A 55,934-nucleotide genomic window follows, 5' to 3' on the forward strand; every position below is an offset into this window, starting at 1 on the left:
TTCGGGGGCGACCGGATCGGGATTGGTCGTGAAGCTGCCCGCGTCGCGCGGCAGCCGCGGGTCGAGCGTCAGATAATAGCCCCCGTCGGCGAGGCTGTCGCCGAACACGACCATGCGGTTGACCGGGGCGGCGGCGGCGGTCGCGCCACTCGCGGTCTGGGCCTGCGCGGGGGATGCGATCGCCAGGGTCGTGCCCAGCAGCGCCGCGACGGCGGACGTCGTTTTCATAGATCCTCTCCTGTGCGGCAAGGGGTCGTTGCCCCCTGCTCTGGCACTGTCGTGGATCTGTCACATTGTGACGTCAAGCCGTCTCGCGCGGGGTATCAGCCGTCGAGCTGTGCGCGGGTCGTCGCGCCGACGCGCATGCCGGTGACGCTGACGACCAGCGTCTCCATCTGCGCCTCGACGAACCCCGCGGCGAGGAAGGCGCGGATCTCGGTCATCGGCAGCGCGAAGCCACGCCGCCATGCATAGACCGCCATCCGCCGCAGCGCCTCGAGCCGCGGATCGGCGAGCTGCGACCGGCTGCCCAGCCCGAACAGCCCGCCCATCGCGCGCGACACCGCGCCGGGGCTGGCAAGACTGCGCAGCGTGTCGCGCTTGGCAAGCGCGATGACGCTCCATTCGAGCGCGGAAAAGCCCGCCGTCTCGTCGGCCGCGTCTCCAGCGAGATCGACCACCAGATCGGCGGCCATATCCGCGGCGAGGTTAGCGACCGGATTTACCGGCGCGGCGGCTGCGACCCGCGCGGTGTTGCGCGTGCCACAGGGTGCGGCGAAATGCGTGTCGAGGTCGAGATAGGCCATGAATATCCCCTTTCGGATCGGGCAGCACCGGACCTGCGTCGATGGAGGGTCCATCGGCACGGCATGGGGCAGCGCGGGTGCGGTCGTGGTGACGGTGTCGTTCCGACGTCGGAGCAACCTTTGATACCGAGCGGTATACAAACCGATCGACCCGAACGTCAATCGCCTTCTGTACCGGGCGGTAGTTTTTTTATACGTTGGGGTTGCCCGCCGCCCCGCCGAGAGAAATCTACTGAGCGACATCAATTTCCCGGGTGGCTGACGACGAGCCGTCGCTGTGTTGCGACGAACCGCCCGGCGCCCGCCGGCTCCCCGCCAGACTGACGCGTTGGGACAGCATCTTTGGACAGGAGAACGGACATGTCGCAGTCCCCTACCGACCATACCGACGACGCGCCCCCGACGACCTGGAAGAAGGGCGATCCGATCGCCGCCGAGGGCCTGCCGACCACGACCGGGGACAGCATCGTCGGCCGCACGGTGACGATCAATCGCCCGGCGGCCGAGCTGTTCGCCTATTTCCGCGACTTCACCAACCTGCCGCGCTTCATGGAAAACGTCGTGTCGATCACCCCGATCGACGCCACGCGGTCGCACTGGGTGGTCAAGGCGCCCGCCGGCCGCACGGTCGAATGGGACGCGGTCGTGACCGACGAGACGCCCGACCGGGTGATTGCCTGGACGTCCGAACCGGGCGCCGATGTCGCGAACAGCGGCCGGGTCGAGTTTCGCGATGCCGGCGCGCGCGGCACCGTCGTCACCGCGACGATCGTCTATGATCCGCCCGCCGGCATCGTCGGCAAGATCGTCGCCAAGATGTTCCAGCGCGAACCCGCGATCCAGGCGCGCCGCGACCTGCGCCGGTTCAAGCAACTGATGGAGACCGGCGAGATCGCGACCGGCTCCTTCACCCGCAAACAGCATGACGAGGAGTTCGCCTGATGCGCGCATTGGCATGGCATGGCCGCCACGACGTCCGCGTCGACACGGTCGACGACCCCGAGATCCTCAACCCGCGCGACTGCATCATCAAGGTGACGTCGACCGCGATCTGCGGCTCCGACCTGCATCTCTATGACGGCTATATCCCGACGATGCAGGCGGGCGACATTCTCGGCCACGAATTCATGGGCGAGGTCGTCGAGACCGGTCCCAAGTCGACGCTGAAGAAGGGGCAGCGCGTCGTCGTGCCGTTCACGATCGCGTGCGGCAGCTGCTATCACTGCGGCAAGCATCAATATTCCGCCTGCGACAACGGCCTGCCCGCGGACAATCAGGACATCGCGCAGGAGCTGTACGGCCAGCCGATGAGCGGGCTGTTCGGCTATAGCCACATGACCGGCGGCTATGCGGGCGGCCAGGCGGAATATGTCCGCGTGCCGTTCAGCGATGTCGGCCCGATCGTGATCCCCGACGGGATCGAGGACGACAAGGTGCTGTTCCTCTCCGACATCCTGCCGACCGGCTGGCAGGCGGCGGAGAATGCGCAGATCGAGCCCGGCGACACGGTCGCGGTCTGGGGCTGTGGTCCTGTCGGGCTATTCGCGGTCCAGTCGGCATTCCTGATGGGCGCCGAGCGCGTGATCGCGATCGATCATTTCCCCAAGCGGCTCGCACTCGCCAAGCGGTTCGGCGCGGAGACGATCAACTTCGAGGAAAGCGCGGTCTATGAGGCGCTGATGGCAATGACCGGCGGGATCGGGCCCGATGCGGTGATCGACAGCGTCGGACTGGAGGCGCACGGGTTCTTCGTCGACAACGTCATCGACCAGATCAAAAAGTCGACCTTCCTCGGCACCGACCGCGCGCATGCGATCCGCCAGGCCATCATCGCCTGCCGCAAGGGCGGCCGCGTCTCGATGCCCGCAGTCTATGGCGGGCTCGTCGACAAGTTCCCGCTCGGCGCGTTCATGGAGAAGGGGCTGACGCTCAAGACCGGCCAGACGCACGTCCAGCATTACATGCCCGCGCTGCTCAACGCGATCCTCGAAGAGAAGATCGACACGACCTTCCTCATCTCGCACCGCATGGATCTCGAGGAGGCGCCGCAGGGCTACAAGATGTTCCACGACGATCAGAACGAAGTGACCAAGGTCGTGCTCAAGCCCGGCTTCAACTGAGAGGATATCGACCCATGGCTACAGCATCACCACACGGCAAATTCGCCGTCATCACCGGCGCGTCGACGGGCATCGGCTTCGAACTCGCGACGATTGCGGCGCAGGACGGCTATGATATCCTCGTCGTCGCGGACGAGGCGCTGATCGAGGCGGCAGCGGCCGACTTCCGCCAGTTCGGGACCACGGTAACGGCGCTCGAGGCCGACCTGTCGACCACCGACGGCGTCGACGCGCTGCTTGCGGCGACCAACGGGCGCCAGATCGACATATTGTGCGCCAATGCCGGTCGCGGTCTGGGACACGGTTTCCTCGACCAGAGCGTCGCCGACTGGCGCGCGGTGATCGACACCAACATCACGGGCACGCTGTATCTGGTACAGAAGGTGCTGCCCGCGATGGTCGCGCGCAACGACGGCAAGCTGCTCGTGACCGGGTCGGTCGCGGGCTATATCCCCGGCGCATTCCAGGCCGTGTATAACGGGACGAAGGCATTCATCGACAGCTTCACCGAAGCGCTCCGCAACGAGATCAAGGATGCGGACGGCGTCACGCTGACCACGCTGATGCCGGGGCCGGTCGACACCGAATTCTTCGACCGCGCCGACATGAACGACACCGATGTCGGCACCGATCCCAACAAGCGCTCGCCTGCCGATGTCGCACGCGACGGTTGGGACGCACTGATGGCGGGCAAGGGCTCGGTGTTCTCGGGCTGGATGACCAAGCTGCAGGGCGTGATCGCCAATGTCGTACCCGGCTCGGTCCTCGCCGAGCAGCATCGCAAGATGGCCGAACCCGGCAGCGCGAAGGACTGATCGCGCGTGGAGGCGACGCGGCGGACTGCGGTCTGCCGCGTCGTTTGCCACGATAAACATCGGCATGGTAGGTCGGCGGCTCAGCCAGGAGCCCCTATCGTGCCCGATCAGCCGCCATCGTCCGATACCGTCCCCCCGCCGCTACCGCTCGACGAGCAGCTCTGTTTCTCGCTCTACGCCGCGACGATCGCGATCAACCGTGCGTACAAGCCAATGCTCGACCAGCTCGGCATCACCTATCCGCAGTTCCTCGTGCTCCAGACGCTGCACGAGGCGGAGGATGGCCGGACGATCGGTGCGATCGCCGAACGGCTCGCGCTCGAACCCAGCACGATCACCCCGCTCGCCAAACGGCTGGAGGCGGCGGGGCTGGTCACGCGGCTGCGCAACCCGGCGGACGAGCGGCAGATGCATGTCCGACTCACCCCGGCGGGCCGGACCTGCTGGGCGGGTACGGGGTGCCTCGGGCCGATGATCGTCGACCGCAGCGGGATGACGCCCGACCGGCTGCGCGCACTCAACGCCGAGGTCACCGCGCTGCGCCGCGCGCTCGGCGATCCGGATAGCGCAGGACGCTAGCCCCCCGCCGCCAGACCCGCCGACGTGCAATGCCAACGATGCTTTCCCATATAGGTCAGGCACCTGACACGATCGGGGCACGAACGGAGACGAAGCATGGCAGGCGGCTGGACGCGCGATGGCGCGGTGCAGGATCAGATCGACGATACCGTGATGGATGCGGTGATGGCGGCGCGTGCGCGGATGCCGGTCGGCGAAAGCGAGGAACAGTGCATCGCCTGCGGCGACGACATTCCGGAAGGGCGGCGCCAGGCCGTGCCGGGCGTACGGACGTGCATCGCCTGCCAGAGCGGTCGCGATCGGCCCGCGGCCTCGCTGTTCAACCGCCGTGGCAGCAAGGACAGCCAGCTTCGCTGATGCGGAGGGTGATGGGGGATCGCGTGCCGCCTGGGTCGGCGCTAGGGGTGACGCCATGCTGACGACGACCGCGCTGCAACCGCTGGCCCACGACCTAGACGAGACCGTGCCCGATTTCGTCGTGATCGACGTTGAGACCGCCTGTGCGCGCGTCAGCAGCATCTGCCAGGTCGGGATCGTCGGCTTTCGGGGCGGTAACGAAGTCTTCGCCTATGAGACGCTGGTCGATCCGCGCGATGAGTTCCACGCGTTCAACACGCGGATCCACGGCATCGCCGCGCATCATGTCGTCGGCCAGCCGAGCTTTGCCGACATCCATGCGACGGTGACCGCGCATCTGTCGGGGCGGACCACGGTCGCGCATTCCTATTTCGACAAGGGGGCGCTCGCCGCCGCGTGCCGCGTGCATGATCGCCCGGCGATCGAGACGACCTGGCTCGACAGCGTGCGCGTCGCCAAGCGCGCCTGGCCCGATCTGGCGAACCACAAGCTCGGGCAGCTCGCGCACTATCTCGGTATCGAGCATCGCCATCACGACGCGCTGAGCGATGCGCGCGCCGCGGGCTGGGTGATCGTCAAGGCGATCGACCATACCGGGCTGACGCTCGCCGACTGGCTCGCCCCGCCGCGCGTCGCCGGCCCCGCCCCTGCCGCGGCGCTCGACGGGCCGTTGCGCGGCGAACGGATCGCGCTGCTCGGCCAGCCGCGCGACGGGCCGCTCGCGCACCGTGTCGCCGCGCTCGGCGCGCGGGTGATGACCTCGGTCGGCGCGACCACGACGATCCTGCTCGTCGCCGGCCCCGACCCGCAGGCGCGCGCGCTGCGCACGCATCCCGCCCGGCTGAAGGCGGAGGCCTATCGCCGCGACGGTGGCGCGATCCGGATCCTGGGCGAGGCCGATCTGGACGCGCTGCTCCACCGGGTCTGACGTCGGGACGTGCCGGGGATCGGGTAAAGCTTCCGACATCGCATGCGGCTGTTTGCCCGGCTCGGCCGTTGGGGGCGCGAACATCAGGAGTTTGACGATGAAGGCCATGACGCTGCGATCGCCCGCGGGGCTCGACACGCTGCAGAGCGAAGACCGTGCGGATCCGGGCGTGCCGGGCGCGGGAATGATCCGTGTCGCGCTGCACGGTAGTTCGCTCAACTACCATGATCTGGGCGTCGTCACCGGCCGGATGCCGACCGAGGACGGGCGCATCCCGCTGTCCGACGGCGCCGGCGTGGTCGAGAGCATCGGCGACGGCGTGACCGAATTCGCGGTCGGCGATCAGGTCGTGTCGTGCTTCTTCCCCGACTGGCAGACCGGCACGCCGACGATCGGCGATTTCTCGCGGACGCCCGGCGACGGCATCGACGGCTTCGCACAGGCGTATGTCGTCCTGCCCGCGACCGCCTTCACGCACACGCCCAAGGGCTATGACGCGGTGGAGGCGGCGACGATCACCACCGCCGGGCTGACCGCGTGGCGCGCGCTCGTCGTCGACGGCAAGCTGAAGGCGGGCGACACCGTACTGCTGCTCGGCACCGGCGGCGTGTCGATCTGGGCGTTGCAGATCGCCAAGGCGATGGGCGCGCGGGTCGCGATCACCTCGTCATCGGATGAGAAGCTCGACCGTGCGCGCGCGCTCGGCGCCGACTTCACGCTCAACTATCGCGACGAGTCCGACTGGGGGCGCAAGGTCGTCGACTGGACCGGCGGGCGCGGCGTCGACCATGTCGTCGAGGTCGGCGGCCCGGGCACGCTGGCGCAGTCGATCACTGCGGTCCGTGTCGGCGGGCACATCTCGCTGATCGGCGTGCTGACGGGCAACAGCGGCGAGGTCCCGACCGCCGCGCTGATGGGCAAGCAGGCGCGGCTCCAGGGCCTGATCGTCGGCAGTCGTCAGGAACAGCAGGACTTCGTCCGCGCGATCGACGCGACCGGGATCAAGCCGGTGGTCGACCGCCGCTTCCCGCTCGACCAGCTCGCCGAGGCGTTCGCCCTCCAGCAGAGCGGCGCGCATTTCGGCAAGATCGGCATCGAATGGTAAGCGCAACTTTTGGGTAATTACCCCCGGTGCGGCGGGATCGCTGCCGCGCCGGTCAGCCGCGGCGGGCGGTAGTCGAGCGCGGCGTGGTCCGCGCTCGGATACCGGACCTTGGACGGCCGACCCTCCCCGCGCATCCGCCGATCCGCCTCGTCCCAGCCGGGCAGGTTCGCGGTCTCGGTGGTCCAGTGGGTGATGCTGGCTTCGTCACACCAGTGCATCAGCTTGGGCATCGCCTTCAAATGCGACCCGTCGGTAATATAGCGCTTCATATCCGCGGCATCGCGCCAGACCGTCATCGTCCAGAAGGTCAGCGCACGGTCGCGCAGGATGGCCCCGGTAAGATACCCGTCGGCACGCCGCACCTGCGCAGTGGTCCTGAGCGCATCGAGCGCGAACAGCGGCAGGAACCGCAGCGCACGTAAGCGAAGCCGGGTGACGCTGACAAAGGCCATGCGCGACACCTACGCCTGCCCGCATCGCCCAGCAACTGCGCGATCGGGCCTGCGCGGCGGAGCGATGCGCGTGCTGGTTCGTTCGACCCGCATATCCCCCCTAAACTATACCCAGGACACGAGATTATGAGCGATCCCCGCAGCAGCGCCCCCACGTCCTTTCCGAACGAGCCGCAGCAGCCGAGCCCCGGTCTCGAGGTCGAAATGCGCAACAAGCCCGATCACGGCGAGGACAGCTATGTCGGCAAGGGGCTGCTGAAAGACCGCGTCGCGCTGATCACCGGCGGCGATTCGGGCATCGGTCGCGCGGTCGCGATCGCCTATGCGCGCGAAGGCGCCGACGTCGCGATCTCCTATCTCGCCGAGGAACAGGCGGATGCCGACGAGACCAAGGCCTGGGTTGAGAAGGCCGGCCGCCGCTGCATCCAGCTGCCCGGCGACATTCGCGACCGCGATCACTGCGCGGCGCTGGTCGAGCGTACCGTCGCGGATCTCGGCAAGCTCGACATCCTCGTCAACAACGCCGCCGCGCAGACGATGAACGAAACGCTCGACGATATCGACGACGACGAGATGCAGGATGCCTTCTCCGCCAATGTCTTCGCGATGATCCGCCTCGCCAAGGCCGCGGTGCCGCACATGAAGCCGGGCGCCGCGATCGTGAATTCGACCAGCGTGCAGGCGAAGATCGCGACCGAGAACATGATCGTCTATTCGACCACCAAGGGCGCGATCGCGAGCCTGACGATCGGGCTGTCCAACCTGCTCGCCCCCAAGGGCATCCGCGTCAACTGCGTCGCCCCCGGCCCCGTCTGGACGCCGATCCAGCCGATCGCCAAGGGCGGCGACGAGCTCGAGACGCTCGGCCAGAACACGCCGCTTGGCCGCGCGGGCCAGCCGGGCGAGCTCGCTCCGGCCTATGTCCTGCTCGCCTCGGACGAGGGCAGCTACATGTCGGGCGCGCTGCTGCCGGTGACGGGCGGCATGCCGATGCTGTGAGCGCCCGCCCCGCGCTGCACTTTGTCGGGTTTCGCGGCGACGAATACAGCGCCGCGCTGCGCATCTTCGGCCCGCCGGATTTCATCCATATCGGATGGGACCGGTGGGCCCGGCAGGAGGTGATGCCGGGCGACATCGCCGTCTTCGCACGCGGCACCGCCGACGACGAACCCTCTGTCTACAGCGTCCCCGATCTCCGCGAGCGCTGACGCTGCTCCCTTCGATTTCTCCAGAACAAAGATCCTTCCATGTCAGACCCCAGCGTCACGACCGACTATTCCGCGCGCGATTCGCGGATCGCGATCAACACCTTCACGACGGTGCTGCGCCGTCCGCAGGTCCCGCATGAGGTCTTCGCGACCTATTGGCGCGACGTGCATGGACCGCTCTGCTCGCGCATTCCCGGGCTCGGCTGGTACGTCCAGATGCATCTCGATCGCGCGCAGGACGCGCATCTCTGGCCGGCGATCGACGGGATCGCGCCGTTCGACGACTATGTGCTCGATGGCGGGGTCGAGATCGGCTTTGCCAGCGCCGCGGATCAGGAAATTTTCAACGCCGCCTGCCCGATCCTGTTCGCCGACGAACAGAACATGTTCGCCGCGACCGTCGCCTATGCGCTGCCGCAGGGCTCACGGACGCTGGTCGACCGGATCGCCAATCCGGTACCCAATGGCGGGGAGAGCATCGATCGGCTGCACGTCCATTTCGGGATCGGCGACACCGATGCCGCCGGATTTGCGGGCTTCATGACGCAGTTCGCCGAGACGCTCGCCGCCGACCCTGCAGTGCTGAAGCTGCGGCTGCATCTGCCCGAGCGCTACGACAATGCGAACCCCGCACCGCCCGCGCCCGACGTCGCGCACACCGTGCCGCCCGAGCGTGAACAGGTCGCGATCCTCGAGCTCGCCTTCGAGACGCCGATGACCCGCCGCCGCTTCTTCGCCTCGGACCGCTTCACCGCCACGATCGACGGACAGAAGGCGCATATCGGCCATGTCGCGGCGTTCGCGGTCAGCGGCGTCTACACCTATGTCCGCGACGGCGAACTGACCGTCGCGGGCCTGCGCGGCAGCCGTCCCGCACAGCTGATCGAGCGGCTGGGCGCCGCTAACCAGGTGCAGGACGACGTCCGCAAGCTGCTGCTGACCGGGGCGCTCTGACCCCGCTCATTTAGTGCGCGAGGAAGACGGGGATCGGGCTGCTGGTCAGCATGGTCCGCGTCACCCCGCCGAACAGCGCCTCGGTAAAGCGCAGATGCCCGAACCCGCCCATCACGACATAGCCGTACTGCCCGCTCGCGGCGGCGGCGAGCAGCTGTTTGGGCGCGCCGCCGGGCTGGACCTCGATCCGGCGGATGACGGGGTGGATGTCGTAGCGCGACAGATAGGTGGCGGCGTCCTCGATCGGCGACGCCATCGCCCCGTCGTCGACCGAGAACAGCGTGACCTGGTCGGCGAGCCTCAGCATCGGCACCGCCGCGCGCAGCGCCGCCGCGGCGCAGGGCGACCCGTCCCATGCGACCAGTGCGGTCGCCAGGTCGATCCCCCGGGACTCGCCCGGCACCGCAAGCACCGGCTTGCCCGACTTGACGATCAGCTCGCTCGCGGTGCGGCGCATGTCGATCACCGACGGGTTGTCGAGCCGGCGGTTGAGGACGATGACGTCGGCGAGTGCCGCGGCACGGACGATGCACGCCGCCGCCTCCCCGGTCGCGTCGACCCAGTTCCACGCGACATCCTCGCGCGCGAACCGAGCCTCTAGCGTCACCTTGTTGGCACGCTCGCGCGTCGTTTCGTCGGCCAGTACCGCCGCCATCGCATAGCCGGCCTCGCTATAGTCGTTCCCCAGGATCGGCGGGATATAGGTCACGTCGAGACAGGTGATATGCCCCGTCAGCGCCCGCCCGAGATCGAGCGCCGCCTGGAGCCGGGCCTCCTGGCCCTCGTCGTCATGCGCCAGCACCAGAATGTTTTTCATCGGACGCCTTTCGGGTTGGATACAGCCCCGTTGCTAGGCCGTCCGGCTGGCGCGCGTTATTGCGGTTTATACGGATCCGCCGCGGGTCGCGGGGTCGCGGGCCGCTCGGTGAACTCGCGCTCGACGATCGTGATGCGCGCGACCATCGCGACGAAGAAGGCGGTCGACCAGCCGAGCAGGATCACGCCATTGGCGCCCTCGATCGCGCCGACGATCCGCCACGATTCCCCGAGCAGCACGTCGCCATACCCGATCGTCGTGTAGGTCGCGGTCGAGAAATACAGTGCGGTGCCGAAATCGGCGAGTGCGCCCGTCCCGCTGTACAACAGCGCATAGGCCCAGATCTCGATCCCGTGGACCACGAACAGCGCGGTCGCGGCGCCGACGATGCCGATCACGTCATGCCAGCGCCGCCGCACCCCGGTCCTGCGCCCCTGCCGCCGGATCACCAGCAACAGCCCGGCCAACCCGGCAAGATGGACCAGGATGGTGGCCAGCACCATGCCCGTCGCCACCGCGAGCTGGACGAAGAGGTTCATCGCTCCAGCCTAGGGCGGCCGCCTGCGGTTTCCCATGCGGGTATCTACCTAGACCGGCCCCGGTGCAGGCGGGATGACCACTGTACGCCGATGGCCGCGCGGCGTAGAACCGGACGACCGGGGAGACAGCAGATGACGGCACGACGCGATGGCGCACGGCGCTACAATTTGGGCGCGATCGCGTTCCACTGGATCATCGCAGCGCTGGTCTTCATCCAGCTCTATGTCGGCTGGACCTTTGCCGACATGCCGCGCGGCGACCTGCGCACCGGCTGGTTCGACTGGCACAAGACGCTCGGCTTCACGATCCTGCTGCTCAGCATCGCCCGGCTGATCTGGCGGATCGCCAATCCGCCGCCGCCCTTCCCCGCTGCACTACAGACCTGGGAACGCGTGCTCGCCCGCGCCAACCACGCGCTGTTCTACGTCATCCTGATCGGCCTGCCCGCGACCGGGTGGATGTATCTGTCGACGGGCAAGCCCGCGCTGACCAGCAGCAGCACCTCGCTGATCGGCGGCTTGAGCTGGCCGTTCATCCCCGGCCTGCCGCGCGGCGCGCATGAGGGGTTCGAAGAGGCGCACGGCCTGCTCGTCTGGCTGACCTGCGCGCTGCTCGTCCTGCATGTCGGCGCCGCGCTGAAGCACCAGTTCGTCGACCGTATCGGCAACCGGATGCTGCCGTCGGGCGCGCGGGGCGACGGCTGACCGCCGCCCCGCCGCCTCAGCGACGCGGCATCCGCGCCGCGGTCGCCTCGATCTCGACGAGATAATTGGGGCCCGCGAGCGCTGCGACCTGCACCGTCGACCGCGCGACCGTATTGGGGTTGTCGGCACTTCCGAAGAACTGCTTGAAGCCGTCGTTCATGCCGGCAAAGTCCATCTTGCCGTCGCCGCGCTCCGGGTCCGCGGTAACGAACACCGTCAGCTTGTAGACATCGGCCATCGTATAGCCATGCTCCGCCAGGATCGCCTTGATCTTCGTGAAGATGCTGACCGTCTGCGTCCTGGTGTCACCGAACGACTCGACGCCGGTGACCGGTTTCGACGGATCGATCGGCGCGGCGAGTTGCCCCGACAGCACCAGCGTTTCCGCGCCCGCGGGGATCGTCACGCTCTGCAGGATCAGCGACGGCCCCGGCCCCGGATTGGCGTGGCGGACGATCTGCGCGGTTGCCGGCGTCGCGAGCATCGCCGCCGCCGCCAGTCCCGTTCCCAGACCGGCACGGGTCAATGTACGCGAGACGCGGTTTACGATCGGTCGCACTGGCATGGTCGTCTCTCCTAAAAATTCGGTGGTCCCGCGCGTCAGCACGCGTCGGGCGTGTGAAGCGCCTTGGTCATCGGCACGAACGGAACTGCGATCCCGTCCGCGTCGACGGTGATCCCGGGCTCCGCGACGAAGCCGTGGCTTTCGTAGAAGGGGACCCCCGACAGCGTCGCCATCAGCGCGAGCTTGTCGAAGCCCGCCTTCCGCGCCGCCGTCTCGCTCGCCGCCATGATCGCCGATCCCACGCCGCGCCGTGCAAAGCCGGGGGCGGTGAACATCGCGCGGATCCGCGCCGCATCCTGCCCCGGCACCAGCAGCGCGGCGGACCGGTCGGCATAGCGGTCGCCGCCGAACAGCGTGGCGAAGCGGCTCCACCCGCCGCACCCCGCCAGCGCGCCGTCGATCTCCGCGACGAGGTAGCTGCCGTCGTCGACGAGATCGGTGTCGACCCCGAAGATCGTCCGGATCGCACTCGCCAGCGCATCGGGGGCGTAGAAGCCCTGCCCCAACGTCGCCGCCGACGTCGCGATCAGCTGCTCCAGCGCGGGGATGTCCTCGCGCCGTGCCGCCCGGATCGTCACCCCGCCCGTCGTCGCCGTGCTCATCACCATGCCGATCACACAGCCACCCGGTCCGTCCGCGCGCCCAGATCGGCCCGTTGCAGCCCCGCGATCGCGGCGATCGCGTGGTGCGCGGACTGGACCGCGCCTTCCTGCCATCCCGGCGTCTGGCTCAGCGCGGCGCTGGCAAAGACGGTGCGGCCCGCGGGCTGGCACAACAGACGATAGCCTTCGGTATCGATATCACCCTCCTGATGTCCCGCCATCCCGACGAACCAGTTCGGCCACGGCCCCAGGCTGTACGGAATCTTGTTCCAGTTGACCGCGACGCCGTTGACCAGATCCTTGCCATGCCCCGGGTGCAGCCGCTCGACCGCCGCGCGCGCCCGCTCGACCTGGTCGGCGATCGGCAGCTTCGCAAAGCCTTCCGCCCGCTCCCCCGAGGTGTAGCAGGCCAGCAGCATCCCGCGCGGGCTGAACAGCCCCGCGCTCGGATACCAGATCAGCGACGTCTCGCCACCGACGAACGAGATGCCGCCATAGATCTGGTCCTGTTCCCAGAAGCGCGGCGAATCGAACGCGACCTTGTTCGAATGGTCGTACACAACGCCCGCAATCGCCTGCACGACGGGTTTCGCAAAGTCGCAATCGACCTTGGCGAGCACCGGAAAGGGGATGGTGCAGACCGAGAAATCGGCGCGCGCGATCCGGCCCGCGCCCGTCTTCGTATCGCGCCAGGCGATCTCGACGCCATCGGGGCGGTTACGGATCCGCGTCACGTCCGCGCCGCGCACTACCTTGCGGGTCAGCGCGCGCTCGAACCCCGCCGGGATCCGGTCCATCCCGCCGACCGGCTGGAACATCGTCGCCTGCATGTAGACATTGTCCTCGAACAGCATCGCCGGCAGCTGTTCGTTGGCGAGCAGCCGGTCGAGCGGCATCGGCGCGGGCGGTCGCGCGAAGACGCCGACGCCGGCGTCCGGAAACGCCTGGAACCCCGATCGCAACGTCCCTGCGAAATGCCCCGTCGCATCGAGATCGCCATAGGTCTTTAGGAACGGCAGCAACGCCTGCTTGTCCGCTGCGCTGAGACTCTGGTCGAGCGCGCCCTGGTTCACCGCCTTCATCAGCAGTTCGGCGACATGCCCGCGCGTGTCGTTTATCGCGGTGCGCATCCGCACCTTGTCGCCCTTCTGCCCCATCAGGAAGGCGCTGCGGCTCGAATTGATCTCGACCTCGAGCGGGACGCCGAGCTTGCCGCAATAACCTAGGATGCGGTGGTGGAAGCTCGGCAGCCGCGCCGGCCCGGCATTGAAATAGGCGCCGTCGGAGAAGCGCGCGACCTGGTCCGTCTCGCCGTCCATCACGATCCGGTCGCCGTCGCGCACCGTCCAGTTGCGCCCGCCGACCCGGTCGCGCGCCTCGAGCACGGTGACGTCGAACCCCGCCTGCTGCAGTTCATAGGCGGCGACCAGCCCGGCGATCCCCGCCCCCAGCACGATCACCGATCGCCCCTTGCCAAAGCCGGCGGGCAGATCGGGCATCGGCGCCGCCGCCGCGACATTGCCCGCGATACCCAGCGCCTCCATCGCGCCGAAGGTCGCGGCCGCGCCGCCCGCCATGCCGATATGCTGTAGGATCGATCGCCGCGTGATCATCTGTGAGTCCGCCCCGTTTGCGCGGCCTCGACCGCGCGTCCCCTGGAAAGTCGCTCACCTTCGCGTCGTCCGTCCTGTTGGCTCGGATCCGCGGCACACTCCCCCGGCGACCGGCGCGTTGCCCGCACCAGCTCGTTATCGTTCGTCCCTGCGTTTTGTTATGACCGCATGACACCCCAATTGAATCGATCGCGCAAGCAGTTTTTGTCCTGTTTCGCGCGCATCCCGGTGCTATTGTTGCGCGCAAGGAGATTGCGGTATTCCAATCCATCGCTCCGCCGCCGTGCGGTGCCGGTCCGTCCATCATGCACCGCGAAAGCCGGAGCAATCGGCAGAGCCCGCGGCAACCCGCACCCGCCATCCCGCGTTAAGCCCGCGCACATGATCAAGGTCGCCAGCTATAATATCCACAAGGGCATCGGTCTCGACCGCCGCCGGAACCCCGAACGCGTGGTCGAGGTGCTGCGCGAGATCGACGCCGACGTCATCGCGCTGCAGGAGGCGGATCGCCGGTTCGGCACACGCGCCTGCGTGCTGCCCTATCACCTGCTCGAGGAGCATAGCGACTGGAAGCCGATCCCCGTCAGCCTCAGTGCGCTCAGCATGGGGTGGCACGGCAATGTCGTGCTGGTGCGCAAGTCGGCGGTGATCGTCGACAGCGAGGCGATCCACCTGCCCTCGCTCGAGCCGCGCGGCGCGGTGATGGCCGACGTGCGGACCGCGGGCGGGATGATCCGCGTCGTCGGCATGCATCTCGACCTGTCGGGGCTGTGGCGGCGGCGTCAGGCGGCGGCGGTGCTCGCGCATGTCGACGCCTGTGCGACCCGACACCCTACCGTGCTGATGGGCGACCTCAACGAATGGAGCGCGGGCTCGGGCTGCCTGCGCGACTTCGGACGCGACTTCGCGTTCGCCGATACCGGCGCAAGCTTTCATTCGCGCCGCGCGATCGCCCGGCTCGACCGGATCATGGCGTCGCGCGACCTGCGCATCGCCAGCTGCGGCGTGCACAGCAGCGCCGCGGCGCGCAAGGCGTCGGATCACCTGCCGATCTGGGCGACGCTGGAGCCCGCATGATCCGGACCGGCGTCGTCAGCTATCATCATTGCCCGGTCGGAGGCTGAGCGGGTGCGCGAGAAGGAGCTTCGTCTCGCTTTGGTCTGCTATGGCGGGATCAGCCTGGCCGTCTACATGCACGGCATCACCAAGGAGATCTGGCATCTCGTCCGCGCCAGCCACGGCCATCATGCCGGTGGTGACCGCGGGACCGGCAGCCAGGCGGTCTACCGCGACCTGCTCGACGAGATCGAGGCGCAGGGTGCGCTCAAGGTCCGCGTGCTCGCCGACATCATTGCCGGTGCCAGCGCGGGCGGGATCAACGGCATCTTCCTCGCCCAGGCGATCGCGACCGGGCAGAGCCTCGATCCGCTCACCGATCTCTGGCTGAGCTCGGCCGATGTCGAGGCGCTGATCGATCCCCATGCCGCGCCGCATTCGCGCTTCTCGAAGGCCTGGGCGCTGCCACTCGCCTGGATGGCGGCGGGGCGCAGCGCGGACAAGGTCCAGACGCTCGACGACACGACGCGCGAGGAGGTGAAGGCCAAGCTGTCGCATTTCGTCCGCTCGCGCTGGTTCGAGCCCCCGTTCGGCGGCGCGACCTTTACCGGGCTGCTGCTCGACGCGTTCGACGCGATGGCCGCCAGCGAGCGCGGGCCGCGGCTGTTGCCGCCGGGCCAGCCGCTCGACCTGTTCGTGACGGTGACCGATTTCACCGGCCATCCCGAGCGGCTCAAACTCAATTCGCCCCCCGAGGTGGTCGAGACCGAGCACCGCGTCGTCGTCGACTTTTCCGATCACGGCACGCCGACCGACAGCCTGGCGGACATCCCCGAACTCGCCTTTGCCGCACGCGCGACGTCGAGCTTTCCGGGTGCGTTCCCGCCGTTCATGGTCGCCGAGCTCGACGGCGTGCTCGCCGATCGCAAGACGTCCTGGGCGTCGCGCGATGCCTTCCTCAAGCGTATCCTGCCCCGCCAGTCGGCGACCAACGGCGCGGATCAGGTCGTGCTGATCGACGGGTCGGTGCTCGCCAATGCGCCGTTCCGCCCCGCGATCGACGCGCTGAAGGAACGCCCGGCGCGCCGCCAGATCGACCGCCGCTTCGTCTATATCGATCCGTCGCCGGGGATGAAGTTCCGCCTCCCGCCACAGAATGGCACGCCGGGCTTCTTCCAGACGATCATCGGCGCGATCAGCGAATTGCCGCGCCAACAGCCGATCCGCGACAATCTCGACGCGATCGCCGCGCGCTCGGCGCAGATCGACCGGATGCGCGCGATCATCGATGCGATCCGCCCCGATGTCGAGGCGGAGGTCGAGCAGCTGTTCGGGCATACCCTGTTCCTCAACAGCCCGACTGCGGCGCGGCTCGCCAACTGGCGCGCGCGTGCGCAAAAGGCCGCGGCGGCCAGCGCGGGCTATGGCTATGCCGCCTATGGCCATCTGAAGGTCGCGGGCGTGGTCGAGACGCTGACCTCGCTGCTGTTCCACGCCGGCGGCGAACCCGGGCCGCAGCGCTGGGACCGGATCCGCGCGGCGATCGCGACCGCGGTGACGCAGAGCGGCGCCGAAGAGATCGGCGCGGCGCATGGCGGCGGCGCGAGCCCCGCGACGATCGCGTTCCTGCGACGCTTCGATCTCGGCTTCCGGATCCGCCGGCTGCGCCTGATGGCACGCCGCCTGACGGTGCTCGAGGCCGAGGTCGAGGAGGTCGCACTCGCGCCGATCCGCGATGCGATCTATGCGTCGCTGTCGGACTATCTCGAATGCCAGCGGACCGACGCGCATGCCGCGCTGCGCCGCGAGGTCCGCACGCTGCGCGACGACGCGATGCCGCTGCTCGACGCGCTGGCCGCCTCGCTCGACCTCAACCGCCGCGACGCCGAGACCGACATGCGGCTCGCGGAGGCTTTCGTCGCGCTCGACCGGCCGGTGCGCCGCTCGATGCTGCTCGCCTATCTCGGCTTCCCCTATTTCGACACCGCGACGCTGCCGCTGCTGCAGGGCGAGGGGCTCGACGAATTCGACCCGATCAAGGTCGACCGGATCGCCCCCGACGACGCGGTCGCGATTCGCTCGGGCGGGGCGGAGGCGACGCTGAAGGGGATCCAGTTCAACAGCTTCGGCGCGTTCTTCAGCCGCGCCTACCGCGAGAACGACTATCTCTGGGGCCGGCTGCACGGCGCCGAGCGCATGATCGACATCACCGTCTCGACGCTGCCCCCGTCGGTGCGGATGAAGCCCGGCCGTGTCGCCGCGATCAAGCGCGCCGCGTTCCTCGCCATCCTCGACGAGGAGGAGGAACGGCTGACCGCGGTATCCGGCCTGTTCGCGGATCTGCGCCGCGAGATCGGCTGAAACGCACCGTCGGCGACCGCCGGCCCGGTCCGGAACAGGGTTAAGTTGGCGCAAGGCTGGCCAAAAGCGGACGGCGGCTTTACCCCCGGGCGGATGCAAGGGGATAAGTCATGCAGTTCCTGAAGATCCTGTTCTGGTGCCTGCTGGCGTTCATCGCCGCAGTCTTCACCATCGCCAACTGGGCGACCGTGCCGATCCGGCTCTGGGGCGGCCTGATCGCCGACGTGAATCTGCCGATGCTGTTGCTGGTCACGTTCCTGATCGGGTTCCTGCCGACCTTGCTCTACAATCTCGCGATGCGCTGGCGCCTGCGTCAGCGGCTCGCGACCGCGGAGCGGACGATCCTCGACCTGCGCGCCGCGCATGCCGTGCCGCCGGTGGGCTACCCTACCCCGTCCTATCCGACTCCGTCCTACCCTGAGGAACCGGCCGTCGCGTCCGCCATCCCGCCCGCCGCCGCGCCGACCGCGGTCCCGCCGGGAGTCGCATGATGAGCAGCCCGATCTATGTCGCGATCGACACCCCCGATCTGGCCCGCGCCAAGGCGATCGCCGGGCGCGTCCGCCACCATGTCGGCGGGATCAAGCTCGGCCTCGAATTCTTCTGCGCGCACGGCCAGCCCGGCGTGCATGCGATGGCCGAGTTCGACCTGCCGATCTTCCTCGATCTCAAGCTGCACGACATTCCCAATACCGTCGCCAAGGCGGTGCAGGCGCTCGGCGGGCTCGCCCCCGCGATCCTGACCGTTCATGCCAGCGGCGGTCGCGCGATGCTCGAGGATGCAAAGGCCGCCGCGCCGGTCGGGACCAAGGTCATCGCGGTGACGATGCTCACCAGCCTCGATGCTTCCGATCTCACCGCTACCGGGATCACCGGCAGCGCGCATGACCATGTCGCACGGCTGACCGAACTGGCGCGCGACTCCGGGGTCGACGGCATCGTCTGCTCGGGCGCCGAAGTCGCCGCGGCCAAGGCGATCTGGCCCAGGGGGTTCTTCGTCGTGCCCGGCGTCCGCCTGCCCGACGGCCATGTCGGCGACCAGAAGCGCGTCGTCACCCCGCGCGCGGCGCTCGACGCGGGCGCCTCGATCCTCGTGGTCGGTCGCCCGATCACTCAGGCCGAAGACCCCGACACCGCCGCCCGCGCGATCGCCGCGACGCTCTGACCCCCACCGTCCACCGTCATCCCGACGCGCTACCCCCGTCATCCTGACGGAGAATGTGGGAATGCACAGGCCGCCGGGATCTAAGGAACACCATGACTACCGCCAAGATCTGCGGCCTCTCGACCCCCGCTACGCTCGACGCCGCGATTCGGCACGGGGCGAGCCATGTCGGCTTCGTCTTCTTCCCCGCCTCGCCGCGCCACGTGACCTTCGACAAGGCCGCCGAACTCGCCGCGCGCGTGCCCGGCCATGTCGCCAAGGTCGGTGTGTTCGTCGATCCCGAGGACGAGATGCTCGAACAGGCGATCGCATCCGCGGCGCTCGACGTGCTGCAGCTCCACAAGGTCACCCCCGCACGGGCCGCCGCGATCCGCGCGCGGTTCGGGATCGAGTTGTGGGTCGCCGTCGCGGTGCGCACGCGCGGCGATCTCGACGGCGCGCATGCGTTCGTCGGTGTCGCGGATCGCATCCTCTACGACGCGAAAACCCCCGACTCGGCCGCGCTGCCCGGCGGGATGGGGCTGCGCTTCGACTGGGACCTGCTCGACGGGTTCCGGCATCCGCTGCGCTGGGCGCTGTCGGGCGGGCTCGACCCGGCGAATGTCGCCGAGGCGATCCGGCGGACCGGCGCCGAACTGGTCGACGTGTCCTCGGGGGTGGAGAGCGAACCCGGCACGAAGGACGAAGCCAGGATCGCGGCATTTCTGAAGGCAGTCGCTGCGCTCTAGCACCACCCCGGCGAAGGCCGGGGCCCAGTTGGGGACGGTGCATTGCCGGGTCCTGCCCGTCACCACGACCTTCCCGACTGGACCCCGGCCTTCGCCGGGGTGGTGCGTATCAGAAACGCTAGGGGTGACAGCGTTTTCCGAAATGCTAAAGCGCTCCGCATGAACGCTCCCAACTCCTACCGCGCCCAGCCCGACGAACGCGGCCATTTCGGCGATTTCGGCGGCCGTTACGTCGCCGAGACGCTGATGCCGCTCGTCCTCGAACTCGACGAGGCGTATCGCGCCGCCAAGGCCGACCCTGCGTTCAAGGCGCAGTTCGACGACCTGCTCGAACATTATGTCGGCCGCCCGAGCCCGCTCTATTACGCCGAACGCCTGACCGAGGCGCTGCGCGAATCCGCAGAACCCGGCATGGGTGCGCAGATCTGGTTCAAGCGCGACGAGCTCAATCACACCGGCGCGCACAAGATCAACAACTGCATCGGCCAGATCCTGCTTGCGATCCGGATGGGCAAGACGCGGATCATCGCCGAGACCGGCGCGGGCCAGCACGGCGTCGCGACCGCAACCGTCTGCGCGCGCTTCGGCCTCCCTTGCGTGATCTACATGGGCGCGAAGGACGTCGAGCGTCAGGCGCCCAACGTGTTCCGCATGAAGCTGCTCGGCGCGGAAGTCCGTCCCGTGACCAGCGGCGCGCACACGCTGAAGGACGCGATGAACGAGGGGATGCGCGACTGGGTCGCGAACGTCCACGACACCTTCTACATCATCGGCACCGCGGCTGGCCCGCACCCCTATCCCGAGATGGTCCGCGATTTTCAGAGCGTGATCGGTACCGAGGCGCGTGCGCAGATGCTCGACCGCGTCGGCCGCCTGCCCGACCTGCTCGTCGCCGCGATCGGTGGCGGATCGAACGCGATCGGGCTGTTCCACCCGTTCCTCGACGATGCCGATGTCGCGATGCTCGGCGTCGAGGCGGCGGGCCACGGGCTCGACAAGCAGCATGCGGCGAGTCTTGCGGGCGGCTTCCCTGGCGTGCTCCACGGCAACAAGACCTATCTGCTGCAGGACGAGGACGGCCAGATCACCGAGGCGCATTCGATCTCGGCGGGGCTCGACTATCCGGGCATCGGCCCCGAGCATGCCTGGCTGCGCGACATCGGCCGCGTCGACTATGACAGCGCGACCGATCAGGAAGCGCTCGACGCGTTCCAGCTGCTCTGCCGGACCGAGGGCATCATCCCCGCGCTCGAACCATCGCATGCCATCGCGACCGTCACCAAGAAGGCGCGCACGATGCGGCAGGACCAGATCATCCTGGCGAACCTGTGCGGCCGCGGCGACAAGGACATCTTCACCGTAGCCGAAGCACTCGGGGTGGCGATTTGAGCCGCCTCGCCGCCACCTTCGCGCGTACCGCGGCCGAGAACCGCGCCGCGCTCGTCGCATTCGTCACCGCGGGCGATCCCTCGACCGCCGCGACGCCGGCGATCCTCGACGCGCTCGTCGCGGGCGGCGCCGATGCGATCGAGCTCGGCATGCCGTTCACCGATCCGATGGCCGATGGCCCCGCGATCCAGGCTGCCAATATCCGCAGCCTCGCGCAGGGGACGCGCACCGCGGACATCCTCGCGATCGCCACCGCCTTCCGCGCACGCCATCCCGAGACGCCGCTGGTGCTGATGGGCTATGGCAACCCGATGTTGCGGCGCGGCGCCGACTGGTTCGCGCAGGCCGCGGCGACTGCGGGCGTCGACGGCGTGATCTGCGTCGATGTGCCGCCTGAGGAGGATGATGCGCTTGGGCCCCAGCTGCGCGCCGCCGGGATCGACCTGATCCGCCTCGCCACCCCGACCACCGACGCGGCCCGGCTGCCGACCGTGCTCGATGGCGCGAGCGGGTTCCTCTATTACGTCTCGGTCGCGGGCATCACCGGGCTGCAACAGGCGCAGCAATCCTCAATCGAAGACGCGGTCGCGCGGTTGAAATCGCAGACCGACATCCCGGTCGCGGTCGGCTTCGGCATCCGCACCCCCGAACAGGCGGCGAACGTCGCGCGCGTCGCCGATGGCGTCGTGGTCGGCTCAGCGATCGTCGAGCTGGTCGCCCAGCACGGCACCGCTGCGGCCGAGCCCGTCCGCGCCTATATCACGTCTCTCGCCGATGCCGTCGCGTCCGCAAGAAAGGAAATTCGCATGGAGATCGGCGCATGAGCTGGCTCAACAGCGTCCGCAACGTCCTGCCGTTCGTCGCCAAGCGCGAGACCCCCGAAAACCTCTGGCACAAGTGCAAGGGCTGCGGGCAGATGGTCTTCACCAAGGAGCTGGAGGAAAATCTCCACGTCTGCCCGAAATGCGACCATCACGACCGCATCGGGCCGAAGATCCGCTTCGCGCAGCTATTCGACGAAGGCAGCTGCAGCGAGCTGCCCGCGCCGCCGGTGCCCGAGGATCCTCTCAAGTTCCGCGACCAGAAGCGCTACACCGATCGCCTGAAGGCCGCACGGACCGACAACAGCGAGCGTGACGCGCTCGTCAATGCCCGCGGTGCGATCGACGGCCACCGCGTCGTCGTCGGCGTGCAGGATTTCGGCTTCATGGGCGGGTCGATGGGGCTCGCGGTCGGCGAAGCCTTCGTCCGCGGCGTCGAGGCAGCGATCGAGGACCGCGTCCCCTATGTGATCTTCACCGCCAGCGGCGGCGCACGCATGCAGGAGGGTATCCTCAGCCTGATGCAGATGCCGCGCAGCACCGTCGCGATCCAGATGCTTCACGACGCCGGCCTGCCCTATATCGTCGTGCTGACCGATCCGACGTCGGGCGGCGTGATGGCGGCCTATGCGATGCTCGGCGACGTCCAGATTGCCGAACCCAAGGCGACGCTCGCCTTCACCGGCCGCCGCGTGATCGAGAGTACGATCCGCGAAAAGCTGCCCGAGGATTTCCAGACGTCGGAATATTATCTCGAACACGGGATGATCGACATGGTCGTCCACCGGAAAGACCTGCGCGAACAGCTCGGCACCGTCATCGGCTATCTGAGCGCCCGCGAAGCGGCGTAACCTACCCCCTCTCCCCTCGGGGGAGAGGGTCGGGGTGAGGGGCAGCCCACACTGCTGCGCCCGGAACCGCCCCTCACCCCAAGCCCTCTCCCCGAGGGGAGAGGGAGTTAGAACAATGCCCGACCACGCCACCTCCTCCTCCTCCGCCGTCCAGGCGCAGCTCGACCGGCTGACCGCGCTGTCGCCCGGCGCGGACATCCTCGGCCTCGAGCGCATCACCGCCTTGCTGTCGCGGCTCGGCGATCCGCATCTGTCGCTGCCGCCCGTGTTCCATGTCGCCGGCACCAACGGCAAGGGATCGACCTGCGCGTTCCTGCGCGCCGCGATCGAGGCGGCGGGGCTCGACGTCCATGTCTATTCGAGCCCGCACCTCGTCCGCTTCAACGAACGCATCCGCCTCGCCGGCCGGCTGATCGAGGACGACGCGCTCGCTGCGCTGCTATCCGAGGTGCTCGACCACGCCGCGGACCTGCAGGCGAGCTTCTTCGAGGTCACCACCGCCGCCGCCTTCCTCGCCTTCGCGCGCACGCCCGCCGCGGCGACGATCGTCGAGGTCGGGCTGGGCGGCCGGCTCGATGCGACCAACGTCATCCCGAACCCCGTCGTCACCGGCATCGCCGCGCTCGGGATCGATCATCAGGCGTTTCTCGGCGACACGCTGCTGGCGATCGCGGGCGAGAAGGCAGGCATCGCCAAGCGCGGCGTGCCGCTCGTGACGATGGATTATGCCCGCCCGCTGCGTGCCCGGATCGCCGGGATCGCCGAGGCGGCGGGCGCCCCCGTCCTCGCGCGCGGCGCCGCCTGGACGAGCGGGACGACGCGCACCACGATGCGCTACACCGATGCGGGCGGTACGCTCGTCACCAACCGCCCGCGGCTGGTCGGCCTGCACCAGTCGCGCAACCTCGCGCTCGCGATCGCGATGCTGCGGCATCAGTCGGCGCTCGCCATCCCCGAGGCGGCGATGCGCGCCGCCGCGGACGCCGCGCACTGGCCCGCGCGGATGCAGCGCCTGTCCGACGGCCCGCTCCACGCGCGGCTGCCCGCGGGCAGCGACCTGTGGCTCGACGGCGCGCACAATCCCAATGCCGCACAGCCGGTCGCGCGCGTGCTGCGGACGCTGGCGGCAGGGCGGCCCGCGACGCTCGTGCTCGGCATGCTCGCCAACAAGGATGCCGACGCCGTGCTCGACATTCTCGGCCCGCAGGTCGGCCACGTCGTCGCGCTCCCCGTTCCGGGTCATGCGCACCACGCCCCCGACGCGCTGGCGGCGATCGCCCGACGCGCCGGGTGCAGCGCAGAGACCGCCGCCAGCCCCGCCGAGGCGCTCGACCGCATCGCCGCGCAGGGTGACGCGCCGCAATTCGTGCTGATCGCCGGTTCGCTCTACCTCGCGGGCGAAGTGCTCGCCGGGAACGACGAGCTGCCGCACTGACCCCTTATTGCTATTGACTATCAATAACGAACAAGCGACCTTGGTCTTGTAACCACGGAGTCGCGTATATGACCGATGCCAACCGCTTTGCCGGCACGACGCTCGCCAGCATGACGACGGTGCTGCCGCATCCGCTGCCGTCTTGCGAGAATGCGCGGATCGCGCTGTTCGCGATGCGGCGGATGGGTGCGAACGGGCTTGGCGACGCGCGCGCCGCGCACACGCTGTTCACCGCCTTCGGACAGGGGTTTCGCCGGCCGCTGATCCTGATGCGCGCGCTGATGGCCGATCTCGCGGGCAGCGCCGCGGGGACGATCGCGATCGCGCCCTGCTGCTGCGCGCGGATGACGCCCGCGGAGGCCGCATTGCTGTCGATCCTCGCGCGGGTCGAGACCGCGCCCGACACCGCGCGGCTGCTGATGACCGACCTGCTCGGCGTCCGCCGCGTCGACGGCGTCCTCACCAGCGCCGCCGCAGTCGCCGCCGCCTTCGCGGACGAGGGGCGCCCGGTTACGGGCTGAGCCGGGTCACGCGCCGGGGTCAGTCCGCCCCGGCCGCGATCGCCGGGTCGCGCCGCACGCTTTCGACGACGAACCCCTGACGCCACAGGATCCACAACAGGACGAGCCCCGGCACCGCGACGACCATCGTCAGCATCCAGAAGCCCGGCCAGCCCAGCGCGTTGGCGGCATAGCCCGCGGGCGCCGCCAGCCACGTCCGCCCGACCGCCGCGAACGACGACAGCAGCGCGAACTGCGTGGCGGTATAGGCAAGGTTGGACAGGCCAGAGAGATAGGTGACGAACACCGTCAGCCCGATCCCGCTCGTCACCTGCTCGGTCGCGACCGCGATCGTCAGCCAGGTGTTCGAATGGCCGTGCCAGGCGAGGATCACGAACATGAAGTTGCTGAGCATCATCAGCATGCCCGACACGAACAGCGCGCGGCCGAGGCCGAGCCACGCCATGAACGGCGCGCCCAGTGCGGTCCCGACGATCAGCCCCCAGAACCCGACCAGCTTGTTGATCGCGATGAATTCGGTATCGCTGAACCCCAGCTCGACGATCATCGGGTTCAGCATGCCCTGCCCCATCGCATCGCCCAGCTTGTAGATCAGCACGAACAGCAGGATCAGCACCGCGCCGCGACGCTGGAAGAATTCGCGGAACGGCCCGATGATCGTATCCTCGAGCCAGCGCCCGCGCGACGCCCCATCCTGCGATGCCAGCACCCGGTCATGCAGTCCGCGGCCTGCCCAGAGCGCCGCGAGCGCGCCGGGAATGACGCAGAACGCGGTCAGCCCATAGCCCATCGCCCAGCCGAGCCCGAGCCCTTCGGACGAGGCGATCGCGATCGTGCCGACCCCTGCCGCCAGATTGCCGAGCCGGTAGCCGAACTGGTTGTTCGCGGTCCCGTGCGGCAATTCGTCCTCGGGCAGGATCTCGATCCGGTAAGCGTCGATCACGATATCCTGCGTCGCGCCGAGGAACGCGGTCACGATCGCCCAGAAGGCGAACACCCCGAGATGCTCCTGCGGCGCGCTGAACCCCAGCATCCAGACCGAGCCGAACAGCAGCGCCTGGACGAAGAACAGCCACGCGCGACGCTGCCCGACCCAAGCCGTCAGCACCGGGATCTCGAACCGGTCGATGAACGGCGCCCAGAGGAATTTCAGCGTGTACGGGGTCGTCAGACCGATCGCGAAGCCGATCGTCTTCTTGTCGATCCCGACCTTCGACAGCCAATAGCCCATCGTCCCCAGCAGCAGCGCGAGCGGAAAGCCGCTCGATATCCCGAGCAGCAGCGCCGCGATCGGCCGGGGCCGCAGATAGGGGGCCATGGTGGCGAGCAGGGATCGACGCGGAACGGCTGTGCTGGACATGGCGCGACCATAGCGGGCTGTCGACGCGAGGAAAGGCGGAAGACGTCGTCGCGTCGCCTCGGTCGCGACGAAGCTAAACGCGTGCCGTCAGGCAGGCGAGCTGAACAGCCGCAGACCCGAAGGCAGCTTCTTCGGCTCGCTCCCCGCCATCCGTGCCTCGATCGCCGCGATCGCGGCGAGCAGGTCGCGCTGCGAATAGGGTTTGGAGAGACAGCCCGCGGCCAGCGTCGTCGCCTCGACCGGGCAATTGCCCGTGACGAACAGCACCGGCACCCCGCGCTCCAGCGCAGCCCGCGCCACGTCGAGCCCCGATCCGTCACTCAAACTGACATCGGCCAGGATGAGGTCGATCGCGGACTCGCTTTCGATCACCGCCAGTGCATCGCTGACCCGGTCGACCGTCGCGACCACGGTGAATTTCGATTCGGTCAGGAAATATTCGGTGTCGAACGCGACCAGCGGTTCGTCCTCAACAACCAGCAAGCGGATGATCAGCCGCTTCTTCTTTCCGAACAGCATCGACATCACGCCCCTTCGCGCAACGAATGGTCGTTACGCCCATGCGACATAACGCACCGCACCACGAAGGGTCGCAAATATTTTCGCGCTGCACCCCGATCCATAGTATCAGCCGCGCCATGACGACTTCAAAAGACGATAACCCGACTGCCAGCCCGTCGAACGACGCGCCCGCAACAGCCCCCGCAGCCCCCATCAAGGGCGACCGCATCGCCAAACTGCTCGCCCGCGCGGGCGTCGCATCGCGCCGCGACATCGAACGGATGATCGCCGAGGGGCGCGTCGCGCTCAACGGCACCACGCTCGACACGCCCGCGACGATCCTGCGCAACCTTGCCGGCGTCACCGTCGACGGCGATCCGGTCGAGGCGCCCAGCGCGGCGCGGCTGTTCCTCTATCACAAGCCGACCGGGCTGCTCGTCACCGAGCGTGACCCTGCTGGCCGGACGACGATCTACGACCGCCTGCCGCGCGAACTGCCGCGACTCGTTCCCGTCGGTCGCCTCGATCTCAACACCGAGGGGCTGTTGCTGATGACCACCGACGGTGGCCTCAAGCGCCAGCTCGAACTCCCCGCGACCGGCGTCGAGCGCGCCTATCGCGCGCGCGCCTATGGCAACATCACCCAGCCGCAGCTCGAGGAGCTGATCGAGGGGATCGAGATCGAGGGCGTCCGCTACGGCTCGATCAACGCCAATATCGAACGCCGCACCGGCGCGAACGTCTGGATCGAGATGATCCTGACCGAGGGCAAGAACCGCGAAGTCCGGCGCGTGCTCGAACATCTGGGTCTCCAGGTCTCGCGCCTGATCCGCACCCGCTACGGTCCGTTCGTGCTCGGCGATCTCGCCCCCGGCCAGATCGGCGAAGTGCTGCAGCACGACGTCGTCGCCTTCCAGAAGGAGCTCGCGCGCGGCAAGCCCGAGGGCCCCGGCGCGCGTCCGAACATCGGCATCAGCGCCAGTGCCGGCGCGGGTGCGGGGATCGGCGCCAAGTCGCCCCAGCGTGGCGCCAACGCGCCCCGCCCGGCCCCCTCGGCTCGGCCCGCGACCGCAGCACCGCGCCAGCCCGCGCGCAGCCCCTATGCGGCGCCGGCAAGCTCCGGCTTCTCGAGCGGCGCACCACCGGTCGATCGCGCCGCACGGCCGGCCCGCCCGGCCCGGCCCGAGCGCATCCGCCCGACCGCGGCGATGGTCCGCGGCGACGTCACCGATCCCTGGGCCAAGCCCGATGCGCGCGGCGGCAATCGTGCGGCCGCGACGCATCACGCCCAGCCGACCGGCGCCGGCACCGGTCGCCCGACCTATCGCCAGGAGCGCGCGGACCGCGGCGAAGAGCTGAGCACCAGCCCCAAGATCAAGCATTTCCGCGCCGCCAAGCCGCCCCGCGACCGCGCCGCCCCGACCCGCGTCGGCGGCGGCGGTAGCGGGGGCACGACGGCCCCGCGCCGTCCCGACTCGCCCCAGCGCCAGGACCAGCGCCAGGACCAGCAACGCGGCTTCCGCCCTCAGACGGACGACTCCCGCGCGCGGACCGGTCTCGACAAGCGCGCCGCGCGCAGTGCCGCCGGTCGCCCCGGTGCGGATCCCCGCCCGCCGCGCGACGCCGCACCGCGCCCCGAACGCGGCAGTCGTCCGCCCGCGCCCGGCAAGGGACCATCAGGGGGGCGCGGTCATCCGCCCCGTGCACCACGCGGAGGTAAACGCTGATGCGGATCATCGCAGGCCAGTATCGCGGTCGCCAGATCGTCGCGCCCAAGGGTGACGCGACCCGCCCGACCGCCGATCGCATGCGCGAGGCGCTGTTCTCGATGCTGACCAGCCGCGTCGGCAGTTTCGAAGGCCTCGCGGTCGCCGATCTCTTCGCGGGCTCGGGTGCGCTCGGGATCGAGGCCTTGTCGCGCGGTGCGGGATCGTGCCTGTTCGTCGAGCAGGACAAACCCGCGCTCGATGCGCTGAAGGCCAATCTCGCCAAGCTCGGCATTCGCGGCGACGTCCGCGCGACCTCGGTGATGGCGATGGGCCCCGCGCCCGCGCCGCTCGACATCATCCTGATGGATCCGCCCTATGACACCGGGGCGGGCCTCGTCGCGCTCGACAAGCTCGCGCGGCTCGGCTGGACCAGCCCGGCGACGTGGATCAGCCTCGAGACCGCGAAGGCGGAGGTCGTCCAGCTGCCGGGCTTCGAGGTCGACGCCACGCGCGTCCACGGCAAGGCACGGCTGACGCTGCTGCGCCCCGCCTGACGTCCCCCGCCTGACGTAACGGTCTCCCGCGCAAGCGGGAGACCCCGTCCTACGCGGCGGCGCGGCGCCCGACGATCAGCAGCCCGCCAAGGCTCAGCACCCCCGCGGCCATCAGATACACCCCGACCAGCCCGAGCCCGCGCGGCGCCAGCGCCTCCGCCACGATCGGCGCGAGCGCGCCGCCGAGCACGCCGCCAAGGTTGAACGTCATCGACACGCCGGTATAGCGCACGCCCGCCGGAAACAGGCTCGGCAGCCATCCACCGAGCGGGCCATAGGCGAACCCCATCACGAACAGCGCGCCCGACAGCCAGAGCGACACCGTGACCAGCGATCCCGACCCCAGCATCGGCCCCATCAGCGCGCCGACGACGATGCAGCCGGCGAACCCGATGCTGAGCATCCGCGCCGCCGTATAGCGATCCGCCAGCACGCTCGCGAGGATCACCCCCGCCGCCAGAAACCAGATCGCGACCAGCTCGACGCCCAAAAACGCCTCGCGCGAATAGCCGAGCGTCTTGGTGCCGTAGCCGAGCGCGAATGCGGTCGCGAGATAGAAGAGCGCGAAACACGCGATCACCCCGAACGTCCCCGCCAGCGTCGCGCGCAGATGCCGCGTCAGCAGCTCGGCGATCGGCACGCGCGGGATCGCCTCGGTCTTCTCCGCTTCCAGAAACGCGGGCGTCTCGGTCAGCTTCAGCCGCACCCACAGCCCCAGCCCGACCAGCACCGCGCTGACCAGGAACGGGATCCGCCACCCCCAGGCGAGGAACTGCGCCTCGTCGAGGACCAGGCCGATGATCAGGAACAGCCCGTTGGCGGCGAGAAACCCGACCGGCGCGCCGAGCGGCGGGAACATCCCGAACGTGTTGCGGCGGTGCGGCGGCGCATTCTCGACCGCGAGCAGCGCGGCGCCACCCCATTCGCCGCCCAGCCCCAGCCCCTGCCCCAGCCGCATCAGGCAGAGCAGCGCCGGCGCCCACCAGCCGACCTGCGCATAGGTCGGCAGGAACGCGATCGCGACGGTCGATCCGCCCATCAGCAGCAGCGACGCGACCAGGGTCGACTTGCGCCCGACCCGGTCGCCGAAATGCCCGAACAGCACCGCGCCCACCGGCCGCGCGACGAACGCCAGCCCGAACGTCGCATAGCTCAGCAGCAGCTGCGCCGACGCCGACTGGCCCGCGAAGAACAGCGGCCCGAACACGAGCGCCGCGGCGGTCGCGTAGATGTAGAAGTCGTAAAATTCGACCGCGGTGCCGACCAGGCTGGCGGCGAGGATGCGGCGGCTGGACCTAAGCGTGCTCATGCCGCGTGCATCGCCGCCCGCCGCCGCCCCGTCAATCGCGCGCTCGGCTTTAGCGCCCCAAGGCGTGCGCCAACCCGAGCAGCATCCAGTACAGCCCGCCCGACAACAGCATCGCAACCGGCAGCGTCATGATCCACGCCAGCCCCATGTTCACCAGCGTCCGCCGCTGCAGCCCGCCGCCATTTGCGACGCTCGCGCCCGCAACGCCCGACGACAGGATATGCGTCGTCGACACGGGCAGGCCGAACCGGTCCGCCATCAGGATCGTCGCCGCCGCGACCAGCTCCGCCGACGCACCCATGCCATAGGTCAAATGCGACTTGCCGATCCGTTCGCCGACGGTGACGACGATCCGCTTCCACCCGACCATCGTGCCGAGCCCGAGCGCGAGCGCGACCGTGACTTTCACCCAGATCGGGATGTAGCGCGTCCCCTGCTCGAGCCCGCCGCCATAGGTTTTCAGCTCCGTGATCTCCTGCGCGGTAAAGCGCGCCTGCGCGGTCTTGTCCGCCGCGACCAGCTTGGTGGTGTCGAGCACGAGGTACATGTCGTTGCGCAGGTTCGATGTCGCCGCAGCGGGCACCTTGCCGAGCGAGCCATAGCCCTCGATCCGGCGGGTGACGTCGTTCGACAGCGTGGCGAGCGCGCCATAGACGACGGGCTCGGCGACCTGCTTGGATTTCAGCGCGGTGGTGACGCGCGCGCGGGCGGCCTCGACCGTGGCGGGGGCGCCGTCGGCATGCGCGGCATAGGCCGACGACGCCGCGCGGGCGCTCTGGACGAACGCCGGCGTCGCGCTTTCGGGCATCGTCCGGTTCAGCGCATAAGCGGTCGGCGCGCAGCCGATCAGGATGAGCATGATCAGCCCCATCCCCTTCTGGCCGTCATTGCTGCCATGCGCAAAGCTGACCGCGGTGCACGTCCCGATCAGCAGCGCGCGGATCCCGCGCGGCGGCGGCGTATCGCTCTCGGGCGCCTCGTACAGCTTGCGATCGCGCAGGAAGCGCTTCATCACCAAGAGCATCAGCAGCGCGCCGACGAAGCCGACCACCGGGCTGAACGCGAGCGCGGAGAGCACCTTGGTCACCTGCGCCATGTCGACGCCCGACGTGCCGTCCGCGCCGCCGTTGATCAGCTGGTTGGCGAGCCCGACGCCGAGGATCGAGCCGATCAGGGCATGGCTCGACGAATTGGGCAGCCCGACCGCCCAGGTCGCGAGGTTCCACAGGATCGCCGCGAGCAGCAGCGCGAAGATCATCGCAAACCCGCCCGCGCTGCCGACGTTGAGGATCAGGTCGACCGGCAGCAGCGTGATGATTGAATAGGCCACCGCGCCCGACGACGTCATCACGCCGACGAAATTGAAGAATCCCGACCAGACGACCGCGAGCGGCGCGGGCATCGAATGCGTGTAGATGACCGTCGCGACCGCATTGGCGGTGTCGTGGAAGCCGTTGACGAATTCGAACCCGAGCGCGATCAGCAGCGCGAGCCCGAGGAACGCGAACGCACCGACCGCGAGCGTCTCGCCGACCTGCGCGGTATCGGTGGCGATGCTGAACCCCGCATAAGCCAGCCCCCCCAGCAATATTGCCAGAAAGATCCAGCGCCCGGCCGGATGCAGATCATGATCGAGCCGCGGTCCGCTGCGCGGTGCGCGGTCGATCGCGTCGACCGTTAATGGGGAAGTAGCCATGATCGCGCAGTCGGCCCTAACGATTACAACTTTATGACAACGCGATGCATCGCCGCGCGGCGATACCAGAATGACACAGTGACGAACCCCGCGCGGCGCGCGACCGCCCATGATCCTCCCCCGCCGGGGGAGGCAGGCACAGCCTGACGGCGGGGGAGGACCGCCGCGCCTTTGACAGAGCGGTCCTCCTCCAATCGCGCATCGGATCGAGCGCGAAGACGCTACCGCCCCGCGAGGCTTGCCAGCTGCGTCCCGTTGCGCGTCAGCAACGCGGCGGTCTGGACCGTGGCGTCCTGCATCATTTCCGCGCGGCACCGGCGCGACTCGGCAAAGGCATTCAGCCCGCCGGTCCGCGGGGCGCAGGTCCGGTTGACCGCCGACTGCACGCGACGCGCGAGCACGCGCCGGCCGGCGTCGCTGGCCAGGTCTAGGCCGGCATGCGAGACACGGATCGTGACGGGGTCGCGCACCGGATCGGCGGCAGCGCCGGTCGCAAAAAGGCACGCGGAAGCGATCGCCGCCGAAGCGACGCTGTGGAGGATCTTCATGATGACGTCCTTTGCTGGTCCTGCGGTCCGCAGGCACACCGCCTGCGCGCGACTAAGCCTGACCGTCGGGAGGACCGTCTCTGCGCGGCCTCTCCGACGAAAACCCTCGTCGCTGCGCACGCCCTACGCCCGGATCGTTACGCGCCCGCGACGGTTTGGCGACGGTTCGTCGGTCGCCCCGCGATTTCGATCACCCCGCACCCGGACGGCGACGGCACGCCCGTTCACATCCCCGGATAGCGCGCGAATTCGGGCAGGCTCGCCAGGTCCGCCATCCACGCCAGCCGCTCCGCGACCTGGATTTGCGCGCCCGGTGCAACCGACTCGGGATCGTCGAGCGTGCACGACTGGATGTCGATGATCCCCGGCAGCGCGACCGGGTTGGTGTAGAACAGGCCCGTCCCGCACGCCCCGCAGAACAGCCGCCGCCCGTGCTCGGACGACGCATAGGTCACCGGATCGCCCGAAATCGTCACCTGCTCGGTCCTGAACGCGATCCAGCCGACCATCGGCGCGCCTGCGCTTCGGCGGCAATCCTCACAATGGCACAGCGCATGATGCGCCGCCTCGCCCGTCGCGACATAGTGGATCGCTCCGCAATGGCATCGTCCCGACAACATGCACGCCTCCTGTTGATATTCTCGATTTGTTCCACACATCGCTGCGTCGTGCAAGCCTTAGCCGCTTGCCCGATCGCGCCCCGTTCCCTACCTGTTCACCGGTGAACCAGATCGCCCATCCGTCCGACGCAAACCGCCAGCCGCCCTATCTCCGCGGCCTCAACGATCCCCAGCGCGAGGCGGTGCTGACCACCGACGGCCCCGTCCTGATCATCGCCGGCGCGGGCACCGGCAAGACCGCGGCGCTGACCGCGCGACTCGCGCACCTGATCTTCACCAAGAAGGCGTGGCCGTCGGAGATCCTCTCGGTCACCTTCACCAACAAGGCCGCACGCGAGATGCGCGAGCGCGTCGGGCGCCTCGTCGGCGACGCGGTCGAGGGGATGCCGTGGCTCGGTACCTTCCACGCGATCGCCGCCAAGATGCTGCGCCGCCATGCCGAGCTCGTCGGGCTGCAGTCCAACTTCACGATCCTCGACACCGACGACCAGCTGCGGTTGCTCAAGCAGCTCATCCTCGCCGCCGATATCGACGAGAAGCGTTTCCCGACGCGCAGCCTCGCCGGGCTGATCGACCAGTGGAAGAACAAGGGCCTCGTCCCCGCCGATATCGATGCGGGCGAGAGCGAGCGCTACGCCAATGGCCGCGGCGGCGAGCTGTACGAGCAATATCAGACCCGGCTGCGCGCGCTCAACGCGTGCGATTTCGGCGACCTGCTGCTCCACATGCTCGTCATCCTGAAGACTCACCGCGACGTGCTCGCCCAGTATCAGCAGCGCTTCAAATACATCATGGTCGACGAGTATCAGGACACCAACTCGTCGCAATATCTCTGGCTGCGGCTGCTCGCGCAGGAACGCAAGAACATCGCCTGTGTCGGCGACGACGACCAGTCGATCTATTCGTGGCGCGGCGCGCAGGTCGAGAACATCCTGAAGTTCGAGCGCGACTTTCCGGGCGCGAAGGTCATCCGCCTCGAACAGAATTACCGCAGCACGCCGCACATCCTAGGCGCAGCCTCGGGCGTGATCGCCAACAATGGCGGCCGCCTCGGCAAGCAGCTCTGGACCGAGCTCGACGTCGGCGAGAAGGTGAAGGTCATCGGCGTCTGGGACGGCCCCGAGGAAGCGCGCCGCGTCGGCGAGGAAATCGAGAGCGTCCGCCGCACGGGCAAGAGCCTCGACGAGGTCGCGATCCTCGTCCGCGCGCAGCACCAGACGCGCGAGTTCGAGGACCGCTTCATCGCGATCGGCATGCCATACAAGATCGTCGGCGGCTTCCGCTTCTACGAACGCGCCGAGATCCGCGACGCGCTCGCCTATCTCCGCGTCGTCAACCAGCCCGCGGACGACCTCGCCTTCGAACGCATCGTCAACGTCCCCAAGCGCGGCCTGGGCGACAAGGCGGTCGCGCGCATCCACCAGCTCGCGCGCGCCACCGGCACCCCGCTGACCACCGCCGCCGCCCGCATCCTCGACACCGACGAGCTGACCGGGGCCGCCAAGAAGTCGCTCGGCCGCCTCGTCGGCGACATCGCGCGCTGGCGCGACATGGCGACCAGCCTGCCCCACGCCGAACTCGCACGACAATTGCTCGACGAGAGCGGCTATACCGCGATGTACCAGGCCGAGAAATCGGTCGAGGCGACCGGCCGGCTCGAGAATCTGAGCGAACTCGTCCGCGCGATGGAGGAATATGATTCGCTCGGCGCATTCCTCGAACATGTCTCGCTCGTCATGGACAATGAGGGCGGCGCGCAGGATCCGCAGGTCACGATCATGACGATCCACGCCGCCAAGGGCCTCGAATACGACACCGTCTTCTGCGTCGGCTGGGAGGAAGGGCTGTTCCCCTCGCAGCGCTCGCTCGACGAGGGCGGCGTGAAGAGCCTCGAGGAGGAACGCCGCCTCGCCTATGTCGCGATCACCCGCGCGCGTCGCCTCGCCGTCATTCTCCACGCCGCCAATCGCCGCATCTACGGCCAGTGGAATTCGTCGATCCCCTCCCGCTTCGTCGCCGAACTGCCCGACGAGCATACCGACACCGAGACGACGATGTCGGGCGGCGCGAGCCTGTGGCAGGCGAACTGGTCCGACCGCGCCGATCCGTTCGCCGACGTCGCACGCGGCACCGGCCGCGGCCCCGGCTGGCAGCGCGCGGCCACCCCCGGCGGCGGCTTCTCGACCAAACCCGCCCGCGTCGTCGAAAGCCGCGCGAGCGCGATCAGCCTCGGCAACAAGGGTCGCGACGACCTCTCGCTCGGCCAGCGCGTGTTCCACCAGAAATTCGGCTATGGCAGCATCGCCGAGATCGAGGGCAACAAGCTCGAGATCGACTTCGAACAGGCCGGCCGCAAGCGCGTCATGGACAGCTTCGTCACGATCGCGCCGTAAGACGACCGGTCGGCGCCAACCTGTACGGGAGCCGACAACCCCGTTCAGGAACGATGCCGAACCAGGATCGTATCGTCCTTCCAGCCCGATCTCGGGCAAGAGGACACGTCATGAAGTTTACGCATCTCATCGCCGCCGGGCTCGCCTTCGCCACGCTCGGCCTCGGCGTGGCCGCGCCCGCCGAAGCCCAGCGCGATCGGGGCCATAGCCAGCAGTATCGCGACAACGATCATCGCGGTGATCACCGTGCCGATCGTCGCGACTATCGCCGCAACGACCATCGCGGTCGCCACGACGGCCGCCGCTTCCGCGGCCGCGACAATGACCGCCGCAACTGGAACAACAATCGCCGCTGCCGCACCGAATGGCGCAACCATCGTCGCGTCCAGATCTGTCGTTGACGAAAGCCGGGTGGCGGCGCGATGTCGCCACCCGTTACCGGGACACCCCCCCGTGCCACCCAACCGTGAAAGGATTTCGATCATGAAGCGTTCTCTCGGCCTCGCGACGATGATCGCCGCGACCTGCCTGTCCGCCGCCGCACCCGCCGTCGCGCAGACCAGTGCCGACAACGCCCGTTTCGCCGCCGCCCAGGCGCGCCTCGACAGCGAGTTGCAGATCTTCCGCGAGGAATTCGATCGCTACCAGTCGCTGCGCGGCAATCGTGGCGGCAGCTATGTTCCGCCGGCGCCGCAGGGCGGCTATCGCCAGGCACCCGACCGGTACGAAGGCGGCTACCCCGACGAACGCGACGAGGGCAATTACGACCCGGCCCGCGACTATCGCGTCGGCCCGAATTATCAGGAGCGCACCCTGTCCGCCAACGACCGCGTCTATGCGGGGCAGGACGGCCGCTATTACTGCAAGCGCAACGACGGCACGACCGGGCTGATCATCGGCGCAGCCGGTGGCGGCATCCTCGGCAACGTGATCGACGGCGGCCGCTCGCGGATCGTCGGTTCGCTGCTCGGCGCGGCCGCGGGTGGCCTCGCCGGCCGCGCGGTCGAGCAGAACAACAGCCAGATCCGCTGCCGCTAAGGCGGCCGCTCACCGCAGTCTTATGTTCCCCCGCGAAGGCGGGGGCCCAGGGTTACCCGCCACAGCGCCCGTAACCCTGGACTCCGCCTTCGCGGGAGAACAGCAGGCGTGCGCCCTACTTCGCCGGCCCCATCAGCTTCTGCGCGAAATAGGTCATCTGCAGCGCCTGCATCCGCGCCCCCTGCTCGATGTCCGCATCGCCCGAATGCCCGCCCGCGGTATCCTCGTAGAACAGATACGGCAGGCCATATTCCTTCAGCCGCGCGGCGAACTTGCGCGCATGCTGCGGCCCGACCCGGTCGTCCTTGGTCGTCGTCCAGATATAGGGCTCAGGGTAAGCCCCGCCGCGCTTGATGTTCTGATAGGGCGAGATCGTCTCGAGAAACGCCTTTTCCGCGGGGATCTTCACCGACCCATATTCGTCGACCCATGACGCGCCCGCGGCGATCTGTTCGTAGCGGATCATGTCGAGCAGCGGCACCTGGATCGTCACCGCCTTCCACAATTCGGGATGCTGGTTGAACTCGACCCCCATCAGCAGCCCGCCATTCGACCCGCCATAGATGCCGAGCGTCGCCGGGCTGGTCAGCTTGCGTGCGATCAGGGCCTGCCCGACCGCGGCGAAATCGTCATAGATGATCTGCCGCTTGGTCTTGCGCCCCGCATCATGCCATTTCGGCCCGAATTCGCCGCCGCCGCGGATATTGGCGAGCACGAAGCTGCCCCCGCGCTCGAGCCACAGCTTGCCCATCACCCCCGAATAATAGGGCGTCATCGACGATTCGAACCCGCCATAGGCGGTCATGATCGTCGGCGTGGTGCCGTCGAGCGGCACGTCCTTCCGGTGGACGATGAAATAGGGGATCTTCGTCCCGTCGGTCGAGACCGCCTCGAACTGCTCGACGACGTCGCGCGACGCATCGAACTTCGCGGGCAGCGCCTTGATCTGCTTCGGCACGCCGCCAGGCCCCGCATCGAGCGTCCACAAGGTCGTCGGCGCGAGGAAGCCCGTCACCTGGACGAACGTCGCATTGCTGCGATCGGTCGTGCTCGCGACGTCGACCGAGGCATTGTCGGGCAGCGCGACCGCGCGCGACGTCCAGCCCCCCTTGCCATGCGTGAACACCATCGCCCGGCCGCGGACATTGTCATAGACGCTGGCGACCACGTGATCGCGCGTCACCGACACGCCGTCGACCGACTGGCGATCGGTCGGCGCGAAGACCAGAGTCGGCGTGAACCGGCCCTTACGCACCTCGGCGAGCGGCGCCGAGGCGATCGCGCCGGCGGGGATCCGCCCCCACGCCTCGCTGGTCGAGAAGATCACCTGCCCGTCGACCATGCCCGAGGGAAAGACGCGGTCGGGAACGTCGAGCTTCACCAGCCCGGCCGGCGTGACGACATGCTTCTCGCCGCCGAAAAAGGTCGGGCGCCGCTGGATCATCGTCACGCGGTTGCCCTGCCCGTCGGTCATCACGCTGGCATAGGTGCCGAGCTGGTCCGACGCCTCGCCGCGGAAGATCTCGCGCGCGGCGCTCAGCGGCTGGCCGCGCTTCACCTCCTTGACGACGAACGGATAGCCCGACGCGGTCATCGACCCCGCACCCCAGTCGCGCGCGACCAGCAATATGTCCTTGTCGACCCAGCTCGCGCCCTGTTTCGACGTCGACAGCGCAAAGCCGTTCGCGACGAACTGCCCGGTCTGCAGATCGAATTCGCGGTAGGACACCGCATCCTCGCCGCCCTCGGACAGCGAGACGAGGCACAGCCGCTCGTCGGGCTGGAGGCAGGTCGCGCCCTTCCACACCCATTTCTTGCCCTCGGCCTTGCTCAGCGCGTCGAGATCGAGCGCGGTCGTCCAGGCAGGATCGGCCTGCGCGTAGCCCGCCTCGCTCGTCCAGCGCCAGATGCCCTGCGGATGCTCGGCATCGCGCCAGAAATTGTAGATCCGGCCGAAGCGCTGGTCGGGCATCGGGATCCGGTCCTTCGCCGCCGCGATCGCCAGCGCCTCGGCATAGAAGCTCTTGTAGCGCGGATCGTTCTGCAACCGGGGAAGCGTCTTGGCATTCTCCGCCTCGACCCAGGCGAGCGGCTTGGCGCCATCCTTGTCCTCAAGCCAGATATAGGGGTCGGCGGCGGTGTCCGCGGCCGGGGTCGGGGTTGGGGTTATCTGGTTGTTTGCGACCTCAGCAACCAGACCGTGTGGCCGTTCGCTGCGGTGACACCCCTCTAGGGCCCATCCCCAATCCCGTCAAACGCAAATTTCACTTTTATGGCAATTTTTGCGAACTGGCGGCTGCGGCGCTCCTATAACGCTCCCGTCCTGCTTCCCGCCCCTCTCGTCCGTGGGGTCGTTCGAATGCGCGGCCCGGTACTGCCGTACCAACGGTCTCATCGTATTCAGATGCTGCAGAGGAAAACACGAAAAAACCGGCGCACGCTGCTTGCGTACGCCGGTTCTGTCTTTCGCCAGCCCGACATCAGTCGGACAGGAATTACTTGCGGAGCGTGAGACCGCCACCGAAACGCTTGTTGAAGCGGGCGACCTGGCCACCGGTGTCGAGCATGGTGCCGCGACCGCCGGTCCACGCCGGATGCGCGAGCGGATCGATTTCGAGCGTCATCACATCGCCTTCCTTGCCCCAGGTCGACCGGGTCTGGTACTTGGTACCATCGGTCATCTGGATCGTGATCATGTGATAGTCGGGATGCGTATCGGCCTTCATCGTATGTCTCCGGTATAAACGGCTGGTTCCGACCAGCCTAAAGCACGGCGGGCCCGTACACACAGCGGCGCCGCGATGCAAGCGAGCCCCCCGTTTCGGCAATTACGCCTTAGGCGGGTCGGCGATCATCGCGGTGAAATTCGCTTCTGCGACCAGCTGACCGTCAACCAGGGCGCGCCCTGCGAATTTACAGACGCTTGCACGCTTCTGCACGAACGTCACGTCGAGCTGAAGCAGAACCCCGGGCTCGACCGGCTTGCGAAACTTCGCACCGTCGATCGCCATGAAATAGACAAGCTTTCCCGAACCCGCGAGACCTAGAGATTCGACCGCCAATATGCCGGCGGCTTGCGCCATCGCCTCGACGATCAGCACGCCGGGCATAATCGGCCTGCCGGGGAAATGCCCCTGAAAGAACTGCTCGTTCATCGACACCGCCTTGATGGCGCTGATCGATGTGTCGGGGACGAGATCCACGACACGATCAACCAGCAACATCGGATAGCGGTGCGGCAATGCCGCCATCACCCGGCCGATATCGAGCGGTCCGCTCGATCGACCGGGCGCGGCGTCAGCCAGGTCGACGTTCACGTTATCCGTGCTCACCGACGATGTTCTCAGCGGCCCTGCGGCGTCGTGCGCGCAGGCGTCGCGCGGGCGGGTGCCGCTGCGGCAGGTGCGGCTGCCCCACCCTGCTGGCCCTGCTGGTTCGGCTGCCAGCCGGCAGGCGGCGTGATGCCGACCGTCGGGACGAGACGATCGAGTTCGGCCGTGATCGACGCCGTGATATCGGCAGCCGGCTGTGCGAACAATGCGGCATCCGGACGAAGCAGCAAGGTCACGTTCTTGGCGCGGACCGCGTTGCTGACCGCATCGCCGAGCTTCGCCTGGATCTGTTCGATGACATATTGCTGGGCGCGCTGTGCCGGCTGGGTCAGACGGGCGAGTTCCTGGTTTGCCGCGGTCTCGCGTGCCTGGATCGCCTGAGCCTGGCTCTGGAGCGACGCCGCATTCGGGGTCGGCGCGCGCTGTGCGGTTTGGAAGGCGGTCACGAGCGGCTGGAGTTCGCGGGCGATCGCCTGGCGGCGGGTTTCGGCCTGGTCGAGCTGTGCCTTGTAGGTCGTCTCGATCTGGCCACGCGCGGTGGTCCAGGCCTTGGAGCCTGCGATCGCGCCCTGCGGGTCGGCGACCGCGATACCCGAAACCTGGGCCTGCGCCGGTGCGACGATCGCCGCCGGTGCGAGCACGGCTGCGGCGAGAAGAAGCGTCTTGAACGTCGTCATCAGAACTGTGTCCCTACGTTGAAAGTAATAAGCTTGGGGTCATCGCCCGGCTGCGTCAGGATCGCCTTGGCAAGATCGATACGCAGCGGGCCGAACGGCGAATTCCAATTCACGCCGATACCGACCGACAGACGCGGTCGCGGCGAATTGCCAAGGAAGGTCTCCTTGAACGGCGCGATCGCGCTGGTCGCAATGACATTGGCCTCGGCACCCGCGCAGGCGCCGCCGAGCGTATCGGAATAGCCCGTCTGACACGTCGTCGCCCGCTGCGCCGTTTCGGTCGCGCCGGTCGGCGTGTAGGTGTTGAAATAGAGCTGGCGGCCAGCGCTATCGAACAACGGCGTGTTGATCGGCAACACGGTGACATTGCCGGCCGCGTCGACCGACGTTGGGAAGACGGCGGTCGGTAATGGCTTGGTGATGCCGAACAGGCTGCCGATCTGCGCGTAGATGGTCGGGCGAAGCCCCAGTTCGCGCGCGCCAGAGCCCAGCGGAATCTCAATTTCGGCACGAGCCAGATAATAAGCCCGGCCGCCAAGCGCGTCGTCGACGATCTGGTTGCGATCGGTCACTACCGTCTGCGTGCCATCGGCCGCAGTGACATATTGCTGGCGCAGGACCCGCGGACCGACGCCGCGAATGTCAAAGCCACGGAATTGCGGCTCGCCGAGATAGAAGCGGTCGGTGATGCGGACGCGGTCGACACCCTCGCCACGGCTCTTCTCGAGCGAGTGGATATAGCCGCCCTCGGCGATGATCGAGCCGATAAAGCCGCTGCCGAGGTTCCAGAACTTCGATCCTTCGGCGCGCGTACGGATATACTTCACGTCGCCGCCCAAACCGGCAAAGTCCTGGCTGAACGAGAAGCGCTGCCCGGCGGTCGGACGCAAACGGCTGTTCAGCGTATCGTAGATCAGCGAATAGCCGATCGACGACGTCCAGCGATTGCCGAGTGCCTCACAGAGGTAGCGCCCGGCCTTGAGCGGGTCGCAGACGCCGTTGGTGAAATAGGAGGCCTGATCGAGGCCGACTTCGTCATAGGACAGGCCGTAGCGGCCCGACAGCGACCAGAACTCGGTCAGCGGCACACCGGCACGGATCTGGAAGCCCGTCGAGACCTGTGAATAAGTCGTCTGGCGGTCGTTCCCGACATAGTTGAACGAATTGTAATCGCGCCGGAATATGTCGCCACCGAGCGCGATGTTCTTGTCGAACAGATAGGGCTCGGTGAAGCCCAGCTCGATCGACTTCGAATAGCTCGAATAGTTCACGCCGGCGCGCAGTTCCTGGCCCTTGCCGCGGAAATTGCGCTGCGTGATGTTCGCCTGGATGATGAACCGCTCGAGGCTCGAATAGCCCGCCGACAGCTGCAATTCGCCGGTCGAGCGCTCTTCCAGATTCGTTTCAAGGATCACGCGATCGGGCGCGGAGCCCGGCGTCTGCTTGATCTCCATCTTGTCCTGGAAATAACCGAGCGAGTTGATGCGATCCTGCGAGCGCTTCACCTGGAAGCTGTTGAACGCGTCGCCCTCGGCAAGACGGATCTCGCGACGCACGACCTTGTCCTGCGTCTGCGAATTGCCGTTGATTTCGACCCGCTCGACATAGGTGCGCTTCGCTTCGGCGATGTTGAAGTTGATACCCATGGTCAGGGTATCGACATCCTTCTGGAACTCCGGGTTCACCTCGGTGAACGCATAGCCGAAGAGGCCCGCGGTCTGGCTCAAATTGTCGACCGAATCCTCGACGAGCTTCGCGTTATACCACTCGCCCTTCTTGAGCGGCAGCGTCGAGGCGAGCTTCTTGTTGTCGAAGTCGCGGATCTGGCTGTCGACGGTGACGTCACCGAATTTGTAGCGCTTGCCCTCCTCCACCACGTACGTGATGATGAAGTCCTTCTTGTCCGGCGTCAGCTCGGCGACCGCGGACGTGACGCGGAAATCGGCATAGCCCTCGGTCAGGTAGAACTGGCGCAGCTTCTGCTGGTCGTAGCTCAGACGATCCTGGTCATAGCTCGTCGCCGAGGACAGGAGGCGGAACAGCCGCGCCTGCTTGGTCGCCATCTGGCCGCGGATCTTGTCGTCCGAGAACACCTCGTTGCCGAGGATGTTGATCTGGCGGACCTTGGACTTCGGCCCTTCGCTGATCTCGAACACGACATCGACGCGGTTCTGGTCGAGATTGACCATCTTGGGATCGACGACCGCGGCGAAGCGGCCCTGCCGGCGATAGAGCTCGATGATCCGCGCGATGTCCTGGCGGACCGCGGTGCGCGTGAAGATCTGCCGCGGCGCGAGCTTGATCTCTTTCGTGATCTTGTCCGCCTTGAGCGCCTTGTTGCCCTCGAGGATCACGCGGTTGATGATCGGATTCTCGCGGATGCGCAGGACGATATTGCCGTCCTCAACCCCGGCGATCGAGTAATCCGCGAACAGGTCGCTCGCCTGCAGGTCCTTGAGCGCCTGGTCGAGCGTTTCGGCCGTGTACGGGATGCCGACGCGGAGCTTGGTGTAGCTCAACACGGTCTCGGGCTCGATGCGCTGCGAGCCTTCGACACGCAAAGTCTTGATCAGGGTCTGGGATACAGGCGCCGCTACGGGCGTTGTAGGAGCAGATGCAGGGGCAGCCGCTTGTGCACGCGGCGGACCGGATCGTGCCTGAGCCGCGGGCGCGGCCCCCGTAGGAGCGACCTGTGCCCAGACCGGCACGCCGGACAGCATCGTACCTGCCAGGAGCAGGGCGCCGTTACGCGCCAAAGTGTAACCGTTGATTGCTGTCACCAAACCCACCCCAAGAAACTTGCATACGCAAGGGCGCGCCCGCCCTGCCCTAACCGCGTCAGCCGATCAAGCCGGCCAGATTCTTCCACAACCCGAAATTGCCGAGATCGTTGAAGGTCACGAGAAGCATCAGTGCGAGGATCGCCGCAAGACCGCCGCGATACGCCCATTCCTGAACGTCGGGACCGACGGGCTTTCGCCGGACTGCCTCTATCGCATAAAATAGCAAATGTCCGCCATCAAGCATCGGCACTGGCAGCAGGTTGATGAACCCCAGATTGATGGACACCAGCGCAATCAGAAAGACATAGGCATCGAGGCCGAGCGACATCTGCTCGCCCGAGACCTTGGCGATACTGAGCGGTCCGCCAAGCTCCTTGACGGAGCGACGGCCCGAAATCACCTGGCCCAGCGTCTCGACCATCATCGAGACGATCTCGCCGGTCCGCTTCACCGCGACGGCCGGTGCTTCGACCAAGCCGACGCGAACGACGATGGGTTTGCCACCGGCGATCCCAAGCCGGCCGATCCGATATTCATTCCCGAACCGGTCGCGCTGTAGCTCGGTACCGATCACGACATCGCGCGACACCAGTCGTCCATCACGCAGTACATCAATGCGGGTGCGCTCTCCCGCACGGATGCGGGCGTAGCGTGCCATGTCGTCGAAGGTTTCGACCGAACGCCCGCCCAGCGCGGTGACCCGGTCGCCCTGTTGCAGACCAGCGAGTGCCGCCGCACTGCCGGGAACGGTCGCCCCGATCACCGGCGGCATCCGGACGTCGCCATAAGCGAGCGCGAAGCCGGCAAGGATGATGATTGCGACGACGAAATTGACCACCGGGCCTGCGGCAACGACAATCGCGCGCTGCCAAACCGGTTTCGACTGGAATGTCCGCTGACGTTCGTCGGCAGGCAAGGCGAGCCATTCGGCGGAAGGCTGGCTTGCCGGGGTGATGTCCCCGGCGAATTTCACATAACCGCCAAGCGGCAGCCAGCCGAATTTCCAACGTGTGCCGCGACGATCGGTAAAGCCGGCGATCTCGCGTCCGAACCCGATCGCAAAGGCGTCGGCCTTGATCCCGAATATCCGTCCAGCGAGATAATGGCCCATCTCGTGGACGAACACGAGCGGTCCGATGACGAGCATAAAGGACAGGATCGTCAGCAGGATACCGGGCGTTTCGATCAAACCACGCAATCCTTCACACGCTCGCTCGCAAGGCGCCGCGCGTCGGCGTCGATGGCCAGAACGGCATCGACGCTATCCGGTGCGGCCGGATCGTAGCGTATCAGCGTATCCTCCACGATTGCGGCAATTTCGAGGAAGCCGATCCGGCGGTTGAGAAAGGCTTCGACCGCGACCTCGTTCGCCGCGTTGAGGATCGCCGGGCGCGCCCCGCCCGCGTCCAGTGCTTCACGTGCCAGCCGCAATGCGGGAAACCGCACCGGATCGGGCGCCGCGAAATCGAGTCGGCCAATGCCGACGAGATCGAGCGGCGCCATCGGCGTCGCCATCCGGTCGGGCCAGGCCAAGGTATGCGCGATCGGCGTGCGCATGTCGGGCGGGCCGAGCTGTGCCAGAACCGAACCATCGACATAGTCGACCAGGCTGTGGATCACCGACTGCGCATGGATGACGATCTCAATCCGGTCGGGCGCGATCGGAAACAGCCGGGCCGCCTCGATCAGTTCGAGCCCCTTGTTCATCATCGTCGCCGAATCGACCGAAATCTTGGCGCCCATCGACCAGTTGGGATGCTTGACAGCCTGTTCGAGCGTCACGCCGCGCATCTGATCGGTCGTCCAGTCGCGGAAGGGCCCGCCGCTGCACGTCAGGATGATCCGCCGTATGCCTTCGGGACGCGCGGCATCAAAGCATTGGAAAATCGCGTTATGCTCGGAATCCGCCGGGAGCAGGGTCGCCCCGGACCGCGCAGCTGCGCGCAAGATGACGTCGCCCGCGGAGACCAGCGGTTCCTTGTTTGCGATGACGACCGTGCCGCCCTGCTCGATTGCCGACAGGACGGGCTTGAGGCCCGCACAGCCGACGATCGCGCCCATCGTCCAGTCGGCGCCCGATGCGGCGGCCTCGGCGATCGCGTCCGCACCGCCACCGGCGCGGACACCCGTTCCCGCCAGCGCCGCCTGCAACTCTGGCAGGCACTGCTCGTCGGCAACCACCGCGAATTCGGCGCGGGTCCGAATCGCGGCCGCAGCGAGCCGTGCGACGTCGCAATTCGCGGTCAGCGCGACGACGCGAAAACGATCGGGCTCGCGTTCGACGAGATCGAGCGTCGACGTACCGACCGACCCGGTCGCACCGAGAATCGTGACGCTTTTCATGAGTATAAGCTCGGCAACATGATGAGTAACGCCGCGACGGGGGCGACCGGGACGAGCCCATCGAGACGGTCCATCACGCCGCCATGCCCGGGCAGCGTATTGCCGCTGTCCTTGACGCCTGCGACGCGCTTTAACCAGCTTTCGTACAGGTCCCCCATCTGCGCCAGCGCCGCAAGAAACGGCGTGGCGAGCGCAAGGTGGAACGGCAGCGCATATTCGACGTGAAGGATCGCCGCGACGATGCCCGCGAGCACCACGCCGCCAATCAGGCCCGACCAGGTCTTGTTCGGGCTGATCACGGGTGCAAGCTTGGGTCCGCCGAGCGAGCGTCCGGTGAAGAACGCGCCGATATCGCACGCCCATACCAGCGACAGCGCCCATAGCGTCAGGAGCACGCCGTCCTCCTGACGCCGGATGATCATCAGCGCGAGCACGGGCAGCCCGCAATAGATGATTCCGAGCGCCAGCGGAGGCTTACGCGTGGTGATGACGACGAAGAACGCCGCCCCGGCAAGCAGGCCGAGCGTGAAGAAGTCATGCACGACGAGGATCAGCGAGGCCGGCGCCATCAGCGCGAGCGGCACGGACAACGCAAACTGCGTCATCCGCCTGGTCTTAGCGTCGGCGCCCTGCAGCATCGCCCATTCCGCCATCATGAACAGCGCGGCCACCACGCCCAACAGCCAGAAGGCGATGCCGCCCAGCGTCAGGGCGACGCTCGCGACGACGATCATGCCGACGCTCGCGATCATTCGGAGCTTGAGGTTGGATGGTGTGCGAAGCGCCTGATCGGGGGCCCGTTCGGGATCGGTAAGCGTCACAGCCCACCGTAGCGGCGTTGCCGCACGCCAAAGGCCGCAACGGCCTCGGCGAGCGCGTCGCCGTCGAAATCGGGCCAGAGCGTGTCGACGAACAGCAGTTCGGCATAAGCCGCCTGCCACAACAGGAAATTCGACAGGCGTTGTTCGCCCGAGGTGCGGATCATTAGGTCCAGCGGGGGAAGATCACGCGTGTCGAGTTCGCCCTCGACCATCGCCGCGTCGATGCTCGCCGGATCGAGCACCCCGTCGCGCGCGCGTTCCGCCAGGCGGCGGGCGGCGAGCACGAGTTCGGCATGGGCGCCGTAGTTGAGTGCGATCGCGAGTAGCGGACCGGTGTTGGCCGCGGTCCGCGCGATCGCATCATCGACCATCGCGACCAGATCGGGCGAAAAGGCATGATAATCCCCGATGACGCGAAGACGGACATTCTCGCGGGTCAGCTCATCAAGATCGCTGCGGATGAAATGCCGCAGCAAGCCCATGAGGTCGCTGACCTCTTCCGCAGGACGGCGCCAGTTTTCGGACGAGAACGCATAGAGCGTCAGCGCCTCGATCCCCATCGCACGCGCCGCGCGGGTGACGTTTCGAACCGCATCGACGCCCGCCTTGTGGCCGGCAAAGCGGGGGAGGAAGCGCTTCTTCGCCCACCGCCCATTGCCGTCCATGATGATCGCGACATGACGCGGCACCGCGCCGCCCCCAGGAACGGCGACGAGCGACGCAGCCTGGGAGGCTCCGGCCGAAGCAGCGCCAAGCGGCCTCACTTGCCCAGGATTTCCTTTTCCTTGGCGCCCGCGGTCGCATCGAGATCGGCGATCGTGCTGTCGGTGAGCTTCTGCACCTCGACTTCGTGACGCTTGCGCTCGTCCTCGCCGAACACGCCCTTCTTCTCGTCGACCTTCAGCGAATCCATCCCGTCGCGGCGGACGTTACGGACTGCAATGCGGGCCTTTTCAGCATATTGGCCGGCGAGCTTGGCGAGTTCCTTGCGACGCTCCTCGGTCAGATCGGGAATCGGCAGACGCAGCGTCTGGCCGTCGACGATCGGGTTGAGACCCAGGCCCGCGGAGCGGATCGCCTTGTCGGTCGGGCCGACATTCGACTTGTCCCAGACCTGCACCGACAGCATCCGCGGCTCAGGTGCCGACACGGTCGCGACCTGGTTCAGCGGCATCGACGAGCCGTAGACCGTGACCATCACCGGATCGAGCAGCGCGGTCGACGCGCGGCCGGTGCGCAGCCCGGCCAGATCGTGCTTCAGCGCTTCGACGGCACCCGCCATGCGGCGTTCCAGGTCGCTCTTGTCATACGCTGCCATCTTAACTCTCCTGCTCGTTCTGGACGATCGTCGACACGCCATCACCCGCCAGCACCGCGGCAAGATTGCCGGGTTCGCGGATGTTGAAGACGACGATCGGGATATCATTGTCGCGGCACAGAGCGATCGCGCTCGCGTCCATGACCTTGAGGTCCTCGGACAGCACCGTGCTGTACGAGATCGTCTCGTAGCGCGTTGCGTCCGGGTCCTTTTTCGGATCGGCGCTGTAGACGCCGTCGACCGACGTGCCCTTGAACAGCGCGTCGCACTTCATCTCGGCAGCACGCAGCGCGGCGCCCGAATCGGTGGTGAAATAGGGGCTGCCGACACCGGCGGCGAAGATCACGACGCGGCCCTTTTCGAGGTGCCGTTCGGCGCGACGCCGGATGAAGGGTTCGCAGACGCTCGCCATCGGGATCGCCGACTGGACTCGCGTGTCGATGCCGATCTGCTCGAGCGCGTTCTGCACCGCGAGCGCGTTCATCACGGTCGCGAGCATGCCCATATAATCGGCGGTCGCGCGCTCGAAGCCCTTGGCGGCGGCGGCGAGGCCACGGAAGATGTTGCCACCCCCGACGACGATGCAGATCTCATAGCCCTTGGCGCGGACGTCGGCGATCTCGCCGGCGACACGTGCGGTGACTGTGGGATCGATCGAAAGACCGGCGGGTCCCATCAGGACTTCGCCCGACAGTTTGAGCAAAATGCGTTTGAAGCGCGGAGGCGTCATAAATCTCGAATTGTGATTGGCGGGGCGGCGCGGACCTTAGGCGGCGAGGCCGGGGATGTGAAGCGCTGCGACGTGCCTGTGTGGACTCTGAGCGGTCAGGAGACGGAAAATCGTCGACCGCAGGAGGGCGCGCGAGGGGAAATGCCGTCATTTCCGCGGAGATGGAGGCCCGGAAGGGGGTGGCGTCGCGAGCGAACACCGACCGCGAAGGGTCTGGATCCCCGCCTGCGCGGGGATGACGGAGTAGTACGCGGCTACTCCGTGATCCTTCTCCCCTTTGGGAGACGGTGGACCAGAGGGGACGGATGAGGGGCGTGAGGTTCGAGACCTCGCCACTCCCCTCACCCTTCCCACGGCCGAGTGGCCGTGGGCCCCTTCCCTCTCCCCGGACGGGAGAGGGAGGGCGTTGTTACGCCTGCGGAACGCCCGAGGCGGCAGCGACTTCGGCAGCGAAGTCGGACTGCTCCTTCTCGATGCCTTCGCCGAGCTGGAAGCGGACATAGTCCACCAGCTTGATCTCGGCGCCCGCGTCCTTGCCGGCCTTGGCGACGACGTCGGAGATCTTGGTCTTGCCGTCCATCACGAACAGCTGGCTGACCAAAGCATGCTCCTTGCGGTACTTGGCGATGCCGCCTTCGACCATCTTGGCAATGATATCAGCAGGCTTGCCCGATTCGGCGGCCTTCTCGGTCGCGATCGCGCGCTCACGCTCGATCTCGGCTTCGTCGAGATCGGCCTCGTTCAGCGCCTTCGGGAACGCCGCGGCGATGTGCATCGCGAGCTGCTTGCCGAGCGTCTGGAGCACTTCGTCCGAAGCCTCCGACTCGAGCGCGACGAGCACGCCGATCTTGCCGAGGCCCGGCGATGCCGCGTTGTGGATGTACGGAACGACCGCACCCTTGCTGACTTCGAGCGTGCGCGAACGGCGCAGCGACTGGTTCTCGCCGATCGTCGCGACGTTGTTCGTCAGGACTTCCTCGACGGTCTTGCCCGATGGCATCTCCTGCGTCTTGAGCGAGTCGATGTCGCCACCGGTGGCGAGCGCGATCTGCGTCACGTCACGGACAAACGACTGGAATTGATCATTCTTTGCGACGAAATCGGTTTCCGAGTTGACCTCGACCGCAGCACCCTTGGTGCCCGAAACGGCGACGCCGACCAGGCCCTCGGCCGCGGTGCGGCTGGACTTCTTGGCGGCGGCGGCGAGACCCTTGGTCCGCAGCCAGTCCATCGCCTGCTCCATGTCGCCGGCGTTCTCGCTGAGCGCCTTCTTGCAGTCCATCATGCCCGCGCCGCTCTTTTCGCGCAGATCCTTGACCATTGCTGCCGTGATATCAGCCATGTCCGTAAATCCTCTTTAGTCTGAATGTAGTTGCGGGCGAGGTAAGGCCAGATGCCCTACCCCGCCCGCATGACGGTTCGGCGACGACGCTTATGCGTCGATCTGGCGCTCACCCTCGGCCGCGAACTCTGCGGCGGTCTCGGCATTCGTCGCAACCTGCGTCGTGTCGGCGGTCGGCTCGACGGTCGCCTCTTCCTTCGGCGGCTCGACCATCGCACCGATGTCGGCACCGGTCCGGCGCTGCTGCTCCTGGCCACCACGAGTCGCTGCGATTGCAATGGCTTCGCAGTAGAGGCGGATAGCGCGCGCGGCGTCGTCGTTCGCGGGCACCGGGAAGGCGATGCCGTCCGGCGAGACGTTCGAATCGAGGATCGCCACGACGGGAATACCCAGCGTGTTGGCTTCCTTGATCGCCAGCTCTTCCTTGTTCGCGTCGATCACGAACATCACGTCGGGAATGCCGCCCATGTCGCGGATGCCGCCGAGCGAAAGCTCGAGCTTGTCCTTCTCGCGGGTGAGCTGGAGCACTTCCTTCTTGGTCAGGCCGACGGTGTCACCCGACAGCATTTCCTCGAGCGTCTTCAGACGCTTGATCGAACCCGAGATGGTCTTCCAGTTGGTGAGCATGCCGCCCAGCCAGCGATGGTTGACGAAGTGCTGGCCTGCGCGACGTGCAGCATCGGCGACGGGCTCCTGCGCCTGGCGCTTGGTGCCGACGAACAGGACCTTGCCACCGCCGGCGACGGCCGACGAGACGAATTCGAGCGCGCGCGCGAAGAGCGGCACGGTCTGCGAGAGGTCGAGGATGTGGACGCCGTTGCGGTCACCGAAGATGTAAGGCTTCATCTTGGGGTTCCAGCGATGCGTCTGGTGACCAAAATGTGCGCCCGTTTCAATGAGCTGCTGCATCGAGACGACTGGTGCCGCCATAGGATATGTCCTTCCGGTTGTGCCTCTGGGAAGCGGATGACGTGCCGGCCGAATGACCGAAACGCACCGGGCTATGATGCCTCCCATGCGGGGTTAGAGGCGCGGCCCTTAGCCGGGGACCGCGCCAAATGCAACGGCTTACCGCCGACTTGACAAAAGAACGCAATAAGAACATAACGGGGCCAGAACAGAACAGAGGTTCGACTCGGCGCAGAATCACCCCGGAACGGCGGTGATCCAAATGCGACGAACGGAACGATGTTTTCGACCGGGTGTTGCGAACCTTAACACAATGTTCGCATTTGCAGGGAAGGCGAGCGGGAAGATGAGCGGGATGATGATAGTGAGCTTCATGGTGTTCTCGGGGTCGTTCGCAGTCGCGACCGCGGTGATCCTGACGTCGATCGCACCGCAATGGTCGCGCATCGTCAGCCTTGCATTGGGTAATGTCGAGCCGGCTTTCGCCCCGTTGCAGACGCTCGCGCGCGCCGAGCGCCGGATCGCGGTCCGCCGCTGGTCTTCGACCGGTATGCCGCAGCCGTCGCAGCGCTGGAATGCCGCCGCCTGACCTTTGGAGGTTTGACCTGGGCGCCTGATCACCAGGCGCCTTACTGATCCACGGACGTGGCCGGCTTGTGGGTTACACGGGGTCCACCTGGGGATCGCCCGCCCCGGGTCAGCAGGCCCAGGGCTCGATCGGCCGGATCAGAGACCCGGTTTGTTGGACGTCTCGCCGCTACGGATGCCGGCGCGCTGGCGGCGGACTTTGGCATAGCTGGCGATGCTGAACGGCATCGACACGATATAGAGAAGGCAGATGAGGCTGAGCGTGTGCCAGGGGGCGCTGACGAGCGCGGCACCGAGCAGGACGACGAGCGCGATCGCTTCGAACCGGACGTTACGACGCAGCTTGAGCGAACTCCACGACCAGGTCGCGATACTCGACACCATCAGCAGCGCCACGAACGCGATCCAGGGTGCGACGATATAGGGCGAGGCGAAGAACGGTTCGTCGGTCCAGAACCAGAAGAACATCGGCATGAGCGCGAGCCCTGCCCCGGCGGGCGCGGGCACACCGGTCAAGAAGCCTGCGGATTTGTGCGGCTGATGGCTCTCGTCGATCTTGGCGTTGAAGCGGGCGAGGCGGAGCGCGCAGAACACGGCGAAGATCAGCGCGCAGATCCAGCCCATTCGGGGCAGCGCGGCGAGCGACCAGAGATAGACGATCAGTGCAGGGGCGACGCCGAAGGAGATCGCATCGGAGAGCGAATCGAGTTCCGCGCCGAACCGGCTCTCGCCGTGGAGCATGCGCGCGATCCGGCCGTCGAGCCCGTCGAGCACGCCCGCGACCATGATCATCGCGACCGCGCTTTCCCATTGGCCGCCGATCGCGAACCGGACGCCGCTGAGGCCCGAGCAGAGGGCGAGTGCGGTGACCGCGTTGGGTGCGACCGCGCGGAGCGGCAGACCGCGGCGCGGCCGGCGCGCCCGCATCGCGCGGCCCGCCGCCTGCGATTCGTCAGCGCGGCTGGCGGATCCGTAAGACGTCCCGTCCCGATCGTTCACCGGACCATCATTCGAAGGACCATCGATCACTGGGCAATGCCGCCGACGGGCACGCCGCCGACCCGGCCGAGCACGGTCTCGCCGGCGATGCTGCGCTGGCCGAGACAGACCTGTGGGACGACATGATCGGGAAGATAGACGTCAACGCGGCTGCCGAATCGGATGAGCCCGATCCGCTGGCCGACCGCGACCATGTCACCCGCCTTGACGAAGCCCAGGATCCGCCGCGCGACGAGCCCGGCGATCTGGGTGAAGCCGATCCGCATGCCGTTGCGATCCTCGACCACGAAATGCTGGCGCTCGTTTTCCTCGGACGCCTTGTCGAGATCGGCGTTGAGGAACTTGCCCGAGATATAGACGACCTGGCGGATCGTGCCCGCGATCGGCGTGCGGTTGATGTGCACGTCGAACACCGACATGAAGATCGACACGCGCACCAGCGGTGCGTCGCCGAGACCATTCTCGCCGGCGAGTTCGCGCGGGATGGGGACGCGCTGGATCATCGTGATCAACCCGTCGGCGGGGGCGACGATCAGCCCCTCGCCCTGCGGCGTGGTGCGGACGGGGTCGCGGAAGAAGGTCGCGACCCAGATCACGACGCCGACCATCGGCCAGAACAGCACATGGCTGAGCATCGTCAGCAGCAATGTGATGCCGGTCGCGATGGCGACGTATTTATAGCCTTCCGGATGGACTGCGGGAAATCGCCATTTGACCGTGGAGGTCGTGACGGGCGGCTTGTCGAGCGATGCCATAGCGTGCGGGTCTATCCGTGCCGGACGCGCGATACAACGATGAACAGCCTTTTCCCGACAGCACCGGGGGTTGCGCGAGGTTGCTCGAGGTTGCTTCGCGCGACATTCGGCAGTCGATCGGGGCGCGCCCGACGGTTGATCGGCGGGGCCGGCTCCCCTAGACGCTCCCCCAACCCCCTCCCCCGAAGGACGATATATGGCGAAGATCAAGGTTAAGAATCCGATCGTGGAGATCGACGGCGACGAGATGACCCGGATCATCTGGGAATGGATCCGCGAGCGCCTGATCAAGCCGTATCTCGACATCCAGCTCGATTATTACGATCTCGGCGTCGAGCATCGCGACGCGACCGACGACCAGGTGACGATCGACAGCGCGCTCGCCACGCAGAAGCATGGCGTCGCAGTCAAGTGCGCGACGATCACGCCCGACGAGCAGCGCGTAACCGAATTCGGCCTGAAGAAGATGTGGAAGTCGCCCAACGGCACGATCCGCAACATCCTGGGCGGGACGATCTTCCGCGAGCCGATCGTGATCAAGAACGTCCCCCGCCTGATCCCGGGCTGGACCCACCCGATCGTCGTCGGCCGCCATGCGTTCGGCGACCAGTATCGCGCGACCGATTTCCTCGTCCCCGGCCCCGGCAAGCTGCGCCTGGTGTTCGAAGGCGATGACGGCGCGACGATCGACCGCGAAGTGTTCCAGTTCCCGTCGGCGGGCGTCGCGATGGCGATGTACAATCTCGACGACTCGATCCGCGATTTCGCACGCGCGTCGATGCATTACGGCCTGAACCTGAAATGGCCGGTGTACCTGTCGACCAAGAACACGATCCTGAAGGCCTATGACGGTCGCTTCAAGGACCTCTTCGCCGAGGTTTTCGAGAGCGAATTCAAGGACAAGTTCAAGGAAGCGGGCATCGTCTACGAGCATCGCCTGATCGACGACATGGTCGCATCGGCGCTGAAGTGGAACGGCGAGTTCGTGTGGGCGTGCAAGAACTATGACGGCGACGTCCAGTCGGACCAGGTCGCCCAGGGCTTCGGCTCGCTGGGTCTCATGACCTCGATCCTGCTGACCCCGGACGGCAAGACCGTCGAGGCCGAAGCCGCGCACGGCACGGTCACGCGTCACTTCCGCATGCACGAGCAGGGCAAGGCGACCTCGACCAACCCGATCGCGTCGATCTTCGCCTGGACCGGTGGCCTGAAGTATCGCGGCAAGTTCGACGACACGCCGGACGTGACGAAGTTCGCCGAGACGCTCGAGCGCGTCTGCGTCCAGACGGTCGAGAACGGCCACATGACCAAGGATCTCGCGATCCTGATCGGGCCGGACCAGCCCTGGATGACGACCGAGCAGTTCTTCGAGCAGGTCCGCTCGAACCTTGAAGCCGAAATGGCCAACTGGGCGTGACGGACGGCCCCTCCCGGAAACGGGAGGGGCCTTTTTTTTTGGGTGCGGGTTGCGTGATGGCGGCCTTCCGTGACGCCGCGCGCTCGCGGCTCTGCGAGGCTCGGCCGGCCCGGCGTCCAAGGCCCTCCCGGCTCTCCAACTCCCCTGCTTTAGCTTTCCGGTCCTGGCCCTCTCCGCCGTCATTCTGATGGAAGTCAGGACCCAGGGTTACGGGCGCTGCGCTGCTTGGCTCTGGGTCCTGACTTTCGTCAGGATGACGGGTTGGGGGTGGGTGTCGGTGTTCCATGCCCGGCATTGCTCGGCCCGGCTCGCCTTGGCTCGTCTCGCCTCGGCCTAGCCCAACCCGGCTCGCCCCGGCCACCCGCGCCCGCCGCTCTCAGGGACGCGAACCGCGCGGGCGGTGGGGCGGTATTATTCCCTGACGAATCGGGGAGGCGTCGCCTAAGGTCGGGGGATGGCATTACGGCTCGATAATCAGGGTTTCAGCGACACACTCGTCATTCTCGGCGCGGCGGGGCTGGTGATCCCGGCGTTTGCGCGGTTCAGGGTCAGTCCGGTGATCGGGTTCATCCTGGTCGGTTTGCTGGTCGGGCCGGCGGGGCTGGGGTCGCTCACCGGGGCGGTGCCGTGGCTTTATTACCTGACGATCTCCAACCCCGAGGCGATCGAGCCCTTCGCCGAGTTCGGGATCATCCTGCTGCTGTTCTCGATCGGGCTCGAATTGTCGTTCCGACGGCTCTGGTCGATGAAGCGGCTGGTGTTCGGGACGGGGGCGGCCGAGCTGATCGGGTCGGCGATGATCATCGCGGTCGCGCTGCATTTCATCGGGCAAGGCTGGGCGGGTGCGATCGGGCTGGGCTTTGCGCTGGCGCTGTCGTCGACCGCGCTGGTGCTGCCGCTGGTCGGGACGACCGGCGCGGTCGGGCGCGGCGCGTTTGCGATGCTGCTGTTCGAGGATCTGGCGCTGGTGCCGCTGATCTTCGTGCTGGGCGCGCTCGCGCCGACCGCGACCGCGGACGGGTGGAGCAACCTGGCGGGCGTGGCGCTGCGCGGCGCGGGCACGGTGGTGGCGATGTATGTCGGCGGGCGGCTGATCCTGCCGCGGCTGTTCGGGCAGGCGGCGCGGACCAAGAGCCCCGAGCTGTTCCTGGCGGCGTCGCTGCTGGTGGTGATCGTGGCGAGCGTCGCGACGACCGCGGCGGGGCTGTCGCCGATCGTCGGCGCGCTGCTCGCCGGGCTGCTGATCGCGGAGACCGAATATCACAGCGAGGTCGAGGTGATCACCGCGCCGTTCAAGGGGCTGGCGCTCGGCGTGTTCCTGATCACGGTGGGGATGAGCCTCGACCTGCGGCTGATCGCGCAGAACTGGCCGTCGCTGCTGCTCGCGGTGACGGGGGTGGTGGCGACCAAGGCGGTCGTGACGTTCCTGTTCCTGCGCGTCGCCAATTCGCGGCGCGGGGTGGCGGCGGAGACCGGGCTGTTGATGGGGAGCCCGTCCGAGACGACGCTGATCGTGCTGGCGACCGCGGCGCAGGCGCAGCTGATCCTGCCGTCGACCGCGAGCTTCTGGCAGACGGTGACCGCGATCGGTCTGACGATCACGCCGCTGCTCGCCAAGCTCGGACGCACCGTGTCGCGTCAGCTGGAAAGCCGGTCGACCGCGGATACGGGCGATATCGAGATCGACGAGGAGGGTCCGG

58 protein-coding genes (2 of these 58 running past the window's edge) are annotated in these 55,934 nt (G+C 67.5%); 28 read left to right on the forward strand and 30 right to left on the reverse strand.

Annotation, left to right across the window (positions count from 1 at the left end; genetic code table 11):
• Together GV027_RS03700 and GV027_RS03705 are read right to left on the reverse strand one after the other, a co-directional pair.
• On the reverse strand, positions 1-228 hold the beginning of the coding sequence (locus GV027_RS03700; protein WP_159511030.1) for an autotransporter domain-containing protein. 1,566 nt of this gene lie to the left of the window's left edge; 228 of the gene's 1,794 nt are visible here — the first part of the coding sequence; its start codon is at positions 226-228; the stop codon falls past the left edge of the window.
• Between the two features lie 95 nt (positions 229-323).
• Positions 324-806: a hypothetical protein gene (locus GV027_RS03705; RefSeq protein ID WP_159511031.1), complete on the reverse strand. Its 483-nt coding sequence runs from the start codon at positions 804-806 to the stop codon at positions 324-326.
• Between the two features lie 360 nt (positions 807-1,166).
• Here GV027_RS03705 and GV027_RS03710 point away from each other — a divergent pair, with 360 nt between their 5' ends.
• From GV027_RS03710 to GV027_RS03740, 7 genes are all read left to right on the forward strand, one after another.
• The gene (locus tag GV027_RS03710) at positions 1,167-1,748 is read left to right on the forward strand and encodes an SRPBCC family protein (RefSeq protein ID WP_159511032.1); all 582 of its coding nucleotides are present in this window, start codon (positions 1,167-1,169) and stop codon (positions 1,746-1,748) included.
• Positions 1,748-2,926, forward strand: a complete 1,179-nt coding sequence (locus GV027_RS03715) for a zinc-dependent alcohol dehydrogenase (RefSeq protein ID WP_037530290.1) — start codon at positions 1,748-1,750, stop codon at positions 2,924-2,926. Before GV027_RS03710 ends, GV027_RS03715 begins: the two co-directional genes overlap by 1 nt.
• Before the next feature lie 14 nt (positions 2,927-2,940).
• Entirely contained in the window at positions 2,941-3,741 is an 801-nt protein-coding gene (locus GV027_RS03720) for an SDR family NAD(P)-dependent oxidoreductase (protein ID WP_159511033.1), read from the forward strand.
• A 99-nt stretch (positions 3,742-3,840) separates the two neighbouring features.
• Entirely contained in the window at positions 3,841-4,320 is a 480-nt protein-coding gene (locus GV027_RS03725) for a MarR family winged helix-turn-helix transcriptional regulator (protein WP_031439715.1), read from the forward strand.
• A 96-nt stretch (positions 4,321-4,416) separates the two neighbouring features.
• The gene (locus GV027_RS03730) at positions 4,417-4,677 is read left to right on the forward strand and encodes a DksA/TraR family C4-type zinc finger protein (protein ID WP_031439716.1); all 261 of its coding nucleotides are present in this window, start codon (positions 4,417-4,419) and stop codon (positions 4,675-4,677) included.
• A gap of 55 nt (positions 4,678-4,732) precedes the next feature.
• Positions 4,733-5,605, forward strand: a complete 873-nt coding sequence (locus GV027_RS03735) for an exonuclease domain-containing protein (protein WP_159511034.1) — start codon at positions 4,733-4,735, stop codon at positions 5,603-5,605.
• 97 nt (positions 5,606-5,702) lie between these two features.
• Positions 5,703-6,710, forward strand: a complete 1,008-nt coding sequence (locus tag GV027_RS03740) for a zinc-dependent alcohol dehydrogenase family protein (protein WP_159511035.1) — start codon at positions 5,703-5,705, stop codon at positions 6,708-6,710.
• Between the two features lie 17 nt (positions 6,711-6,727).
• On the opposite strand, the gene GV027_RS03745 is transcribed toward GV027_RS03740, so the two are convergent.
• Complete coding sequence (locus GV027_RS03745; RefSeq protein WP_159511036.1) at positions 6,728-7,162, reverse strand: DUF3291 domain-containing protein; 435 nt, start codon at positions 7,160-7,162, stop codon at positions 6,728-6,730.
• A gap of 126 nt (positions 7,163-7,288) precedes the next feature.
• Here GV027_RS03745 and GV027_RS03750 point away from each other — a divergent pair, with 126 nt between their 5' ends.
• Genes GV027_RS03750 through GV027_RS03760 form a run of 3 tightly spaced genes read left to right on the forward strand, consistent with a single transcriptional unit; the run spans position 7,289 to position 9,324 of the window.
• Positions 7,289-8,161, forward strand: a complete 873-nt coding sequence (locus GV027_RS03750) for an SDR family oxidoreductase (protein ID WP_236559042.1) — start codon at positions 7,289-7,291, stop codon at positions 8,159-8,161.
• Positions 8,158-8,370, forward strand: coding sequence for a hypothetical protein (locus GV027_RS03755; RefSeq protein ID WP_037529043.1), 213 nt, complete (start codon positions 8,158-8,160; stop codon positions 8,368-8,370). Before GV027_RS03750 ends, GV027_RS03755 begins: the two co-directional genes overlap by 4 nt.
• Positions 8,371-8,409: 39 nt before the next feature.
• Positions 8,410-9,324, forward strand: a complete 915-nt coding sequence (locus GV027_RS03760) for a hypothetical protein (protein ID WP_159511037.1) — start codon at positions 8,410-8,412, stop codon at positions 9,322-9,324.
• A 10-nt stretch (positions 9,325-9,334) separates the two neighbouring features.
• Here GV027_RS03760 and GV027_RS03765 read toward each other — a convergent pair whose 3' ends face one another.
• Together GV027_RS03765 and GV027_RS03770 are read right to left on the reverse strand one after the other, a co-directional pair.
• Complete coding sequence (locus GV027_RS03765) at positions 9,335-10,141, reverse strand: universal stress protein (protein WP_107932523.1); 807 nt, start codon at positions 10,139-10,141, stop codon at positions 9,335-9,337.
• A gap of 56 nt (positions 10,142-10,197) precedes the next feature.
• Entirely contained in the window at positions 10,198-10,680 is a 483-nt protein-coding gene (locus tag GV027_RS03770) for a potassium channel family protein (protein WP_159511038.1), read from the reverse strand.
• 132 nt (positions 10,681-10,812) lie between these two features.
• On the opposite strand from GV027_RS03770, the gene GV027_RS03775 reads away from it, so the two are divergent.
• Entirely contained in the window at positions 10,813-11,385 is a 573-nt protein-coding gene (locus GV027_RS03775; protein WP_159511039.1) for a cytochrome b, read from the forward strand.
• Positions 11,386-11,401: 16 nt separating this feature from the next.
• Here the strand turns inward: GV027_RS03775 and GV027_RS03780 are convergent, their stop codons facing one another.
• The 3 genes from GV027_RS03780 to GV027_RS03790 are packed head-to-tail and all read right to left on the reverse strand — an operon-like array spanning position 11,402 to position 14,165.
• Positions 11,402-11,950: a RidA family protein gene (locus GV027_RS03780; RefSeq protein ID WP_159511040.1), complete on the reverse strand. Its 549-nt coding sequence runs from the start codon at positions 11,948-11,950 to the stop codon at positions 11,402-11,404.
• A gap of 35 nt (positions 11,951-11,985) precedes the next feature.
• Positions 11,986-12,552 (reverse strand): GNAT family N-acetyltransferase, encoded by a 567-nt coding sequence (locus GV027_RS03785; RefSeq protein ID WP_159511041.1) that lies wholly within the window; start codon positions 12,550-12,552, stop codon positions 11,986-11,988.
• Positions 12,553-12,563: 11 nt separating this feature from the next.
• A complete protein-coding gene (locus GV027_RS03790; RefSeq protein WP_328799368.1) occupies positions 12,564-14,165 on the reverse strand; it encodes a flavin monoamine oxidase family protein in 1,602 nt (533 codons plus the stop codon).
• Positions 14,166-14,546: 381 nt separating this feature from the next.
• On the opposite strand from GV027_RS03790, the gene GV027_RS03795 reads away from it, so the two are divergent.
• The 10 genes from GV027_RS03795 (at position 14,547) to GV027_RS03840 (ending at position 24,492) form a co-directional block, all read left to right on the forward strand.
• Positions 14,547-15,242, forward strand: coding sequence for an endonuclease/exonuclease/phosphatase family protein (locus GV027_RS03795; RefSeq protein ID WP_159511042.1), 696 nt, complete (start codon positions 14,547-14,549; stop codon positions 15,240-15,242).
• Between the two features lie 51 nt (positions 15,243-15,293).
• The gene (locus GV027_RS03800; RefSeq protein ID WP_159511043.1) at positions 15,294-17,582 is read left to right on the forward strand and encodes a patatin-like protein; all 2,289 of its coding nucleotides are present in this window, start codon (positions 15,294-15,296) and stop codon (positions 17,580-17,582) included.
• A gap of 110 nt (positions 17,583-17,692) precedes the next feature.
• Positions 17,693-18,073: a LapA family protein gene (locus tag GV027_RS03805; protein ID WP_042467388.1), complete on the forward strand. Its 381-nt coding sequence runs from the start codon at positions 17,693-17,695 to the stop codon at positions 18,071-18,073.
• Positions 18,073-18,747, forward strand: a complete 675-nt coding sequence (gene pyrF / locus GV027_RS03810) for an orotidine-5'-phosphate decarboxylase (RefSeq protein WP_159511044.1) — start codon at positions 18,073-18,075, stop codon at positions 18,745-18,747. Before GV027_RS03805 ends, pyrF begins: the two co-directional genes overlap by 1 nt.
• Before the next feature lie 92 nt (positions 18,748-18,839).
• Complete coding sequence (locus tag GV027_RS03815; RefSeq protein WP_159511045.1) at positions 18,840-19,475, forward strand: phosphoribosylanthranilate isomerase; 636 nt, start codon at positions 18,840-18,842, stop codon at positions 19,473-19,475.
• 159 nt (positions 19,476-19,634) lie between these two features.
• A complete protein-coding gene (gene trpB / locus GV027_RS03820; protein ID WP_031441224.1) occupies positions 19,635-20,864 on the forward strand; it encodes a tryptophan synthase subunit beta in 1,230 nt (409 codons plus the stop codon).
• The gene (gene trpA, locus GV027_RS03825) at positions 20,861-21,688 is read left to right on the forward strand and encodes a tryptophan synthase subunit alpha (RefSeq protein ID WP_159511046.1); all 828 of its coding nucleotides are present in this window, start codon (positions 20,861-20,863) and stop codon (positions 21,686-21,688) included. Before trpB ends, trpA begins: the two co-directional genes overlap by 4 nt.
• Positions 21,685-22,536, forward strand: coding sequence for an acetyl-CoA carboxylase, carboxyltransferase subunit beta (accD, locus tag GV027_RS03830; protein ID WP_031395022.1), 852 nt, complete (start codon positions 21,685-21,687; stop codon positions 22,534-22,536). Before trpA ends, accD begins: the two co-directional genes overlap by 4 nt.
• Positions 22,537-22,651: 115 nt before the next feature.
• Positions 22,652-23,971, forward strand: coding sequence for a bifunctional folylpolyglutamate synthase/dihydrofolate synthase (locus GV027_RS03835; RefSeq protein ID WP_159511047.1), 1,320 nt, complete (start codon positions 22,652-22,654; stop codon positions 23,969-23,971).
• 68 nt (positions 23,972-24,039) lie between these two features.
• On the forward strand, positions 24,040-24,492 hold the full coding sequence (locus tag GV027_RS03840; RefSeq protein ID WP_159511048.1) for a DUF6628 family protein: 453 nt from the start codon (positions 24,040-24,042) through the stop codon (positions 24,490-24,492).
• Between the two features lie 19 nt (positions 24,493-24,511).
• Here GV027_RS03840 and GV027_RS03845 read toward each other — a convergent pair whose 3' ends face one another.
• A complete protein-coding gene (locus tag GV027_RS03845) occupies positions 24,512-25,852 on the reverse strand; it encodes an AmpG family muropeptide MFS transporter (RefSeq protein WP_159511049.1) in 1,341 nt (446 codons plus the stop codon).
• Positions 25,853-25,939: 87 nt separating this feature from the next.
• The gene (locus GV027_RS03850) at positions 25,940-26,371 is read right to left on the reverse strand and encodes a response regulator (protein WP_037530970.1); all 432 of its coding nucleotides are present in this window, start codon (positions 26,369-26,371) and stop codon (positions 25,940-25,942) included.
• Positions 26,372-26,490: 119 nt separating this feature from the next.
• Between GV027_RS03850 and GV027_RS03855 the strand changes: the two genes are divergently transcribed.
• Entirely contained in the window at positions 26,491-28,080 is a 1,590-nt protein-coding gene (locus tag GV027_RS03855; RefSeq protein WP_159511050.1) for a pseudouridine synthase, read from the forward strand.
• Positions 28,080-28,616 carry a 16S rRNA (guanine(966)-N(2))-methyltransferase RsmD gene (gene rsmD, locus GV027_RS03860; RefSeq protein ID WP_037530705.1) on the forward strand — a complete coding sequence of 179 codons (537 nt, stop codon included), beginning with the start codon at positions 28,080-28,082 and terminating at the stop codon, positions 28,614-28,616. The genes GV027_RS03855 and rsmD overlap by 1 nt, the downstream gene beginning before the upstream one ends.
• Before the next feature lie 49 nt (positions 28,617-28,665).
• On the opposite strand, the gene GV027_RS03865 is transcribed toward rsmD, so the two are convergent.
• The 4 genes from GV027_RS03865 to GV027_RS03880 all read right to left on the reverse strand — a co-directional run bounded on the left by GV027_RS03865 (position 28,666) and on the right by GV027_RS03880 (position 32,789).
• On the reverse strand, positions 28,666-29,925 hold the full coding sequence (locus GV027_RS03865; RefSeq protein WP_159511051.1) for an MFS transporter: 1,260 nt from the start codon (positions 29,923-29,925) through the stop codon (positions 28,666-28,668).
• 49 nt (positions 29,926-29,974) lie between these two features.
• Positions 29,975-31,621, reverse strand: coding sequence for an inorganic phosphate transporter (locus tag GV027_RS03870; protein ID WP_159511052.1), 1,647 nt, complete (start codon positions 31,619-31,621; stop codon positions 29,975-29,977).
• Between the two features lie 221 nt (positions 31,622-31,842).
• Positions 31,843-32,169 carry a UrcA family protein gene (locus GV027_RS03875; RefSeq protein WP_031396464.1) on the reverse strand — a complete coding sequence of 109 codons (327 nt, stop codon included), beginning with the start codon at positions 32,167-32,169 and terminating at the stop codon, positions 31,843-31,845.
• Positions 32,170-32,393: 224 nt separating this feature from the next.
• On the reverse strand, positions 32,394-32,789 hold the full coding sequence (locus tag GV027_RS03880; RefSeq protein WP_159511053.1) for a GFA family protein: 396 nt from the start codon (positions 32,787-32,789) through the stop codon (positions 32,394-32,396).
• A gap of 101 nt (positions 32,790-32,890) precedes the next feature.
• Between GV027_RS03880 and GV027_RS03885 the strand changes: the two genes are divergently transcribed.
• Entirely contained in the window at positions 32,891-35,182 is a 2,292-nt protein-coding gene (locus GV027_RS03885) for an ATP-dependent helicase (RefSeq protein ID WP_414711855.1), read from the forward strand.
• Positions 35,183-35,226: 44 nt separating this feature from the next.
• On the opposite strand, the gene GV027_RS03890 is transcribed toward GV027_RS03885, so the two are convergent.
• Positions 35,227-35,667 carry a hypothetical protein gene (locus GV027_RS03890; protein ID WP_159511054.1) on the reverse strand — a complete coding sequence of 147 codons (441 nt, stop codon included), beginning with the start codon at positions 35,665-35,667 and terminating at the stop codon, positions 35,227-35,229.
• Between GV027_RS03890 and GV027_RS03895 the strand changes: the two genes are divergently transcribed.
• On the forward strand, positions 35,666-36,220 hold the full coding sequence (locus tag GV027_RS03895) for a glycine zipper 2TM domain-containing protein (protein ID WP_031440853.1): 555 nt from the start codon (positions 35,666-35,668) through the stop codon (positions 36,218-36,220). The two genes, GV027_RS03890 and GV027_RS03895, sit on opposite strands and share 2 nt — an antisense overlap.
• A gap of 115 nt (positions 36,221-36,335) precedes the next feature.
• Here the strand turns inward: GV027_RS03895 and GV027_RS03900 are convergent, their stop codons facing one another.
• The 13 genes from GV027_RS03900 to rpsB form a co-directional block, all read right to left on the reverse strand.
• A complete protein-coding gene (locus tag GV027_RS03900; RefSeq protein WP_159512721.1) occupies positions 36,336-38,417 on the reverse strand; it encodes a prolyl oligopeptidase family serine peptidase in 2,082 nt (693 codons plus the stop codon).
• Between the two features lie 298 nt (positions 38,418-38,715).
• Positions 38,716-38,946 carry a 50S ribosomal protein L31 gene (rpmE, locus tag GV027_RS03905; protein ID WP_031393312.1) on the reverse strand — a complete coding sequence of 77 codons (231 nt, stop codon included), beginning with the start codon at positions 38,944-38,946 and terminating at the stop codon, positions 38,716-38,718.
• 102 nt (positions 38,947-39,048) lie between these two features.
• Positions 39,049-39,525 (reverse strand): 3-hydroxyacyl-ACP dehydratase FabZ, encoded by a 477-nt coding sequence (fabZ, locus tag GV027_RS03910; RefSeq protein ID WP_056681348.1) that lies wholly within the window; start codon positions 39,523-39,525, stop codon positions 39,049-39,051.
• A 38-nt stretch (positions 39,526-39,563) separates the two neighbouring features.
• The gene (locus GV027_RS03915) at positions 39,564-40,229 is read right to left on the reverse strand and encodes an OmpH family outer membrane protein (RefSeq protein ID WP_031439361.1); all 666 of its coding nucleotides are present in this window, start codon (positions 40,227-40,229) and stop codon (positions 39,564-39,566) included.
• Positions 40,229-42,949: an outer membrane protein assembly factor BamA gene (bamA, locus tag GV027_RS03920; RefSeq protein ID WP_081877562.1), complete on the reverse strand. Its 2,721-nt coding sequence runs from the start codon at positions 42,947-42,949 to the stop codon at positions 40,229-40,231. Before bamA ends, GV027_RS03915 begins: the two co-directional genes overlap by 1 nt.
• A gap of 118 nt (positions 42,950-43,067) precedes the next feature.
• Complete coding sequence (gene rseP, locus GV027_RS03925; protein WP_159511055.1) at positions 43,068-44,201, reverse strand: RIP metalloprotease RseP; 1,134 nt, start codon at positions 44,199-44,201, stop codon at positions 43,068-43,070.
• Entirely contained in the window at positions 44,198-45,355 is a 1,158-nt protein-coding gene (locus tag GV027_RS03930; protein ID WP_159511056.1) for a 1-deoxy-D-xylulose-5-phosphate reductoisomerase, read from the reverse strand. The genes rseP and GV027_RS03930 overlap by 4 nt, the downstream gene beginning before the upstream one ends.
• Positions 45,352-46,107 carry a phosphatidate cytidylyltransferase gene (locus GV027_RS03935; RefSeq protein ID WP_159512722.1) on the reverse strand — a complete coding sequence of 252 codons (756 nt, stop codon included), beginning with the start codon at positions 46,105-46,107 and terminating at the stop codon, positions 45,352-45,354. Before GV027_RS03935 ends, GV027_RS03930 begins: the two co-directional genes overlap by 4 nt.
• A 65-nt stretch (positions 46,108-46,172) precedes the next feature.
• Positions 46,173-46,940, reverse strand: a complete 768-nt coding sequence (locus GV027_RS03940) for an isoprenyl transferase (protein WP_042466469.1) — start codon at positions 46,938-46,940, stop codon at positions 46,173-46,175.
• Complete coding sequence (gene frr / locus GV027_RS03945) at positions 46,937-47,494, reverse strand: ribosome recycling factor (protein WP_031394213.1); 558 nt, start codon at positions 47,492-47,494, stop codon at positions 46,937-46,939. The genes GV027_RS03940 and frr overlap by 4 nt, the downstream gene beginning before the upstream one ends.
• Before the next feature lies 1 nt (position 47,495).
• Positions 47,496-48,224: a UMP kinase gene (pyrH, locus tag GV027_RS03950; RefSeq protein WP_031394212.1), complete on the reverse strand. Its 729-nt coding sequence runs from the start codon at positions 48,222-48,224 to the stop codon at positions 47,496-47,498.
• A 409-nt stretch (positions 48,225-48,633) separates the two neighbouring features.
• Positions 48,634-49,566, reverse strand: coding sequence for a translation elongation factor Ts (gene tsf, locus GV027_RS03955; protein WP_159511057.1), 933 nt, complete (start codon positions 49,564-49,566; stop codon positions 48,634-48,636).
• A gap of 90 nt (positions 49,567-49,656) precedes the next feature.
• Entirely contained in the window at positions 49,657-50,496 is an 840-nt protein-coding gene (gene rpsB, locus GV027_RS03960) for a 30S ribosomal protein S2 (protein ID WP_159511058.1), read from the reverse strand.
• Between the two features lie 334 nt (positions 50,497-50,830).
• On the opposite strand from rpsB, the gene GV027_RS03965 reads away from it, so the two are divergent.
• Positions 50,831-51,064, forward strand: coding sequence for a hypothetical protein (locus GV027_RS03965; protein ID WP_234387593.1), 234 nt, complete (start codon positions 50,831-50,833; stop codon positions 51,062-51,064).
• Positions 51,065-51,201: 137 nt separating this feature from the next.
• Here GV027_RS03965 and pssA read toward each other — a convergent pair whose 3' ends face one another.
• Together pssA and GV027_RS03975 are read right to left on the reverse strand one after the other, a co-directional pair.
• Positions 51,202-51,990 carry a CDP-diacylglycerol--serine O-phosphatidyltransferase gene (gene pssA, locus GV027_RS03970; RefSeq protein WP_159512723.1) on the reverse strand — a complete coding sequence of 263 codons (789 nt, stop codon included), beginning with the start codon at positions 51,988-51,990 and terminating at the stop codon, positions 51,202-51,204.
• A 98-nt stretch (positions 51,991-52,088) separates the two neighbouring features.
• The gene (locus GV027_RS03975; RefSeq protein ID WP_031440639.1) at positions 52,089-52,817 is read right to left on the reverse strand and encodes a phosphatidylserine decarboxylase; all 729 of its coding nucleotides are present in this window, start codon (positions 52,815-52,817) and stop codon (positions 52,089-52,091) included.
• A 196-nt stretch (positions 52,818-53,013) separates the two neighbouring features.
• Between GV027_RS03975 and GV027_RS03980 the strand changes: the two genes are divergently transcribed.
• Both GV027_RS03980 and GV027_RS03985 read left to right on the forward strand, forming a co-directional pair.
• Entirely contained in the window at positions 53,014-54,234 is a 1,221-nt protein-coding gene (locus GV027_RS03980) for an NADP-dependent isocitrate dehydrogenase (protein ID WP_031394019.1), read from the forward strand.
• A gap of 454 nt (positions 54,235-54,688) precedes the next feature.
• Positions 54,689-55,934 carry the 5' portion of a cation:proton antiporter domain-containing protein gene (locus tag GV027_RS03985; RefSeq protein ID WP_159511059.1) on the forward strand. 533 nt of this gene lie beyond the right edge of the window, so 1,246 of the gene's 1,779 nt are visible here — the first part of the coding sequence; the start codon lies at positions 54,689-54,691; the stop codon falls past the right edge of the window.

The organism is Sphingomonas sp. T1, from assembly GCF_902506585.1.
GTDB lineage: Bacteria > Pseudomonadota > Alphaproteobacteria > Sphingomonadales > Sphingomonadaceae > Sphingomonas > Sphingomonas aerolata.

Excerpts from the sequence above, each read along its gene's own strand:
- GV027_RS03785 (WP_159511041.1), bottom strand. The coding sequence starts at position 12,552 with ATGAGCACGGCGACGACGGGCGGGGTGACGATCCGGGCGGCACGGCGC.
- GV027_RS03875 (WP_031396464.1), bottom strand. The coding sequence starts at position 32,169 with ATGAAGATCCTCCACAGCGTCGCTTCGGCGGCGATCGCTTCCGCGTGC.
- GV027_RS03790 (WP_328799368.1), bottom strand. The coding sequence starts at position 14,165 with ATGATCACGCGGCGATCGATCCTACAGCATATCGGCATGGCGGGCGGC.
- rpsB (WP_159511058.1), bottom strand. The coding sequence starts at position 50,496 with ATGGCGGCACCAGTCGTCTCGATGCAGCAGCTCATTGAAACGGGCGCA.
- GV027_RS03895 (WP_031440853.1), top strand. The coding sequence starts at position 35,666 with ATGAAGCGTTCTCTCGGCCTCGCGACGATGATCGCCGCGACCTGCCTG.
- GV027_RS03740 (WP_159511035.1), top strand. The coding sequence starts at position 5,703 with ATGAAGGCCATGACGCTGCGATCGCCCGCGGGGCTCGACACGCTGCAG.
- GV027_RS03975 (WP_031440639.1), bottom strand. The coding sequence starts at position 52,817 with ATGGCATCGCTCGACAAGCCGCCCGTCACGACCTCCACGGTCAAATGG.
- GV027_RS03835 (WP_159511047.1), top strand. The coding sequence starts at position 22,652 with ATGCCCGACCACGCCACCTCCTCCTCCTCCGCCGTCCAGGCGCAGCTC.
- GV027_RS03915 (WP_031439361.1), bottom strand. The coding sequence starts at position 40,229 with ATGACGACGTTCAAGACGCTTCTTCTCGCCGCAGCCGTGCTCGCACCG.
- frr (WP_031394213.1), bottom strand. The coding sequence starts at position 47,494 with ATGGCAGCGTATGACAAGAGCGACCTGGAACGCCGCATGGCGGGTGCC.
- accD (WP_031395022.1), top strand. The coding sequence starts at position 21,685 with ATGAGCTGGCTCAACAGCGTCCGCAACGTCCTGCCGTTCGTCGCCAAG.
- GV027_RS03930 (WP_159511056.1), bottom strand. The coding sequence starts at position 45,355 with ATGAAAAGCGTCACGATTCTCGGTGCGACCGGGTCGGTCGGTACGTCG.
- GV027_RS03745 (WP_159511036.1), bottom strand. The coding sequence starts at position 7,162 with ATGGCCTTTGTCAGCGTCACCCGGCTTCGCTTACGTGCGCTGCGGTTC.
- GV027_RS03980 (WP_031394019.1), top strand. The coding sequence starts at position 53,014 with ATGGCGAAGATCAAGGTTAAGAATCCGATCGTGGAGATCGACGGCGAC.
- GV027_RS03855 (WP_159511050.1), top strand. The coding sequence starts at position 26,491 with ATGACGACTTCAAAAGACGATAACCCGACTGCCAGCCCGTCGAACGAC.
- GV027_RS03765 (WP_107932523.1), bottom strand. The coding sequence starts at position 10,141 with ATGAAAAACATTCTGGTGCTGGCGCATGACGACGAGGGCCAGGAGGCC.
- GV027_RS03805 (WP_042467388.1), top strand. The coding sequence starts at position 17,693 with ATGCAGTTCCTGAAGATCCTGTTCTGGTGCCTGCTGGCGTTCATCGCC.
- GV027_RS03850 (WP_037530970.1), bottom strand. The coding sequence starts at position 26,371 with ATGCTGTTCGGAAAGAAGAAGCGGCTGATCATCCGCTTGCTGGTTGTT.
- GV027_RS03780 (WP_159511040.1), bottom strand. The coding sequence starts at position 11,950 with ATGCCAGTGCGACCGATCGTAAACCGCGTCTCGCGTACATTGACCCGT.
- GV027_RS03935 (WP_159512722.1), bottom strand. The coding sequence starts at position 46,107 with ATGATCGCGAGCGTCGGCATGATCGTCGTCGCGAGCGTCGCCCTGACG.
- GV027_RS03965 (WP_234387593.1), top strand. The coding sequence starts at position 50,831 with ATGATGATAGTGAGCTTCATGGTGTTCTCGGGGTCGTTCGCAGTCGCG.
- GV027_RS03870 (WP_159511052.1), bottom strand. The coding sequence starts at position 31,621 with ATGGCTACTTCCCCATTAACGGTCGACGCGATCGACCGCGCACCGCGC.
- GV027_RS03775 (WP_159511039.1), top strand. The coding sequence starts at position 10,813 with ATGACGGCACGACGCGATGGCGCACGGCGCTACAATTTGGGCGCGATC.
- pyrF (WP_159511044.1), top strand. The coding sequence starts at position 18,073 with ATGAGCAGCCCGATCTATGTCGCGATCGACACCCCCGATCTGGCCCGC.
- pssA (WP_159512723.1), bottom strand. The coding sequence starts at position 51,990 with ATGCGGGCGCGCCGGCCGCGCCGCGGTCTGCCGCTCCGCGCGGTCGCA.
- GV027_RS03735 (WP_159511034.1), top strand. The coding sequence starts at position 4,733 with ATGCTGACGACGACCGCGCTGCAACCGCTGGCCCACGACCTAGACGAG.
- bamA (WP_081877562.1), bottom strand. The coding sequence starts at position 42,949 with ATGCTGTCCGGCGTGCCGGTCTGGGCACAGGTCGCTCCTACGGGGGCC.
- tsf (WP_159511057.1), bottom strand. The coding sequence starts at position 49,566 with ATGGCTGATATCACGGCAGCAATGGTCAAGGATCTGCGCGAAAAGAGC.
- GV027_RS03865 (WP_159511051.1), bottom strand. The coding sequence starts at position 29,925 with ATGAGCACGCTTAGGTCCAGCCGCCGCATCCTCGCCGCCAGCCTGGTC.
- GV027_RS03730 (WP_031439716.1), top strand. The coding sequence starts at position 4,417 with ATGGCAGGCGGCTGGACGCGCGATGGCGCGGTGCAGGATCAGATCGAC.
- GV027_RS03770 (WP_159511038.1), bottom strand. The coding sequence starts at position 10,680 with ATGAACCTCTTCGTCCAGCTCGCGGTGGCGACGGGCATGGTGCTGGCC.
- GV027_RS03815 (WP_159511045.1), top strand. The coding sequence starts at position 18,840 with ATGACTACCGCCAAGATCTGCGGCCTCTCGACCCCCGCTACGCTCGAC.
- GV027_RS03720 (WP_159511033.1), top strand. The coding sequence starts at position 2,941 with ATGGCTACAGCATCACCACACGGCAAATTCGCCGTCATCACCGGCGCG.
- GV027_RS03880 (WP_159511053.1), bottom strand. The coding sequence starts at position 32,789 with ATGTTGTCGGGACGATGCCATTGCGGAGCGATCCACTATGTCGCGACG.
- GV027_RS03705 (WP_159511031.1), bottom strand. The coding sequence starts at position 806 with ATGGCCTATCTCGACCTCGACACGCATTTCGCCGCACCCTGTGGCACG.
- GV027_RS03750 (WP_236559042.1), top strand. The coding sequence starts at position 7,289 with ATGAGCGATCCCCGCAGCAGCGCCCCCACGTCCTTTCCGAACGAGCCG.
- GV027_RS03890 (WP_159511054.1), bottom strand. The coding sequence starts at position 35,667 with ATGATCGAAATCCTTTCACGGTTGGGTGGCACGGGGGGGTGTCCCGGT.
- trpB (WP_031441224.1), top strand. The coding sequence starts at position 19,635 with ATGAACGCTCCCAACTCCTACCGCGCCCAGCCCGACGAACGCGGCCAT.
- GV027_RS03710 (WP_159511032.1), top strand. The coding sequence starts at position 1,167 with ATGTCGCAGTCCCCTACCGACCATACCGACGACGCGCCCCCGACGACC.
- GV027_RS03840 (WP_159511048.1), top strand. The coding sequence starts at position 24,040 with ATGACCGATGCCAACCGCTTTGCCGGCACGACGCTCGCCAGCATGACG.
- rpmE (WP_031393312.1), bottom strand. The coding sequence starts at position 38,946 with ATGAAGGCCGATACGCATCCCGACTATCACATGATCACGATCCAGATG.
- GV027_RS03715 (WP_037530290.1), top strand. The coding sequence starts at position 1,748 with ATGCGCGCATTGGCATGGCATGGCCGCCACGACGTCCGCGTCGACACG.
- GV027_RS03795 (WP_159511042.1), top strand. The coding sequence starts at position 14,547 with ATGATCAAGGTCGCCAGCTATAATATCCACAAGGGCATCGGTCTCGAC.
- GV027_RS03760 (WP_159511037.1), top strand. The coding sequence starts at position 8,410 with ATGTCAGACCCCAGCGTCACGACCGACTATTCCGCGCGCGATTCGCGG.
- rsmD (WP_037530705.1), top strand. The coding sequence starts at position 28,080 with ATGCGGATCATCGCAGGCCAGTATCGCGGTCGCCAGATCGTCGCGCCC.
- pyrH (WP_031394212.1), bottom strand. The coding sequence starts at position 48,224 with ATGACGCCTCCGCGCTTCAAACGCATTTTGCTCAAACTGTCGGGCGAA.
- GV027_RS03845 (WP_159511049.1), bottom strand. The coding sequence starts at position 25,852 with ATGTCCAGCACAGCCGTTCCGCGTCGATCCCTGCTCGCCACCATGGCC.